This is a genomic window from Sphingopyxis sp., assembly GCF_050725655.1.
In the GTDB taxonomy this organism is placed as follows: Bacteria; Pseudomonadota; Alphaproteobacteria; order Sphingomonadales; family Sphingomonadaceae; genus Sphingopyxis.
Genome location: NZ_JBOHHT010000070.1, coordinates 1 through 57,671 on the forward strand (window position 1 = coordinate 1; position 57,671 = coordinate 57,671).

The 57,671-nt window shown below is 66.0% G+C and carries 46 protein-coding genes, 1 tRNA gene and 3 riboswitches (1 of these 50 running past the window's edge); of the genes, 19 read left to right on the plus strand and 28 right to left on the minus strand.

Annotated elements, in window-relative coordinates:
• Window positions 1-26: 26 nt before the first annotated feature.
• The 6 genes from ACREBX_RS09670 to ACREBX_RS09695 form a co-directional block, all read right to left on the minus strand.
• Window positions 27-3,200, minus strand: a complete 3,174-nt coding sequence (locus tag ACREBX_RS09670; RefSeq protein WP_431561532.1) for an efflux RND transporter permease subunit — start codon at window positions 3,198-3,200, stop codon at window positions 27-29.
• A 1-nt stretch (window position 3,201) separates the two neighbouring features.
• Window positions 3,202-4,326 (minus strand): efflux RND transporter periplasmic adaptor subunit, encoded by a 1,125-nt coding sequence (locus tag ACREBX_RS09675; protein ID WP_431561533.1) that lies wholly within the window; start codon window positions 4,324-4,326, stop codon window positions 3,202-3,204.
• Window positions 4,323-5,588 carry a TolC family protein gene (locus ACREBX_RS09680; protein ID WP_431561534.1) on the minus strand — a complete coding sequence of 422 codons (1,266 nt, stop codon included), beginning with the start codon at window positions 5,586-5,588 and terminating at the stop codon, window positions 4,323-4,325. The genes ACREBX_RS09675 and ACREBX_RS09680 overlap by 4 nt, the downstream gene beginning before the upstream one ends.
• Before the next feature lie 59 nt (window positions 5,589-5,647).
• Entirely contained in the window at window positions 5,648-5,977 is a 330-nt protein-coding gene (locus ACREBX_RS09685) for a hypothetical protein (RefSeq protein WP_431561535.1), read from the minus strand.
• Between the two features lie 31 nt (window positions 5,978-6,008).
• The gene (locus ACREBX_RS09690; RefSeq protein ID WP_431561536.1) at window positions 6,009-6,950 is read right to left on the minus strand and encodes a winged helix-turn-helix transcriptional regulator; all 942 of its coding nucleotides are present in this window, start codon (window positions 6,948-6,950) and stop codon (window positions 6,009-6,011) included.
• Between the two features lie 114 nt (window positions 6,951-7,064).
• Complete coding sequence (locus ACREBX_RS09695) at window positions 7,065-9,353, minus strand: TonB-dependent receptor (RefSeq protein WP_431561537.1); 2,289 nt, start codon at window positions 9,351-9,353, stop codon at window positions 7,065-7,067.
• Between the two features lie 120 nt (window positions 9,354-9,473).
• On the opposite strand from ACREBX_RS09695, the gene ACREBX_RS09700 reads away from it, so the two are divergent.
• The 10 genes from ACREBX_RS09700 (at window position 9,474) to ACREBX_RS09745 (ending at window position 20,382) form a co-directional block, all read left to right on the plus strand.
• Complete coding sequence (locus tag ACREBX_RS09700; protein ID WP_431561538.1) at window positions 9,474-10,442, plus strand: NAD(P)H-dependent flavin oxidoreductase; 969 nt, start codon at window positions 9,474-9,476, stop codon at window positions 10,440-10,442.
• Window positions 10,439-11,935 (plus strand): carotenoid oxygenase family protein, encoded by a 1,497-nt coding sequence (locus ACREBX_RS09705; protein WP_431561539.1) that lies wholly within the window; start codon window positions 10,439-10,441, stop codon window positions 11,933-11,935. Before ACREBX_RS09700 ends, ACREBX_RS09705 begins: the two co-directional genes overlap by 4 nt.
• Before the next feature lies 1 nt (window position 11,936).
• On the plus strand, window positions 11,937-13,628 hold the full coding sequence (locus ACREBX_RS09710) for a class I adenylate-forming enzyme family protein (protein ID WP_431561540.1): 1,692 nt from the start codon (window positions 11,937-11,939) through the stop codon (window positions 13,626-13,628).
• 1 nt (window position 13,629) lies between these two features.
• Window positions 13,630-14,859 carry an acetyl-CoA acetyltransferase gene (locus tag ACREBX_RS09715; RefSeq protein ID WP_431561541.1) on the plus strand — a complete coding sequence of 410 codons (1,230 nt, stop codon included), beginning with the start codon at window positions 13,630-13,632 and terminating at the stop codon, window positions 14,857-14,859.
• Window positions 14,860-14,863: 4 nt separating this feature from the next.
• Window positions 14,864-16,018, plus strand: a complete 1,155-nt coding sequence (locus tag ACREBX_RS09720) for an acetyl-CoA C-acyltransferase (protein ID WP_431561542.1) — start codon at window positions 14,864-14,866, stop codon at window positions 16,016-16,018.
• 50 nt (window positions 16,019-16,068) lie between these two features.
• Window positions 16,069-16,288: riboswitch (cobalamin riboswitch) on the plus strand.
• Between the two features lie 177 nt (window positions 16,289-16,465).
• Window positions 16,466-17,074: a cob(I)yrinic acid a,c-diamide adenosyltransferase gene (gene cobO, locus ACREBX_RS09725; protein WP_431561543.1), complete on the plus strand. Its 609-nt coding sequence runs from the start codon at window positions 16,466-16,468 to the stop codon at window positions 17,072-17,074.
• Entirely contained in the window at window positions 17,074-17,928 is an 855-nt protein-coding gene (locus ACREBX_RS09730; RefSeq protein ID WP_431561544.1) for an ABC transporter substrate-binding protein, read from the plus strand. Before cobO ends, ACREBX_RS09730 begins: the two co-directional genes overlap by 1 nt.
• Window positions 17,925-18,926 carry a FecCD family ABC transporter permease gene (locus ACREBX_RS09735; protein ID WP_431561545.1) on the plus strand — a complete coding sequence of 334 codons (1,002 nt, stop codon included), beginning with the start codon at window positions 17,925-17,927 and terminating at the stop codon, window positions 18,924-18,926. The genes ACREBX_RS09730 and ACREBX_RS09735 overlap by 4 nt, the downstream gene beginning before the upstream one ends.
• On the plus strand, window positions 18,920-19,693 hold the full coding sequence (locus ACREBX_RS09740) for an ABC transporter ATP-binding protein (RefSeq protein ID WP_431561546.1): 774 nt from the start codon (window positions 18,920-18,922) through the stop codon (window positions 19,691-19,693). The genes ACREBX_RS09735 and ACREBX_RS09740 overlap by 7 nt, the downstream gene beginning before the upstream one ends.
• Window positions 19,657-20,382, plus strand: coding sequence for a phytanoyl-CoA dioxygenase family protein (locus ACREBX_RS09745; protein WP_431561547.1), 726 nt, complete (start codon window positions 19,657-19,659; stop codon window positions 20,380-20,382). The genes ACREBX_RS09740 and ACREBX_RS09745 overlap by 37 nt, the downstream gene beginning before the upstream one ends.
• Here the strand turns inward: ACREBX_RS09745 and ACREBX_RS09750 are convergent.
• Both ACREBX_RS09750 and ACREBX_RS09755 read right to left on the minus strand, forming a co-directional pair.
• Window positions 20,379-21,389 (minus strand): cupin-like domain-containing protein, encoded by a 1,011-nt coding sequence (locus ACREBX_RS09750; RefSeq protein WP_431561548.1) that lies wholly within the window; start codon window positions 21,387-21,389, stop codon window positions 20,379-20,381. The two genes, ACREBX_RS09745 and ACREBX_RS09750, sit on opposite strands and share 4 nt — an antisense overlap.
• 16 nt (window positions 21,390-21,405) lie before the next feature.
• Window positions 21,406-23,928, minus strand: coding sequence for a family 20 glycosylhydrolase (locus ACREBX_RS09755; RefSeq protein ID WP_431561549.1), 2,523 nt, complete (start codon window positions 23,926-23,928; stop codon window positions 21,406-21,408).
• Window positions 23,929-24,130: 202 nt separating this feature from the next.
• Between ACREBX_RS09755 and ACREBX_RS09760 the strand changes: the two genes are divergently transcribed.
• Together ACREBX_RS09760 and ACREBX_RS09765 are read left to right on the plus strand one after the other, a co-directional pair.
• A complete protein-coding gene (locus tag ACREBX_RS09760) occupies window positions 24,131-25,105 on the plus strand; it encodes a glycosyl hydrolase family 18 protein (RefSeq protein ID WP_431561550.1) in 975 nt (324 codons plus the stop codon).
• 102 nt (window positions 25,106-25,207) lie between these two features.
• Window positions 25,208-25,945, plus strand: coding sequence for a GntR family transcriptional regulator (locus ACREBX_RS09765; protein WP_431561551.1), 738 nt, complete (start codon window positions 25,208-25,210; stop codon window positions 25,943-25,945).
• On the opposite strand, the gene ACREBX_RS09770 is transcribed toward ACREBX_RS09765, so the two are convergent.
• The 4 genes from ACREBX_RS09770 to ACREBX_RS09785 form a co-directional block, all read right to left on the minus strand.
• Complete coding sequence (locus ACREBX_RS09770; RefSeq protein WP_431561552.1) at window positions 25,934-27,424, minus strand: tryptophan halogenase family protein; 1,491 nt, start codon at window positions 27,422-27,424, stop codon at window positions 25,934-25,936. The two genes, ACREBX_RS09765 and ACREBX_RS09770, sit on opposite strands and share 12 nt — an antisense overlap.
• A complete protein-coding gene (locus tag ACREBX_RS09775) occupies window positions 27,421-28,887 on the minus strand; it encodes a tryptophan 7-halogenase (RefSeq protein ID WP_431561553.1) in 1,467 nt (488 codons plus the stop codon). The genes ACREBX_RS09770 and ACREBX_RS09775 overlap by 4 nt, the downstream gene beginning before the upstream one ends.
• Complete coding sequence (locus tag ACREBX_RS09780) at window positions 28,884-30,389, minus strand: tryptophan halogenase family protein (RefSeq protein ID WP_431561554.1); 1,506 nt, start codon at window positions 30,387-30,389, stop codon at window positions 28,884-28,886. The genes ACREBX_RS09775 and ACREBX_RS09780 overlap by 4 nt, the downstream gene beginning before the upstream one ends.
• Window positions 30,390-30,460: 71 nt before the next feature.
• Window positions 30,461-33,742 (minus strand): TonB-dependent receptor, encoded by a 3,282-nt coding sequence (locus ACREBX_RS09785; protein ID WP_431561555.1) that lies wholly within the window; start codon window positions 33,740-33,742, stop codon window positions 30,461-30,463.
• 174 nt (window positions 33,743-33,916) lie between these two features.
• Between ACREBX_RS09785 and ACREBX_RS09790 the strand changes: the two genes are divergently transcribed.
• From ACREBX_RS09790 to nagE, 5 genes are all read left to right on the plus strand, one after another.
• The gene (locus ACREBX_RS09790) at window positions 33,917-34,999 is read left to right on the plus strand and encodes an acyltransferase family protein (RefSeq protein ID WP_431561556.1); all 1,083 of its coding nucleotides are present in this window, start codon (window positions 33,917-33,919) and stop codon (window positions 34,997-34,999) included.
• A 93-nt stretch (window positions 35,000-35,092) separates the two neighbouring features.
• Window positions 35,093-36,130, plus strand: a complete 1,038-nt coding sequence (locus ACREBX_RS09795) for an SIS domain-containing protein (RefSeq protein ID WP_431561557.1) — start codon at window positions 35,093-35,095, stop codon at window positions 36,128-36,130.
• The gene (nagA, locus tag ACREBX_RS09800) at window positions 36,127-37,293 is read left to right on the plus strand and encodes an N-acetylglucosamine-6-phosphate deacetylase (RefSeq protein ID WP_431561558.1); all 1,167 of its coding nucleotides are present in this window, start codon (window positions 36,127-36,129) and stop codon (window positions 37,291-37,293) included. The genes ACREBX_RS09795 and nagA overlap by 4 nt, the downstream gene beginning before the upstream one ends.
• 49 nt (window positions 37,294-37,342) lie before the next feature.
• Window positions 37,343-39,838 (plus strand): phosphoenolpyruvate--protein phosphotransferase, encoded by a 2,496-nt coding sequence (ptsP, locus tag ACREBX_RS09805; RefSeq protein WP_431561559.1) that lies wholly within the window; start codon window positions 37,343-37,345, stop codon window positions 39,836-39,838.
• Entirely contained in the window at window positions 39,835-41,517 is a 1,683-nt protein-coding gene (gene nagE / locus ACREBX_RS09810) for an N-acetylglucosamine-specific PTS transporter subunit IIBC (protein ID WP_431561560.1), read from the plus strand. The genes ptsP and nagE overlap by 4 nt, the downstream gene beginning before the upstream one ends.
• A 91-nt stretch (window positions 41,518-41,608) precedes the next feature.
• Here the strand turns inward: nagE and ACREBX_RS09815 are convergent, their stop codons facing one another.
• Window positions 41,609-41,929: a DMT family transporter gene (locus tag ACREBX_RS09815; protein ID WP_431561561.1), complete on the minus strand. Its 321-nt coding sequence runs from the start codon at window positions 41,927-41,929 to the stop codon at window positions 41,609-41,611.
• Between the two features lie 89 nt (window positions 41,930-42,018).
• Window positions 42,019-42,094, minus strand: a tRNA-Trp gene (locus ACREBX_RS09820).
• Window positions 42,095-42,186: 92 nt separating this feature from the next.
• On the opposite strand from ACREBX_RS09820, the gene ACREBX_RS09825 reads away from it, so the two are divergent.
• The gene (locus ACREBX_RS09825; protein WP_431561562.1) at window positions 42,187-43,131 is read left to right on the plus strand and encodes a DMT family transporter; all 945 of its coding nucleotides are present in this window, start codon (window positions 42,187-42,189) and stop codon (window positions 43,129-43,131) included.
• Window positions 43,128-43,751 (plus strand): glutathione S-transferase family protein, encoded by a 624-nt coding sequence (locus tag ACREBX_RS09830; RefSeq protein WP_431561563.1) that lies wholly within the window; start codon window positions 43,128-43,130, stop codon window positions 43,749-43,751. Before ACREBX_RS09825 ends, ACREBX_RS09830 begins: the two co-directional genes overlap by 4 nt.
• A 218-nt stretch (window positions 43,752-43,969) precedes the next feature.
• Here ACREBX_RS09830 and ACREBX_RS09835 read toward each other — a convergent pair whose 3' ends face one another.
• The 14 genes from ACREBX_RS09835 to ftsZ all read right to left on the minus strand — a co-directional run.
• Complete coding sequence (locus ACREBX_RS09835) at window positions 43,970-44,287, minus strand: hypothetical protein (protein ID WP_431561564.1); 318 nt, start codon at window positions 44,285-44,287, stop codon at window positions 43,970-43,972.
• Between the two features lie 75 nt (window positions 44,288-44,362).
• Complete coding sequence (locus ACREBX_RS09840; RefSeq protein WP_431561565.1) at window positions 44,363-45,922, minus strand: fatty acid--CoA ligase; 1,560 nt, start codon at window positions 45,920-45,922, stop codon at window positions 44,363-44,365.
• A 101-nt stretch (window positions 45,923-46,023) separates the two neighbouring features.
• Window positions 46,024-46,641: a DUF938 domain-containing protein gene (locus ACREBX_RS09845; protein ID WP_431561642.1), complete on the minus strand. Its 618-nt coding sequence runs from the start codon at window positions 46,639-46,641 to the stop codon at window positions 46,024-46,026.
• A gap of 14 nt (window positions 46,642-46,655) precedes the next feature.
• Window positions 46,656-47,102 (minus strand): ABA4-like family protein, encoded by a 447-nt coding sequence (locus ACREBX_RS09850; protein ID WP_431561566.1) that lies wholly within the window; start codon window positions 47,100-47,102, stop codon window positions 46,656-46,658.
• A gap of 19 nt (window positions 47,103-47,121) precedes the next feature.
• Complete coding sequence (locus ACREBX_RS09855; protein WP_431561567.1) at window positions 47,122-47,472, minus strand: hypothetical protein; 351 nt, start codon at window positions 47,470-47,472, stop codon at window positions 47,122-47,124.
• Window positions 47,472-48,980 (minus strand): aminomethyl-transferring glycine dehydrogenase subunit GcvPB, encoded by a 1,509-nt coding sequence (gene gcvPB, locus ACREBX_RS09860; protein WP_431561643.1) that lies wholly within the window; start codon window positions 48,978-48,980, stop codon window positions 47,472-47,474. The genes ACREBX_RS09855 and gcvPB overlap by 1 nt, the downstream gene beginning before the upstream one ends.
• A gap of 32 nt (window positions 48,981-49,012) precedes the next feature.
• Window positions 49,013-50,371, minus strand: coding sequence for an aminomethyl-transferring glycine dehydrogenase subunit GcvPA (gene gcvPA / locus ACREBX_RS09865; RefSeq protein WP_431561568.1), 1,359 nt, complete (start codon window positions 50,369-50,371; stop codon window positions 49,013-49,015).
• A 3-nt stretch (window positions 50,372-50,374) separates the two neighbouring features.
• Window positions 50,375-51,196: a glycosyltransferase family 2 protein gene (locus ACREBX_RS09870; protein ID WP_431561569.1), complete on the minus strand. Its 822-nt coding sequence runs from the start codon at window positions 51,194-51,196 to the stop codon at window positions 50,375-50,377.
• Window positions 51,197-51,311: 115 nt separating this feature from the next.
• Window positions 51,312-51,683 carry a glycine cleavage system protein GcvH gene (gene gcvH / locus ACREBX_RS09875; protein ID WP_431561570.1) on the minus strand — a complete coding sequence of 124 codons (372 nt, stop codon included), beginning with the start codon at window positions 51,681-51,683 and terminating at the stop codon, window positions 51,312-51,314.
• Between the two features lie 3 nt (window positions 51,684-51,686).
• On the minus strand, window positions 51,687-52,823 hold the full coding sequence (gene gcvT / locus ACREBX_RS09880) for a glycine cleavage system aminomethyltransferase GcvT (protein WP_431561571.1): 1,137 nt from the start codon (window positions 52,821-52,823) through the stop codon (window positions 51,687-51,689).
• A 55-nt stretch (window positions 52,824-52,878) separates the two neighbouring features.
• Window positions 52,879-52,995, minus strand: a riboswitch (glycine riboswitch).
• Window positions 52,996-53,097: riboswitch (glycine riboswitch) on the minus strand. It lies immediately after the preceding riboswitch.
• Window positions 53,098-53,155: 58 nt separating this feature from the next.
• Complete coding sequence (locus ACREBX_RS09885; protein ID WP_431561572.1) at window positions 53,156-53,818, minus strand: NAD-dependent epimerase/dehydratase family protein; 663 nt, start codon at window positions 53,816-53,818, stop codon at window positions 53,156-53,158.
• On the minus strand, window positions 53,811-54,983 hold the full coding sequence (locus tag ACREBX_RS09890; protein ID WP_431561573.1) for a deoxyguanosinetriphosphate triphosphohydrolase: 1,173 nt from the start codon (window positions 54,981-54,983) through the stop codon (window positions 53,811-53,813). The genes ACREBX_RS09885 and ACREBX_RS09890 overlap by 8 nt, the downstream gene beginning before the upstream one ends.
• Window positions 54,980-56,869, minus strand: a complete 1,890-nt coding sequence (locus ACREBX_RS09895) for a tetratricopeptide repeat protein (RefSeq protein WP_431561574.1) — start codon at window positions 56,867-56,869, stop codon at window positions 54,980-54,982. The genes ACREBX_RS09890 and ACREBX_RS09895 overlap by 4 nt, the downstream gene beginning before the upstream one ends.
• 60 nt (window positions 56,870-56,929) lie before the next feature.
• Window positions 56,930-57,671 carry the 3' portion of a cell division protein FtsZ gene (gene ftsZ, locus ACREBX_RS09900; protein WP_431561575.1) on the minus strand. It continues 719 nt past the right edge of the window, so the window shows 742 of its 1,461 coding nt (coding positions 720-1,461); the start codon falls outside the window, past its right edge; it ends in the stop codon at window positions 56,930-56,932.

The window sequence follows — 57,671 nt, forward strand, 5'->3', positions numbered from 1 at the left end:
CGGCGCGACGAAGGCAGGTTGTTGCCCTAAAGCCGCGGACGCCCGTAGCGCGCGTAGAGCGTCGGCAGCACGAACAGGGTGAGCAGCGTCGCGGAGATGAGCCCGCCGATGACAACCGTAGCGAGCGGCTTTTGCACCTCGGCCCCCGCACCGGTTGCGAGCGCCATCGGCACGAAGCCAAGCGACGCGACGAGCGCGGTCATCACGACCGGCCGGAGCCTTGCCAGTGCCCCCGCCTTCGCCGCCTCGGTGCGCGCCATGCCCTCGGCGATCAACTGCTGGATCGATGTTACCATCACCAGTCCGTTAAGCACCGCGATGCCGGACAGCGCAATGAAGCCCACCGCCGCCGAGATCGAGAACGGCATGCCGCGCAGCGCCAGCGCGAGCGTCCCGCCGACGAGCGCCAGCGGCACGCCGGTAAAGACGATCGCGGCATCGCGCACGCTGCCCAGCGCGCCATAGAGGAGCAGCAGGATCAGCGCGAAGCAGGCCGGGACGACGAGCGCGAGCCGGTCACGCGCCGAGGCGAGATTTTCGAACTGCCCGCCCCATTCGACATATTGGCCCGCGGGCAGGCGCACCTGTTCACGGATTGCCGATTGTGCATCCTCGACGACGCTCGCGACGTCGCGGCCGCGGACATTCGCCTGGACGACAATCCGCCTTTTGCCATTCTCGCGGCTGATCTGGTTCGGGCCATCGACCACCGCAAGTTCGGCGACGCTTTCGAGCGGGACGAAGCTGCCCCCCGGCGTCGGCACCGGCACTTGCCCCAATGCCGCAAAGTCGTTGCGGGCGGCGTCGGACAGGCGGATGGTGACGGCAAAGCGCCGGTCGCCCTCGAAGATCACCCCGGCGTCGCGCCCGCCGACCGCCGCCGCCACCGTTTCCTGCAGTGCCGCGGCCGTGATGCCGAGCCCGGCCATCGCTTCGCGCTTCGGCCTTATGTCGAGCATCGGCAGGCCCTCGGTCTGCTCGACGCGAACATCGGTCGCCCCCTCGGTTTTGCGCAAGACGGCGGCGATGCGGTTCGCGGTTGCCGCCATTGCGTCGCTGTCGTCGCCGAAGACCTTGACCGCGACGTCGCCGCGCACCCCCGCGATCAGCTCGTTGAAGCGCATCTGGATCGGCTGGCTGATCTCGAAGGCATTCCCCGGCAGCCCGGCGAGCGCCTTTTCGACCTTCGCGGTCAGTTCCGCTTTCGTGAGCCGCGAGTCGGGCCAGTCCTTCCGCGCCTTCATGATGATGAAGGTATCGGAGATGTTCGGCGGCATCGGGTCCGACGCGAGTTCGGCGGTGCCCGTCTTCGAAAAGACGAACTTCACCTCCGGCAGCGCGGCCAGCGCGCGTTCGGCGCGAAGCTGCATCGCCTGGCTCTGGTCGACCGATGTTCCGGGAACGCGCAGCAATTGGGCGGTAAGATCGCCTTCGTCGAGTTGCGGCAGGAACTCCTGTCCCAACGTGACATAGGCGCCGGCGCCGAGCAGCAGCGCGGCCAGCGCCGCAAGCATCGTCCCCCGCGGCTGACCCATCGCCCGGTCGAGTCCGGGTTCGTAATGCGCACCGAGCCAGCGCATGATCCGCCCCTCCTTTTCCTCGACCGGCTTCGATAACCATATCGCGAGCATCGCGGGCACGAAGGTCAGCGACAGGACGAAAGCGGCGGCGAGCGCGACGATCACGGTCAGCGCCATCGGCGTGAAGGTCTTTCCTTCGACCCCGGTCAGCGTCAGCAGCGGGACATAGACGAGGATGATGATCGCCTGCCCATAGACCGACGGGCGGATCATTTCGCGCGCGGCCGCCGCGACGACGCCGAGGCGCTCGTCGCGGTCAAGCGTGCGTCCGAGCTGGTGCTGCCGCTCACCGATCCGCCGCAGCGCATTTTCGACGATGATGACGGCGCCATCGACGATCAGCCCGAAATCGAGCGCGCCGAGGCTCATCAGATTCGCCGATACGCCGCCTTTGAGCATCCCGAAGCTCGTCAGCAGCATCGTGACCGGGATGACGAGCGCCGCGATCAACGCCGCGCGGAAATTGCCAAGTAGCACGAAGAGGATGACGATGACGAGCAGCGCCCCCTCTGTCAGGTTCTTCGCCACCGTCTGGATCGTCGCGTTGACGAGGCCGGTGCGGTCGAGCACCGGCTGGATGACGATGTCGGTCGGCAGCGAGGCGTTGATCTCTTCGAGCCGCTCGGCAACCAACCCGGCGATATTGCGGCTGTTCTCGCCGATCCGCATGATCGCGGTGCCGACGACGACCTCGCGGCCATTTTCGGACGCCGAGCCCATGCGGATCGCTTGCCCTGTGCGCACAGCCGCGACTTGGTCGAGGCGTATCGGGACGCCGCCACGCGTCGCAATCACCGTCTGCGCCAGTTCGTCGGCGCTGCCGATGCGCGCGTCGGACCGCACCGCCAGACCTTCGCCGTTGCGGTCGACGACGCCCGCGCCGATCGCTTGATTGTTAGCTTCCAGAGCCTGCGCGAGATCGCTCAAGCTCAATTCGAGCGCCGCCAATCGCTGCATGTCGGGCACGACCTGATATTGCTTCACATAGCCGCCGATGGTGTCGACACCCGCAAGCCCGGGGATAGGCTTGAGCAGCGGGGTGACGATCCAGTCCTGCGCGGTCCGCAGATAGGTCGCCTTTTCGGCATCGGTGACCAGCCGGTCGCCCTCGGGGGTGATATAGGTGCCGTCGGGCTGCATTCCCGGCTCGCCGGGCTTATGCTTGTCGTCGCGGCGATGCTCCATATGGACCGTCCACATGAAGACTTCGCCGAGGCCCGTTGCGATCGGCCCCATCTCGGGGTCGACGCCTTCGGGCAGCGCGCGTTCGGCATCGCGCAGCCGTTCGGCAACTTGCGCGCGCGCGAAATAAATGTCGGTCGCATCGGCGAACACCGCCGTGACCTGCGCAAAGCCGTTGCGACTGAGCGAGCGCGTGCTTTCAAGCCCGGGAATGCCGGCAAGCGCGGTCTCGATCGGAAAGGCGACCTGGCGTTCGACCTGTTCGGGCGACAGCGCGGGCGCGCGAACGCTGATCTGCACCTGGTTGTTGGTGATGTCGGGGACGGCGTCAATCGGCAGGCGTGCCAAGGCCCAGGCGCCGATCAAGGTGGCGATGGCGGTGACGAGCAGGACGAACCAGCGCCGCGCAACCGCGAAATTGACGATGGAGGCGATCATGTCAGTGCCCCCCATGCTCGGCTTCGCCCTTGGCGAGCTCGGCTTTGAGGGTGAAGCTGCCTTCGCCCGCGAGCTCTTCGCCGCCCGACAGGCCGGTGACGGTCGCTATGCCGCCGACGCGCGACGTGACGGTCACCGGGACGGCGCGGAAGCCGTCTTTCGAGCGGATGAAGACGCTTGTCCGGCCTTCAACCGTCTGGATCGCGCTGTCGGGGATGCTCACCGCCTCGCCCGAACTACCGACCTGCAAGATCGCCGTGACGGGCTCTCCGGGGCGCCAGATGCCGCCACCGTTTTCGAGCAGGGCGACCGCCGGCACGAGCCGCGTCGCGGAATCGAGCACGGGCGACACGAACTGGACGCGTGCGGTGGTGCTGCGCGCTCCCGCGCGGACCTCGACCCGCGTCCCGACGCGGACGCGACCCGCGTCCGCCGGAGTCAGCGACAGATTGATCACCACGCGGCCGAGGTTGGCGACGCGGAACAGCTCGGCATCGGGCGCGACGGTCTGACCGAGCACGACGCTGCGCGCCGTCACTTGCCCGCCGATCGGCGCGACGACGCCGATGCGGTTGAGCGAGCCGCCGCCGACGCCGGCCGCGGACACCTGCTGCCCCGCAAGACGCAATGCGATGTTCGCTTCGGTCATCGCGGTCCGCGCGGCGATCAGGTCGCGTTCGGGCGAGACTTTGAGCGCAAACAGCCGCTCTTCGCGCCTCAGGTTCGATCGCGCGAGGTTCGCGCGCGCTTGCGCGGCTTCGACCTCGGCACGCAGACCCGCTGCATCACGGCTCTCGATGACCGCGACGACCTCGCCGCGGCGGACCGTCTCGCCGAGATTATTGTTGAGCGCGACGACACGCCCGCCGATCGCGGCCGAGACGACCTGCGTCGCCTGCGGGTCGCTTTCGATTGTTGCGGGCAAGCTGAGCGTGCCCACGCCCGCCGTCGGGCGGACAATCGTTATTCCCGTCGCTTCGATTTGCTGCGCGGTCAGATGGACTACGCCCTCGGCCTCTTTCGCCTCGGGCTTTTCGGCCGGTGCCGCCGCCTGCTGGCCGCAACCGGCCAGAACAAGCGTCAGCGCGAGCGGCAACGCCGCCCGATATTTGGTCTTGGTCGTCATTTGGTTTCTCCCTCGGCGGGCAGCCGGGCCGTCAGCCGTTCAAGGCGTGCGGCGGCATCGTGATAGGCGGCGCGCGCATCGATTCCGGCGCGGCGGGTGTCGAGCAAGGTCCGTTCGGCGTCGAGCAGGATCAGTTGGTCGAACTTGCCCTCGGCGTATCCGATACGCGCGATGCGGGCGGCCTCGGTCGCGGCAGTCAGTGCCGGTTCGGAGGCGCGCACGGCCGTGGCTGCGCGATCGCGGTCGGCTTCGGCCGCCGCAATCGCGCGTTCGGCTTCGAACAGCACGATACGCTGCTGCGCCTCGGCGCGGTCGCGCCCGCGCGCGGCCTGCGTCACCGCCGCCTTGCCGCCGTTGAACAGCGGCAACGGCACCGACACGCCGAACACCATCGCCTGATCATTGCTTGCCTCGAGCCGCCTTGTCCCGGCGGTCAGTGTCAGGTCGGGCGCGCGCTGGCTGCGCGCCAGCCGCAGGTCCGCCTCGGCCGACGCCGTGTCGGCGCCAGCCGCAGCCAAGGCCAGCGTGCCCCGCGCTTCAACAGGAACTGCCGGTCCCTGCCCCCGCGCGGCCGCACCGTCGAACCAGCCTTGATCGAGCATCGATCCGGCGCCGTCACCGACATAATGCGCCAGCGCGGCGCGCGTCGCCATTGCCGTACGCCGTGCGGTTTCGGCCTCGGTCGTCGCGCGAACCTGCTCCAGCACGGCGCGCTGCTCGTCGATCGGCGAGTTGGCACCGACCATCACACGGTCGCGCGCGATGCGCAGATTCTCGCTCGTAACCGCGACTTGCGCTTCGGCGATTTTGGCGCGACGTTCGGACGCGATCGCCGCGACATAAGCCTCGGTCACGGCGACCCGGCGATCGGCTTCTGCGACGGCGAGGTCGATCCACGCGCGCCGCACCTTCGCATCGGCGACCGCGACGCGCGCAGACCTTTTCCCGCCGAGTTCGACGGGCATTGCGAAGGCGATGGTCGTGTCGGATTCGTCAAATCCGCGGTACGGCCCGGTTCCGAGCGCGTTCTCGGTATCGACGCTGACCGACGGGTTGGGGCGCAGCCCGGCGACGGTACGCCCGGCCTGTGCGGCCCAGACGCCGGCCTCCGCCGCCTGTGTCAGCGGCGTGGCGACGCCGGCATTGGCCAGCGCTTCGTCAAGGGTGAGTATATCGCCGCCCGCGGACGGGGACGAGCTTTGCGCCTGCGCCGGCAAGGCACAGAGCGGCGCGGCCAGCATGGCCGCCAATAATGATTTCATCGTGGATTATCCTGAACAAGCCAAAGTCAGCCGCCGGATGACCGGCAGCGCGGGCTGGTTCAGGCGATCGGCGGCCGCAGGTTCGCGTCAGGGATCAGTTGCGGCACAAAATCGGTGCCGGCGGCGAAATTCAGGCCGTGGAGCGGCAGTTGCGTCGCCGGATCGTGCGCGCCGACGGCGCCAACCTGATGATGGCCATGGCAACCGCCGTGGCTGTGCAGCCCCATCTTGTCGGGATCACTGGCGGGTTGATCCTGCGTGTGCCCGCTGTCCTCGGCGCAGGATTCGATTGTGGTCCACTCGGGCGCCTCGGCGGCATGCGCGATGCTCCCGAATCCGATCGAGAACGATACCAGGAGGCCAATCAGGAGGCGCATCAGCGTCCGCATGCCGCGCCTATAGTCGCGGGCGGGCGCAATGTCACGCAGCGTCCCCCGCCGTCTCGATCGTAAAGCGGCTGTTCGACAGTTGCAGCTCGTCGCCGCAATGGCTGCACGCGGCGACCATGCTGAGGTCATGGCCGCACGGGCGATGGGTGAGCAGCAACGGCGGCCCCCGCTCGTCCGAAAACCATTTGTCGCCCCACTGCAGGAGCGCGAGGAGCACCGGATAGAGGTCGCGCCCCTTTGCGGTCAGGCGATATTCGACGCGGTCGGCGTGCGCCGAATAAGGCACGGTCTTCAAAATCCCTTGCCGCACCAGCCGCTCGAGTCGGCCGGTTAGAATGTTCGTCGCCATCAACGTATCGCGCTGGATGTCGTCGAAGCGGTTGATGTGCGTGAACATCGCGCGGACGACGAGCGTCGCCCAGCGGTCGCCGAACAGCTCGATCATCGTGTCAACGAGCGGGCGCCCGCCGGGCCGCCGCGCGCCGATTTCACCGTTAAAGCGGCGGCGTTCGTAGTGCGGGACGACCTGCGCGAGTCCGGGTCCCTCGCGCCAGTCGACGTCGCGCGGGTCGACCTCGGCACGGCAATGCGCGCACACCGGCATGGGTTCGGTCGCGTGGCCGCAGGTCGCATGGTGGAGCCGGACCTGGAAATCGCGGCTGTCGGCCTCCCACTTATGCTGCCAGCGGAGCATCATCAGGCCGTTGGGAAACTGGTCGCGGCCCTTTTGGGTCAGCACATAATGGTAACCGCGTCCGCCCTTCTTGGGCACTTTGACGAGGCAATCCTCCTCGACCAGCTTCTTGAGGCGGCCGTTGACAACCGAGCGCGCCAGCCCCGTGCGCGCGACGAATTCGTCGAAGCTGTGGGTGCCAAGGAAGGTCTGCTCCATGATCAGCAGCACCGGGACGTCGCCGACGACATCGAGCGCGCGCCAGATCGAACAGGCCCTGATCGTGCGGTCGTGTTTCAAATAAGCCGTCCTTACCTCTCCCCGCCCCTAGACCAAGGGGGATGCATCGACAAGGCTGGCACCCGCGACAAGAAGGGCGGCCTGGGCCGCCCTTCCCGCTGCATCAAAGCTGCATCAAAAGCGCCCGGTCAATTGCACCGCGATCGTGCGCGGGCGGTCGACGATGCCGTTATAGGCGTTGCCGGCGTTGCGCGTGATCGTCGTCGCGAGTGGCATCGAACTCGCCGTTTGCAGGATACGTTGGTTGGTCAGGTTGCGGCCGATCAATGCGACCTCCCAGCGATCGTCGACCTCAGCCAGCGCCAGCCGCGCGCCGAGCTTCATATAGCCGTCCTGATGCGTCCGCGGGTCGAGGTTCGCCGACGCGATATAGGAGGAAGAGAAGTCGGCGTTGACGTTGAAGGCGACCTTCATATTCGTCGTGATCGGCGTCGTGTAATCGAGGTTCAAATTGCCCGACCATTTGGGGCTGAGCGCGTTGCGCTTGCCCGAATAGTCGCAAAAGCCGTTCGCGCCCGGCACCTGCAGATAATAGCATTGGCCGTCGGTGAAATTGGTGAATTTGAAGTCGAGATAAGCGACCGCGCCGCTGACCGTCAGCCCGTCCACGAGTGCGGCGCGGAAGTCGGCCTCGACGCCCTGTGTGCGCGCTTCGGCGGCGTTGCGGACGTTGAAGTTCAGCGTGCCGTCGAAGATGTTGACCTGAAGGTCCTTATAATCGGTGCGATAGACCGAAAGGTTGAACGCGACATTGCGCCCCTTGTATTTCAGGCCCGCCTCCAAATTGTCGGCGCTTTCGTCCTCGAACTCGAACGCCCCGGGCTTTGCGACGGTGGTCGAGGTCGGCAGCGAGTTCGACCTTATGTCGAAACCGCCCGCCTTCGTACCCTTGGCATAGGACGCGTAGAGCATCAGATCGTCAGTCGCGTCGAACTGGACATTGACCATCGGGTTGAAGCTGTCCTCGCTGATCTTGCCCGAAATGCTGTGCGCTTCGATATTGAGCGCGCGGAACACCGCGGTGACGACCGGCAACGGCGCGGTGCTGAGCGGCCCCTTGACGACCGCGAGGGTGCGGCTCCCGGTCTTCTTCTCATGGTTGAAACGCGCGCCCGCAGTGATGCGAAGCTGGTCGGTCAGCGACAACTCGCCCTGCGCAAAGCCCGAGATCAGGTCCGATTTCTGCGCATAGTCGCGGTCGTTGCGCGTGTCGCCGAGCGCGTTGAACGGCGGACCGAGCGCGAGGAAGGTCGGGTTGAACAGGGTGAAATCCTGCACGTCGAGCTTCGCATGCTGGTAATAGACACCCGCGATATAGTTGAACGTCTCGCCGCCGGGCGAGGTCAGGCGGAGTTCCTGGCTGAACTGGCGATAATCTTCGCGCAGGTTCGTGCCATCGAGGAAGCTGATCCCCGAGAAATCGACGTCAACGATCTCGCGCGTCTTGTAGTCGAGCAGCGACGACACCGAGGTCACCGTATGCTCGCCCACTTCAAGGTCAGCGTTCAGTGTCGCGCCGAACACCTTGTTCTTGCTCTCATACCCATTGTCCTCGCGGACATAATCGGCGTCGGTGCTGACGAAGAACGGCCCCTGGAAGACGGTGTTGTAATTGCCCACCGCGCCGAACACGTCGCGCGGCTGCCCCTTCGTTTCGAAATCGGCATATTCGAGCTTCAATTCGGCGGCGAACGGTCCGCCGCGATCGAACTCCAGCTTGCCGCGGAAATATTTCTCGTCGACCTGCGGCTCGTTCCGGTCGAGTTTCTGGTTATAGAAATAGCCGTCCATCGTCCGGTAATAACCGACGACGCGCGCCTCGACGCCGTCGCTCAGCGGCCCCGAAAGGACGCCGGTGAGCTGGAATTCCTTGTGGTTGAATTCGTAAAGTCCGCTGACCGACCCTTCAAACTCGTCGGTCGGGCTGCGTGTCGTGATGTTGACCGCACCCGCGATGGCATTCTTGCCGAACAGCGTCGGCTGCGGCCCACGCAGCACCTCGACGCGCTCCATATCGACGAGCGGCAGGCGCGAGAGCTGGTCGCGGCCGTAATACACGCCGTCGACGAACATCGCGACCGACTGTTCGAACCCCTTGTTGTCGCCCGACGCGATGCCGCGGATCGCGATCCGGTTGGCGATCGCGGTCTGGGTGATTTTCAGGTTCGGGACCGACGACGAAATCTGTTCGAGGTTGGTCTGTCCGTAATTCTCGACCTGTTTGCCGCTGATCGCCGAGATCGAGATCGGCACGTCGGACAAGCCCTCGGCGCGCTTCTGCGCGGTCACGATGATTTCTTCGAGCCCGCCCTGCTCTTCAGCGGGTGCCGCGTCCTGCGCGAAAGCGATACCGGGGCTGGCGAGCGCCGATGCAGCGAGCAGCGCAACAAAATTTCTGTTCATAGGGTCCTCCCACGCATCATCGTCTTGGCGACCACCGCCCGCGATGTTTTTCTTGCCTTGCGACTCATAAGGGCTTTAAGTATCGTTATGCAAGTCAGATAATTTGAGAGAGGAAACACGTTGCCGCGACACGGCCTTCCCCCTGCGCTGACGCGTAATTTGCGCCTGCCCGCGATCGCCGCGCCGATGTTTCTGGTGTCGGGTCCCGAGATGGTGATCGCCGCCTCGCGCGCCGGGATGATCGGCAGTTTCCCCGCCCCGAACGCCCGCACGTCGGCCGATCTCGAGGATTGGGTGAACCGGATCGACGCCGCGCTGTCGAACGACCCCGAGACGGCCGCCTGGGCGGTGAACCTCGTCGTCCATCCGTCGAACAGCCGGCTTGCCGAAGATGTCGCGTGCGTTGTGCGCCACAGGGTGCCGCTCGTCATCACCGCGCTCGGCAGTCCCGCCCGGGTCGTCGAGGAAATCCATAGCTATGGCGGGCTGGTGTTTGCCGACGTCAATTCGGTCGGCTTCGCGCGCAAGGCCGCCGCAGCCGGGGTCGATGGGCTCGTCCTCGTCGCGGCAGGCGCGGGCGGGCATACCGGCGCGACCGCAGGGTTCGCCTTTGTCGAAGAGGTCCGGCAGTTCTGGGACGGGCCGCTCGTGCTCGGCGGCGCGATCTCGACCGGCCATGCCGTTCGCGCGGCGGAGATATTGGGCGCCGATCTCGCCTATCTCGGCACCTCGCTGATCGCCTGCGCCGAAAGCATGGCGGTGCCGGGGTACAAGGATATGGTTGTCGCGGCAGGCGCCGAGGATATCGTGCCTTCGAAAGGCATCACCGGTGTGACCGCCAACTGGCTGAAATCGAGCCTGATCGCCGCGGGATACGACCCCACGAACATGCCCGAGAACAAGCGCCCGAACTTCTCCGACGCGCAGGACGATGCCAAGGCGTGGAAGAATGTCTGGTCCGCCGGGCAAGGCGTCGGTGCGGTGCGCGGCGTCGAGCCCCTTGCGGCTATCGTCGACCGCCTCGTTTCAGAATATGATGCGGCCGCAACGCGCCCGCGCTTTGCCCCCGCCGAAGGAGTCATTGCATGACCGCCCAGCTTGTCGAGACGATCGAGACGACGATCCAGCCGAACGACCACCCCTATATGAAGGGCGCGTGGCGGCCGACGTTCAACGAATGGAACGCGATCTTCGTCAATGGCGATGCCGAAGTGATCGGGACAATCCCCGACGACATCGATGGCGTGTACGTCCGCACCGGCGAGAACCAGATCCACGAACCGATCGGTCGTTATCATCCCTTCGACGGCGACGGGTTCATCCACGCGATCAGCTTCAAGGACGGCCGCGCGAGCTATCGCAGCCGCTTCGTGCGGACTAAGGGGTTCGAGGCCGAGAAGGAAGCTGGGCGGTCGCTCTGGGCGGGGCTGATGGAGCCGCCGCACAAATCGACGCGCCACGGCTGGGGGGCGCAGGAATGGCTCAAGGATTCAAGCTCGACCGACGTCGCGATCCACGCCGGCAAGATCATCTCGACCTTCTATCAATGCGGTGAGGCGTACCGGCTCGACCCCTTCACGCTCGAACAGCATGGAACCGAAAGCTGGGTGCCGCTCGACGGCATATCGGCGCATTGCAAGGTCGACCTTGCGACGGGCGAGCTCATGTTCTTCAATTACTCGAAGCACGCGCCCTTCATGCATTACGGCGTCGTCGGGGCCGACAATAAGCTGAAGCACTATATCCCGGTTCCGCTCGCGGGGCCGCGCCTGCCGCACGATATGGCGTTCACGAAGAATTACACGATCCTCAACGACATGCCGCTCTATTGGAACGAGGAACTGCTCGAAAAGCGGCTGCACGTCGTGCAATTCCACCCCGACGAAAAGACGCGCTTCGCGATCATCCCGCGGCACGGCCAGCCCGAGGATATCCGTTGGTTCGAGGCCGAGCCGACCTACACTTTACACTGGCTCAACGCATGGGAGGAAGGCGACGAGATCATCCTCGACGGCTATTATCAGGAAGAGCCAATGCCCAAATCCTATCCCAATGCCCCGGAGGGCTTGGAGCGGATGATGGCCTATCTCGACCAGGGATTGCTCAAGCCGCGCCTCCACCGCTGGCGCTTCAATTTGAAGACCGGCGAGACGGTCGAAGAGCGGCTCGACGACCGCGACCTCGAATTCGGCATGTTCAACCACCGCTATGCCGGCAAGCCGTATCGCTACGCATACAGTGCGATCCCCGAGCCCGGCTGGTTCCTGTTCCGCGGGTTGGTGAAGCATGATCTTAATGCGCGGACGAGCGAATCCTATGAGTTCGGCCCCGGCCGTTTCGGCAGCGAGGCACCCTTTGCGCCGCGCATCAATGCGAAGGACGAAGACGACGGCTATCTCGTTTCCTTCATCGCCGACCTTGAAACCGACACGAGCGAATGCGTGCTGATCGACGCGAAGAATGTCGCGGCAGGGCCGGTGTGCCGGATCATTCTGCCCGAACGCATCTGCTCGGGAACCCACACCGTGTGGGCGAGCGGCGACGATATCGGCATGGGCGAAAACAGCGTGCTGGCCGCCTGAGATGATCGCCGCGGGAGAGGACAAAAGACGGCAGCATCGGGAAAGCGGCTGGTGGGGAGACAAGAGTTTCGCCGACCTGTTTTTCGCCAATGCGGTGGCGCATCCCGACCGGCTCGCGCTCGTCGATGCGCCGAACCGCGCCGATTTCGCTTTCGGCGCGCCGCAGCGGCTGACCTATGCCGAACTCAAAGCCGAGATCGACCGGATAGCGGGCGCGCTCGTTGTCGCAGGGATCGGCAAGGACGACGTGTTGCTCGTCCAGTTGCCCAACATCAGCGAATTCGTCGCGCTCTATTTCGCGGCCGCGCAGATCGGCGCGATCGTCAGTCCGGCGGCGGTGCAGTATCGCAGCCACGAGCTGAAGGGCATGATAGGCGTCGTAGAACCCAGGGCATTCATCTGCGCGACGCAGGTCAAGGGTTGCGATCATGTCGGGGTCGCCGCGCCGTTGCTGGGCGGCATCCAGTTGATGACCTTCGGCCCCGACGCGCCCGACGCGGCGCTCGATCTGTCGACCGCGAAGGACGACGAAAGAGCGCTTGCCGCGCATGTTGCCGCCAATCCGGTCGACGCCGACGACATCTTCACCATCTGTTGGACTTCGGGCACCACAGGCGTGCCCAAGGGCGTCCCGCGCAGCCACAATCACTGGATCGCGGTCGCGGGCGCGGGTTATGAGGCGATGAAGGTCGGGCCGGGCGATGTGTTGCTCAACCCCTTCCCGCTCATCAACATGGCGAGCATCGGCGGCATCACCATGTGCTGGCTCACCAGCGCAGGGACGATGGTGCTGCACCACCCCTTCGACCCCGCCATCTACCTCAAGCAGATCGCAACCGAACGGCCGAGCCTGACGATCGCGCCGCCCGCGGTGCTCAACATGCTGCTGCAGAATGAGGCGCTGCTCGCGTCGGTCGACCTTTCCAGCCTGCGCGTCATCGCGTCGGGCTCGGCGCCGCTCGCCCCCGCTATGGTGCGCGGCTTTCAGGAAAAGCTCGGCATCATCATCGTCAATGTCTTCGGGTCGAACGAGGGGATGAGCTTCATCACCGGCGAGGGCGACATGCCCGACCCCGACAAGCGCGCGAGCCTGTTCCCGCGGCGCGGCACCTATCGGCGTCCCTATGGCGAGGGCCGTGCGCCCAATATCGAAAGCCGACTCGTTCCGCCCGGCGGCGGCGATGCGATCGAGGCGGACGGCGTATCGGGCGAACTCCAGATCCGCGGGCCGACACTGTTCGAGGGCTATCACAACGCCCACGACCGCACCGCCGAAGCCTTCACCGACGACGGCTGGTTCCGTACCGGCGACCTGTTCGAGATCGCCGAGGGCGGCGACTTCTACCGCTTCGTCGGGCGCTGCAAGGACCTGATCATCCGCGGCGGGGTCAATATCTCGCCCGAGGAAATCGACCAGTTGCTTGGCGGGCATCCCCTGCTCGCGGAGGCGTGCGTTTTCTCGCTCCCCGACCCGGCTATGGGCGAACGCATCGGCCTTGCCTATGTGCCGCACGGGCCGGACGATGTCGGGATCGGCGAGGTCGCCGACTATCTCCGCGGGCACGATCTCGCGGTGTTCAAGCTGCCCGAGCGACTGTTCCGCTTCGACGCGCTGCCGCGCAACGTCACCAACAAGGTGATGCGCAGCGAAGTCCGCGAACGCGCGCTCGCCACTCTCGAAAAGGAAGCCTGACATGGCAAAGGACGTCTTCATCCTCGGCGGCGCACAGACCGACTTTGCGCGCAATCTCGAACGCGAAGGCGGCGGGCTGTTCGAACTGTTCCGCGATGTTGCCGAAGCGGCGTTCGTCGCGACGGGCATCGAGCCGAAGGAAGTCGAAACCGCGCATGTCGGCAATTTCGTCGGCGAACTCTTCGCGGGGCAAGGCCAGCTCGGCGGCTTCTTCGGCCATGTTCATCCCGACCTTGCGGGCATTCCGGCATCGCGCCACGAGGCCGCGTGCGCGTCGGGCAGCATCGCGATCCTCGCCGCTGCGGCCGAGATCGAGGCCGAGCGTTACGGCCTCGCGCTCGTCCTCGGCATCGAGCTGATGCGCAACGTCCCCGGCCAGCGTGCCGCCGAATATCTCGGCGCCGCGGCATGGGCGGGGCGCGAGGCGCAGGAAGCGCGCTACCTCTGGCCGTACATGTTCGCGCGCGTCGCCGAGGAATATGAGGAACGCTTCGGGCTCGACCGCGCACATCTGCGCAGCATTTCGGCGAACAACTTTGCCAATGCAAAGAAGAACCCCAACTCGCAGACGCGCGGCTGGGCAGTGACCGACGATCATCTTGGTGAGAATGACGAGGTCAATCCGCTGATCGAGGGCTCGCTGCGCAAGTCCGATTGCGGACAGGTTACCGACGGTGCCGCGGCGATCTTCCTCGCCTCGCGCGATGTCGCCGAAGCCTATGCCAAGCGGCGCGGCATTTCGATCGACAGCATTCCGCGGATCAAAGGCTGGGGCCATGCCACCGCCCCCCTGCTCTATTCGACGAAGGTCGAAGGCAGCCGCGGCGAGCCCTATGTTTTTCCGAGCGTGCGCAAGGCGATGATGGACGCGCTCCACCGCGCCAAAATGCCCAACGTCTATGCGTGCGACGGGGTCGAGGTGCATGACTGTTTCTCGATCACCGAATATATGGCGATCGACCATTTCGGCATCACGCCGCCCGGCGAAAGCTGGCGCGCGGTCGAGGATGGCACGATAGCATTGGGCGGCAGATTGCCGGTCAATCCGTCGGGCGGCCTCATCGGACTCGGCCATCCGGTCGGGGCGACGGGGGTGCGAATGCTGCTCGACAGCTGGCGGCAGGTCACCGGTAATGCCGGCGACTATCAGGTCGAAGGTGCGAAAAATTTCGCGACGTTCAACGTCGGGGGTAGCGCAACCACGGCGGTCAGCTTCGTCGTCGGCGCCTGACCCTTTGAACGTCTATCTCTATGACGCGGTACGAACACCGCGTGGCAAAGCGCGGCCCGACGGCGGACTCGCGGGGCTGAGTCCGCAGGAGCTGGTGCGTCAGCAGGCGGCGGCGTTGGCCGAACGCTGCGGCGATGTTGCACGCGCTCCCGATGCGCTGCTGCTCGGCTGCGTCACGCAGAGCGGCGCGCAGGGCGGACATATCGCGATGCTGGCTAAGCTTCATGCTGGCTTGCCCGACACGACGGCGGCGCACAGCATCAACAATTATTGCGCGTCGGGGCTGTCGGCGATCGGACAGGCGGTCGCGAAGGTTGCGAGCGGTGAAGCCACGCACATCCTAGCGGGCGGCGTCGAGTCGATGAGCGGCGCGCCCTTTCTTGGCGATCGCGCGGGCTTCTACACCAACGACGAACTGTCGCCGCGTGCGCGCTTCGTGCCACCCGTGCTAGCTGCCGATCGCCTTGCACATGCTGAGGGCATCAGCCGCACCGAGCTCGACGCCGTAGCGCTCGCTTCGCAGCAAAAGGCGGGCGCGGCAGAAAATGACGCCGCGCTCCAGAAGTCGCGGATCGCCACCGGGCCGCTGGCTGGCGAAGAATGTATTCGCCCGCAAACGACCGCGGAATCGCTCGCCGCCGCGCCGCCCGCCTTTGGCGAATTGCAGCAGCAATATGCCGGCGCGCTCGAAGGTGCGACGTTCGAGCCGCTCCACAGCATCGCGCATGCGCCGCCGATCTGCGACGGCGCGGCGCTTGCCCTCGTCGGCGCCGAAGGGCTCGGCATCGCGCCGCGCGCCCGCGTGCTCGCCTTTGCCGAAAGCGGCGGCGATCCGGCGGCGTCGCTCACCGCCGGCTTTGCCGCGATGGACAAGGTGCTGGCGCGCGCGGGGCTGGCGCTCGGCGACATGGACCGGATCGAGTTCATGGAGGCATTTGCGGTCACCATCGCCAAGTTCCACCGCGACCGCGACGCCGATCCGGCACGGGTCAATGTGAGCGGCGGCCATCTCGCTAAAGGCCATCCGATGGGCGCGAGCGGCGCGATCCTGACCTCGACTCTGCTCGACGCGCTCGACGCGTGCAGCGGCCGATACGGCCTCGTCGTGCTGACCGGCGCGATGGGGGTCGGCGCCGCGATGATCGTCGAGCGGCAATAGGCATTGCGAAAAAGCCCGGCTTCTTTATGGGCTGCGCATGCGGGGCTTGCTCCGCGCATGATCGCGCCGGTGCCCGAAAGGGCTTAAAATGGGAACGCGGTAACGGGGTTCGTCCTGAACCCCCGAAGCCGAGGCTGTCCCTGCAACTGTAAGCGGCGAGCGAGATGCACCGATCCGACTCTTTCGGATCAGCCACTGGGGTCACCTGGGAAGGCGTGCATCGAGCCCTGACCCGCGAGCCAGGAGACCTGCCGGCGTGGGTCGCTCAATGACCTGGCCCAGGGAAAGGCCGCGGCACGGAGACATCCGTCGAGCGACGACCAAGCGGCTGGAGCCGCTTCGGGGCCGGGGCCGCAGGCGTGACGCCACCCGCGGTTTCAGCACCGGTCGATCGCGCCCGCGCGTCGGCAGGCTCCGCCTTCGTTGCCGGCGTGCGGGGGTTTTCCCATGAAAACGCGTACCGACGCCGAGCACACGGCGAAAATGAAGAAGATCCAGGCCGCGCAGAACAAGAAGGTCGCGACAAAAACCGTCGAAAAGGGCCTGATCATCGTCCACACCGGCCCCGGCAAGGGCAAGACCTCGGCCGCGCTCGGCATGGCGGTCCGCGCGATCGGCCACGACATGAAGGTCGGCGTCGTGCAGTTCGTGAAGGGTGCGATGGCGACGGGCGAGAAAGCGGTGTTCGACCGCTTCCCCGACCTGATCGAATTCAAGCCGATGGGCGAAGGCTTCACCTGGGACACGCAGGATCGCACGCGCGACATCGCGGTGGCGCGCACGGCGTGGGACGAAGTGAAGCGGATGATCGCCGACCCAAGCTATGCGATGGTGATCGCCGATGAACTCAACATTGTGCTGCGCTATGATTATCTGCCGGTGGGTGAAGTGCTCGAGGCGATCGAGGGCAAACCGCATATGACGCATGTCATCATTACCGGGCGCAACGCGCCGCAGGACCTGATCGACGCGGCCGACCTCGTCACCGAAATGGCGCAGGTAAAGCATCCGTTCCGCGAGCAGAATGTAAAGGCACAGAAAGGGATCGAATTCTGATGCGCTGGCGCGCCCTTGCGGCGGCAGCTGCGCTTCTCGGCGGCGCGGGCCTGTTATGGGCTGCCTCCCCCACCCCGCCCGCGAAAGCGCCGGCCGTTCCGCAGCGCATCGTGTCGATCAACCTGTGCGCCGACCAGCTCGTGCTCGCGCTCGCCGACCGCAAACAGATTTACGGACTAACAAAAAATGCGACCGACCCCGAGATGTCAGGTGAGGCGGCGAAGGCGCGCGGGATACCGTTGCTCAGCAATTCGGCCGAGCAGATCCTTGCGATCGAACCCGACCTGATCATCGGCATGCCTGCAAGCCGCAGCGCGGCGCTGGCGGCGCTGCCGAAGCAGAACTACCCGCTGCTCGACCTCGCCACCGCGAGCACCCTCGACGAAATCTATACATCGATCCGCCAGACCGCCGTTGCTGTCGGCCACCCTGAACGCGGCACCACCCTGATCGCGCGGATGGAAGGCGAACTCGCGGGGCTACCCAGGCCGGGCAAGGGCCGGGTCGCGGCCTATTATCAGCGCCGCGGCTATATGACCGGCACCGGCACGCTGATCGACGAGCTGATGACGCGCGTTGGCCTCGTCAACCTCGCGAGCAAGCTCGGCAAGCCGCCGCTGTCACAGCTCAGCCTCGAGGAAATGGTCGCCGCCGAGCCCGACTTCCTGATCGTCGAGAGTGCGACCGACAAAGTGACCGACCAGGGGAGCGAGATGCTGCACCATCCAGCCTTGATGGACATTCCGCGCATCAGCGTTCCGCAGGCGTGGACGGTGTGCGGCAGCCCCGCCTACTCGCATGCGGCGCGCAGCATGGCAGCGCAAATCGCGAAGCTCGAAGGGAAAGGCGCATGAACCGCTTCGCCCTCCCCCGCTGGTCGCTGATCGCCGCTCTGGCGCTCCTCACGCTCGTGGCTGCGGTCGCGTCGCTGCTCTTCGGCGCGGTCGATCTGTCGGTCGCGCGATTGCTCGCCGCCGCGACGGGCGACGGCGACAAGGTCGCGTCGATCATCCTGTTCGACCTGCGCCTGCCGCGCACCATATTGGCGCTCGCAGTCGGCGCGATGCTGGGGCTCGCGGGGGCGGCATTGCAAGGCTATCTGCGCAACCCGCTCGCCGAACCCTCGGTGCTCGGCACGTCGAACGCCGCGGCGCTCGGCGGCGTGGCGGCGATCTATTTCGGGCTGGCCGACATCCACCCGATCGTGCTGCCGTTGCTCGCCACCGGCGGCGCGCTCCTCTCGCTCGCCTTGCTCTTCATCCTCTCGGGCAAGGCCGAAAGCCCGCTGACCTTGATCCTCGCGGGCATCGCCGTCGGGACGCTCGCGGTTGCGGGGACCAGCCTCGCGCTCAACCTGTCGCCCAATCCTTTTGCTGCGATGGAGATCATGACCTGGTTGCTCGGCAGCCTCGAGAACCGGTCGTTCGACCATGTGTGGATCGCGCTGCCGTGCATCGCGATCGGCACCGCGATGCTGCTGTGGAACGGGCGCGCGCTCGATGCGCTGACGCTTGGCGAGGATGCGGCGCAGGCATTGGGCACCGACCTTCGGAAAACGCGGTTGCGGCTGCTGATCGGCACCGCGATCGGGGTCGGCGGCGCGGTCGCGGTTTCGGGGGCGATCGGCTTTGTCGGGCTGATCGTGCCGCACCTGATCCGCCCGCTGACCGACCGCAGCCCGTCGGCGATCCTGCTGCCCTCGGCGATCGGCGGCGCGGCGCTGCTGACGCTCGCCGACCTGGGCGTGCGGATCATCCCGACGACGAACGAACTGAAGCTCGGCGTCGTTACTGCGTTTCTGGGAGTCCCCGTCTTCCTGATCCACCTGATGCGGGAGCGACGGCTATGGTGACCCTCTCCCTTGACCATGTCGGCGTGACGCTTGGCCGCCGAGCGGTGGTGCACGATGTCAGCGCCGAATTCGGCCCCGGCACGCTGACCGGCATCGTCGGGCCGAATGGCGCGGGCAAGTCGACGCTCGCCCGCGCGATTCTCGCGCTCGTCCCTGCCATCGGCCAGGTGCGCGTCGACGGCGTCGATGCAGCCGCGATGCCGCGCGCCGACCTCGCGCGGCGGATCGCCTATGTGCCGCAGGGGCAGACCTTGCACTGGCCGCTGACCGTCGAACGGCTCGTCGGGCTCGGCCGCCTCCCGCATCTCGCGCCGATGTCACGGATTTCGGACGCCGACACGGCCGCGATCGAGCGCGCGATGGAGCGTGCCGATGTGCTGGAATTGCGCGACCGGATCGCGACCGAATTGTCGGGCGGCGAACGGGCGCGCGTGCTGTTTGCGCGCGCGCTCGCCGTCGAGGCGCCGGCGCTGATCGCCGACGAACCGCTCGCGAGCCTCGACCCCGGGCACCAGATCGACGTGATGGACATGCTGCGCGCCGAGGCGGCGGGCGGCGCGCTGGTGATCGCGGTGCTCCACGATCTGACGCTCGCGGCGCGCTATTGCGATCGGCTGCTGCTGATCGATGGCGGGAGGATCATCGCCGACGGCACGCCCGCCGCGGTGCTGACCGCCACGCGCCTGCGTGCAGTGTATGGCATCGATGCGCGCGTCGAAACCGATGGCGAATGGCCGACGATCACATTGTTCGGGCGAGCGCGGTGACGGACGAGACGCTGTTCGCCGAGCAGGGTTATGCCGCCGTGCCGCTGTTGGAACCGGAGCTGGTCCGCGCGGCACAGGCCGACATTACCGAGCATATCGACCGCGTCTCTCGCGCGCTCTACCTGCCCTTCGAGCAAAGCTGCCCCGACGCGCCACCGAGCGAGCGGATCGACCGGGTCTATGCACACGAGCGCAGCGTCGCGAACTTGCTTCGCGTTGCGGTATGTACCGACGCACATCGCGGGCCAACGCTGCAGGCGCTGGCGAACGATCCAAGGTTGATCGAAACCGCCGAGCGGCTCGGTGGTCGCAAATTGTCGGACAAGATTGCGCGCGTCCGTGCCAGCATCGCCTGCTTTCCCGAGCATCGCCACGCCTGGCACAGCGACGTCGCGCGCGACGACGGCACCGGATGCGGCAAGGTCGTGGTGACGGCGTGGATCCCGCTGAGCGATGCCGGGCCGGAGTGCGGCGGGCTGGAGATTGCGGCGGGACGCCAGCCCGCACCGCTTGCGAGCGAGGGCGACGACGGGTTCGAAATCCCCGAATGGCGCCTTGCCGGTCTGCCGCGTGTTCAGCCTGAATGCCCGGCGGGGACGGCGCTGTTCCTCGATCGCTTTACGCCCCATAGGACCTTACCGGCGCGCGCGACGCGCTTCGCGCTCGTCGTATGGATGAAGGCGGGCTAGCCGCTGCCGCCGCTGCGGCAAAAGCCGACGACATAGTCGATGATCATCCGGTCGCGCTGCGCCGACGGCGGGCCGAGCACCCCCTGCGCGTGCGGCGGCAGATGGTCGACTGCGTGCACGGCGCCCTCGCCGAAAACATAATGGTCGAACCAGGTTCGCCACGCTTTGCGCTCGCTGTCGGGAAGCTCGCGGATCGAGTGCATAGCAAGCATCAGCGCCGCGAACGGAAAGCGGTCCTGCCGCTGGCCGAACCAGTAATTGACGAGCACATTGAGCGCGCCGTCGCTGCGCACATGGTGCCACCACATCGGCGGCATATAGATGGCATCGCCGGGTGCGAGGTCGGCGACCCGCTTGCGGCGCTCGGCCTCGCCATAAAGCGGGTAGCGCGCGTGGTCGGGATGGTCGGGGTCGACCATGCTCGTCGGCTGCCCCGCGATCGTGCGCTCGACCGGGCCGACATAGAGGTTCGCGATCTGATCGGGCGGGAACAGGGTGAAGCGCCGCCGCCCCGCAACGACGACCGCGATGTTTGCCGCCATGTCGTAATGCGGCGCGATGCGGCTGTTGTTGCCGACCCAGATGCGCGGGTCGACGCCGGTGTCGACCGGCAGCGGATTTTCACCGGCGAAGCTCGCGACGCTGTCGGGCGTCGGCGTCGATCCGGCGTAGAGGCTGGGCGCGTCGGCGGTATCGCGCAGCGCGATCAGCCGTTCGACGAGGGTCGCCATCGGCATTTTTTCGCTGCGGAAATTCACTCCGCGCATATCGTCGGAATAGAAATAACGTCCGCCAGTCTCGGGCGGCCCGACAAGGACGGTCAGCGGCTTGCCGTTGTCGCGCGCGGCGAGATAGGCGGCGATCGCCTCGTCGCCCTCACGCGCGGCGGCCACCGCGGGCCAGTCTGCCGCGATGCCGCGGATGATGACGGGGCGATCGGCCGCCTCGACCGCGCGTGCGATCGCGACGGCATCTTTGCCGGCGATTTCCTCCAATGCCCCGTTCACGCGACCTCCCTGCCCCTTACCGGGCAGGTTCGACCCGAACCGTCCGGCTGGCGCGCTTGCCATCGGCGGAACGGCTGCGCAGCTCTGCCGCGCCGCTGACCGCCACCGGCCCGGCATGGCGCGTCCACGCGCCGCCCTCGATACGATATTCGATCGCCGTGCCGGGGAACATGCTGTTCGCCTCGAGCTTGCCGTTCACGATCCGCGCACCCGGCGGCGCGACGCGATAGGCGACGCCGATCTTTTCGAGCATCGGGAACTGCGCCGCGACGCGCCCGGCGAAATCCTGCCATCCGGCCTCGAGCTTCACGGCGTCGACGCGCTTGTCGCCCCATTCATAGCTGACGCCCGCCTGATAGGCCGGGGTCCAGGGCGCGGGTGCCCACGCGCGCTCGGCGAGCGCGAGCAAGCGCGGGAAGAGCATATAATCGACCTGCGCATCGGTACGGATCGTCTCACTCCACAATTGCGCCTGCAGCCCTGCGACGCGGTGGCCCGGCGCAAGAACAGGCTTGTCCTCGATCGCCTTCCCCTCGGCACGGATGTTGCGGATCGTCGCGGCGTTGGCGGGCAAATTGTCGGGCATGAAGCCGAAGACCTGATACGGGTCGACCGCGCGCGACGCCCAGTCGTAACCGCCCTCGTCGGGATGCGGCGCATAGGGCATGTCGAAATAGCCAAGGTCGGGGATCGACAGCACCGCGTCCCAGCCGCGGTTCATCTGGTCGTGCGCTTCGCGGATCGCGCCGGTGTGGAGCACGCCCCAGATGTTCGTCTGAACCTTCTTGGGCATCGCGGCGGTTTCGGTATGCCCCATGCCGTCGCTCCACCCGCCGGCTTTCAGCCCCTTGGCGGCGAGGCTTTTGCTCACGCGTTCGATGAAGCGCGGGGTGAGCTTGCCCGCATCGCCGCCATTTTCGGCGATCATCGCCTTGCACGCGGGCGACTCGATCCATGCACCCGCGGTCTCGTCGGCGCCGAGGTGGAAGGTCCTGAGCGGCGCGCCCGCCTGTTTGTGCATGGCGGCGAGCGCATCGACCACCGTGTCGACGAAACGATAGGTCGCGGGTAGGCAAACGTTGAGCGTGTTGTCGCTGTAATTCTGGATGCTGCGATATTCGGTCGTGTCGGCGGGGTCGATCAGACGGTATGCCTCGGCCTCCGCCTTTTTGCCCGCGGCGGTCAGGCGGGCGTGGCGGACCTCCATCGCCTTGATCGCGGCGCGGCTGTGGCCGGGCATGTCGATCGACGGGATGACCTCGATCTGCCGCGCCGCCGCCGCCTGTACGATCGCGATATAATCGGCGGCGGTGAGGTAGCCGTTGACGCCGCTCGTTCCGTCTGGGCCGGCGCCGAGCTGCGGCAGAATGCACGTCTGCTCGGACGGGTCGTGGCAGCGTTTCGAGCCGATCTCGGCGAGCTCGGGCAGCGCCGGGATCTCGATGCGCCAGCCTTCGTCTTCGGCGAGGTGGAGGTGCAGCTTGTTCAGCTTGTACGTCGCCATCGCCTCGACGAGCTTCAATATCTCGTCGCGGCTGTGGAAGTTGCGGCCAAGGTCGATGTGCAGACCGCGGAAGCCATATTCGGGAGCGTCCTCGATGTGGAGCGGGGCGAGCTTGCCCTTCTCGAACACCGCCTGCTGAGCGAGCGAGCGCAGCGCGTGGCTTGCGCCCGCGGCGTCGTGCGCGGTGATCGCGATGCCCGACGTTTCGACGTCGAGGATGTAGGATTCCGGCTTGGCCATCGCGGCGGGATCGACGCGGATCGTCAGCGGCAACGCGCCGTTTTCGGCGACGCCCAACGCCGCAAGCGCCGGCGCGACGACACTGCGGTCAACCCCGTTCAGCGTCAGCGCAAAACCGCTGGCGAGGTCAACCGGCTGCCCCTTGCCCTGCACCGCCTTCGCCGGCTTCGGCAGGATCACGACGCCCTGCGCCTCGGCCGCCAGTCGCGCGGCCTGCACATCGAAGGCACGTTCGGCGGTCAGCCAGCGCGTCTTGTCGGCGTCGCTCTTCGTCGCGAGCCGCGCCTCATCGGTCATCGGCGCGACGAAAGGCAAAGTTTCGAGGCCCGTATCACGATCGACCACAGCGCGCGTTGCCGCGATCGTCCGCGGCTTCAGCCCATCGGCGACGAGATAGGCGTTGGGCATGCCGAACGCCTTCGAAAAGTTCGATCCGACGCCCCACAGCTTGATCTCATGGCTGGCACCGGAGCGCAGCGTGACTCCGGGCTTCAGCATCAGCTGCTGCACGTCGCCGTTGATCAGCCGGTGCGTGAAGATGTCGCTTTCGACGAGCGGCAACCGGTTGACGAAGCTGAAGTAGAGCGAAAGCCCCTTCGTCGGCACGTCGGCCGGTAGCGTCTCGGGCAGGGTCAGCGTGATTGTCGACAGGAAGCAGCCATCGATTCCGGCGGGGCAGGCCGGGCGGTTGTCGACCATCGTGAGCCGGTAACCCAGCGTGTCGGCAAAGCGGTCGAGCGCAGCCTGTGACGGTGCCTCCGCCGCCAGTGCCTGCGGTGCGGCCAAGGCCACCATTGCCATCGCCGTCCAACCCACAGCTCGCATCCATTTTCTCCCGCTCGACAATTTGTATCTAATTTGTCATGCAGTCGCGGGCGGGTCAACGCCTTTCGGATTCGACGGAATTGAAGGGATAAATGGCAAAATGATACATAGGCACTCTTTTCGCTGCATCGCATCGATCCTGATTGGTTTTACATTGATATTGTCGACGGCCGTGACAGCCGCAGAGCAGCGGCGCCCCGTTGTGGTCGGCTATCTCGCGGCGTTCAAGGGGCTCGACCTGTCGATCGCGCGCACCGACCTGTCGGCCTTTACCCACTTCAACCTCTCCTTTGCCAACCCCGATGCCGAGGGGAAGTTCGTCCGCGACGCGCGGATGACGTGCATGGGCGACGAGACGGGTGCGAACCTGTCGGTCGACGCGCTGCGCAAGGCCGTTGCCAAGTTGCAAACGGGCGGCGCCAAGGTGCTGATCTCGACCGCCGGCGGCGTCATTCCCGGCTGTTCGGGCGACTGGAAGGCACTGCTCGCGCCCGAACGCCGCGCGGCCACGGTCGCCGCGCTCGTCGACCTTGCCGACACGCTGAACCTCGACGGCGTCGATGTCGATATCGAGGGACAGTTGCTGACCGAAATCGATCGCGCGGGCGACTACACGCCTTTCATCGCAGCGCTGTCCAAGACGATGAAGGCGCGCGGCAAGCTGCTCACCTGTGCAACCGCCTCCTACGAGGGCGGGATGATCCCGGTGGACTCGATCCCGTTTTTCGACCTCGTCAATGTCATGTCCTACGACGCGATCGGGCCGAACTGGGGCCCGGCGGGCGCCGAACATAGCAGCTATGCGATGGCGGAACGCGATCTCGACCTGTGGCTCGCGCGCGGCGTTGCACCCGACCGGCTCGTGCTGGGCGTCCCGTTTTACGGCTATGGGTTCGGAGGCGAAAAAGCGAATTGGTCCTATCGCGACCTCGCGGCGACACATGGCAAAGATGCGACCAATGCCGACGTCATCGGCAACCTGTGCGTCGGGTGTCGCTATATCACGCACAACGGCCCGGCGACGATCGAGCAGAAGTCGCGCCTCGCTGCGGTAAAGGCAGGCGGCGTGATGGTGTGGGAATTGTCGCAGGACACTCCCGGCCATGCGCTGACGAAGGCGATCCAACGCGGCCTTTCGCGCGAATAGTTCGCAGGAAGGATTGACGCGACGATACCAATGCAACACATGGGGCCGTGGTACTGGTCTTATTGGCCGAAGCGCCCCTCGTAACCGGATGGAGCAACGTCCTTGTCACTGATCGAACGCGTCGGCCCGCTCCAGAAGGACGATCCGACCCCGCTGTACCTGCAGCTGCAGAAGATATTGCGCGACGCGATCGAGGGGCAGCTGGTGAAGGCTGAAGAGGCGATCCCCACTGAGCGCGACCTCGCCGAGGAATTCGACGTGTCGCGTATCACGGTGCGCAAGGCAATCGACGGGCTGGTCGCCGACGGCATTGTGACGCGGCGCCGCGGCGCGGGAACCTTTGTCACCCGGCCGCGCGTCGAGAAAAGCTTTTCCAAGCTCACTTCCTTTTCGGAGGACATGGTGTCGCGCGGGCGCAAGCCGCACAGCAAATGGGTGAGCAAGACCGCGGGCGCGGTGACGCCCGAGGAAGCGCTGTCGCTCGGCCTGTCGCCGGGCTCGCTCGTCTATCGCTTTCACCGCATCCGTTATGCCGACGACACGTCGATGGCGCTCGAATATGCGACGATCCCCGCTTACTGCCTGCCGTCGGTCGAGGCGGTCGGTGCGTCGCTGTATGAAGCGCTCGAGGCGGCTGGGCACCTCCCCGTCCGCGCGCTCCAGCGGCTACGCGCGGTCGCCTTTACCGCCGAGCAGGCCGAGGTTTTGGGAATCGAGACGGGCACGCCCGGCCTGTTTATCGAGCGGCGCGGCTTCCTGCCGGACGGGCGCACGGCCGAGTTCACGCAGAGCTATTATCGCGGCGACGCCTATGACGTCGTCGCCGAGCTAAACGGCTAGGCTCCGCAGGAATTCCACATGCGGTGGCAGCTCGGCAAGCTGCTCGGCAACCCTCCCGCGCAATGTAGCCAGACGCGAGGCCAATTCGTCGGTGGAAAGTCCATCCGCGATAGGATGCCAGCTTTGCGGCCGCACCCCCTGCCCCGTCAGCACGGCATGCCAGTTGGTCGGACCAAACAGGTCGCCGGGTTCGAACAATATATTGCCCGTGGCGCGGAAGGCTTCGATCCGCTCGGCCAAGCTATCGGGCATGCCCGCTGCGGCAACATCGCACCAGAATTGCGTGTCGTCACGCCCCGCCAGTGCATAATGCGCGATCACGAAATCGCGGATCACCTCATATTCGTGCAAAGCGTCGCGATTGAAACGCGCGACGACATTGGGATCGATCGCGTCGCGCGGCAGCAACGCAAGCAGGCGGATAATTGTCGTCTGGATGAGGTGGATCGAGGTGGATTCGAGTGGTTCGAGGAAACCGCCCGCGAGCCCGACCGCGACGCAGTTGCGGTTCCAGATCGCCTTGCGATGCCCCGCGGTGAAGCGCAGCCGGTTCGCGTCGGCGAGCGGCGCGCCGGGAAGCCGCGCGCGGAGCAGCGCCTCGGCCTCGTCATGGTCCAGATGCGCGCTCGAGTAGACATAGCCGTTGCCGTCGCGGTGCTGGAGCGGGATGCGCCATTGCCACCCCGCCTCACGCGCCGTCGAGCGCGTGAAGGGCGCAGGATCGCCGTCACCCTCGCAAGGCATCGCGACCGCGCTATCGCACGGCAGCCAGTGGCTCCATTCGGTGTAGCCGGTCTGGAGTGCGCCCTCGATCAGCAGGCCGCGAAAGCCCGAACAGTCGACGAACAAATCGCCCTCGATCGTGCGGCCGTCCCCCATCGCGAGGTCCGTGATGAACCCGTCTTCGGGGTCGAGCCGGACGTCGGCGACCTTGCCTTCGACCCGCACGACACCCTTGTCCTCGGCGTAGCCGCGCAGGAACCGCGCGTAGGCCGCGGCGTCGAAATGGACCGCGTGATGGACCGGGCCGTGGCGCGTCGCGGGCGCAAACCGGCCCGCGCGCGCGGCCATGGTTTCCAGATTATAGGGCGCCTGGTCGGAATCGCCGCCGGCCGCGATATGGCGCAGCCAATAATGGTGGAAATGGATGCCCGACATTTCGATACCGAAATAACCGAAGGGATGGAAATAGCGGTGCCCTTCGCCGCCCCAGCCCTCGAACTGGATGCCGAGCTTGATCGTGCCATGGGTCGCACGGAGGAATTCGGCCTGATCGATGCGCAGATAGCGATTGAATTCGTGGATCGGCGGCACCGTCGCTTCGCCGACACCGACGGTGCCGATCATTTCGGATTCGACGAGGGTGATCGTGTGCACCTGCGCCGACAACGCGCGGCCAAGCGCCGCCGCGGTCATCCAGCCCGCGCTGCCGCCGCCGACGATGACAATGCGCCGGACCGGACGCTGGCGCGCGCTCACCCGCGCATCCGCCGCAGCGCCTCGGCGTGGGTTTCCATTGCATGCACGTCGCTCGCGACGGCGCGGAGCTGGCACTGGAATTCAGTCATCAGCGCCTGATCTTCAACCAGCAGCGCCTGCGGGTCGAAGCTGCGCGGGACCACGCCGTGCCCCGCCATGACGAGCGCCCAGCTATCCTCGACATGCGCTTCGTGATTGAAGTGCGCGAACATGCCGCGCGCAGCGAACAGGTCGATCTTGGACGCGAGTTCGGCCGAGACCGGCGCGGCGCGCGCGGCGTCCCAGAAGGACTCGCCGGTCCGGGCGTTGAGACGGAAATGCTGCGCGGTAAAATCGGTGACGCCCGCCCGCGTGCCAGCGATTTCCTCATTATAGATGTCGGCCTCGGGCATCGCCGCACGGTCGATCGGCCAGAGCAGCACGAGCTGCGCGATGGCGAGCTGGAGCAGCAGCAGTTCGCCGCCATCGAGCGGCGGCGCGTCGCCCGCCGCGGGTCCGACCGCAATGACATTTCCGATCCACGGGCGCGGCCGGGCGGCGGCTTCTTGCGGTACGGGCGCGGTGGCTTCGATCGGGCGCCCGATGGCCGCCGCGAGCGCGGCAGGTGCATCGGCGTCGGACAGCAGCCGGCCGTCATAGGCAAACTCGACGGCCGTCCGGTCCGCCAGCGGGACCATCGCCAGCCATCCGGCGGAATGCGCGGCGACGCGGCCATAGAGCGGCAATGGATCGAAGGCAGGCGCCGAACCGCGGATGATGCGGTCGCAAAAGCCGGGGCCCGCCACAGCGCCATCGGGATCGAGTGCGGCGATCAGCGCACCCTCCGCGTCGATGAACAGGTCGGCGTCCAGTCGCTCGCCGCCGGCGAGGTCAATCCGTTCGAGGCGGCCGCCGTTCGTATGCACGGCGGCCGCAGCACCCGAAACGATGCAGATGTCGCCGCGCTCGCACGCCGCGCGGAGCAGCCGGGCATAGCCCGCGGCATCGAGGTGCCAGCCCTGCTTGACCGTCTGCCGTGTCGCGCCCTCGCGCTGCGAGCCCGTCCGCCCATGTTTGGCGGCGGCGGCGGCGAGGCAGAAATCCTCCAGCGCGACGCCGAGGCCCGCCTGCCGTGCGCGCGTCCAGTGCTGAACGAAGGGCAGCGACGCGAAGGCGCTGCCGGCGTCGCCATAGGCATGGAGGAAAGCGCCGTCGCCGCCCGACCAGCCGGCAAATTGCTGGCCCATATTGATCGTCGCAGCAGCACCGGCGACCAGCGTAGCGTCATCGATACCGAGCAGGCGATGGAAAGTCGCGAGGTCGGGCGGCGCGATCAGCGCGGCGTGGGGCGCCGGCGCCTCGCCGGTATCGACCCAGATGACGTCGGTTCCGAGGCGGGCAAAGGCGCGGCTGACGGCGAGCGCCGCCATCGCGGCCGCTATGCCGCCGCCATGGACGACGACCCGCTGCGCCGCGTTCGTCATGGCGCGGGCGCCGGGCAATAGCGGGCGATGAAATCGGCGTGCGACGGTACGGTCGCCGCGGCGTCGGCGATCGTTGCGGCGAGGTTCGACAGCCGTTCGTTCACCGTCGCCGCGGGCAGCGTATCGGCCAAGCGGTCGGCGGCGAGCGGCTCGATCCCCTGCCCCACGAACACCGCCTGCCAGCTTGGCGGGCCGAACAGCCCGTCGCGATAAGCCTGGATATAGCCGCGGTGGCGGAAACGCTCGATCTTGCCCGCGAGCGTGTCGGGGAGGTCGATCGTCGTCACACGCTCCCAGAGCGGCGCATCGGCTTCGTTTGCGATGTAGTGGAGGATCAGGAAATCGCGGATGCGATCATATTCGACGTCCATCACCCGATTGAGCTCGGCCGGCAGCGCGGGATCGATCGCGGGTTCGGACGGCATCAACGCCAGCATGTGCATGATCGCCATCTGGACGAGGTAGATGCTGGTGGACTCGAGTGGTTCGAGGAAACCGCCCGCGAGCCCCATTCCGATGCAGTTGGAGGCCCACGCCTTTTTGCGCTTGCCGGCCTTGAAGCGCAGCACGCGCGGATCGGCCAGCGCCTTTCCATCCAAGTTGGCGAGCAACGTTGCGGCGGCCTCGTCGTCCGAGATGTCGGCGCTCGAATAGACATAGCCGTTGCCGGTGCGGTGCTGGAGCGGGATGCGCCATTGCCAGCCCGCCTTGCGGCGCGTCGAGCGTGTGTAGGGGGTGAAGTCTTCCGAACGCACCGAAGGCACGGCCTGCGCGCTGTCGCACGGCAGCCAGTGCGACCAGTCCTCGAGATCAACCCCGAGGGTTTGCCCGAGCAGCAGCGAACGGAAACCCGAGCAATCGACGAAAAGATCGCCCGCGACACGCGCGCCCGAGGCAAGTTTCACCGCGGCGATGTCACCGCGTTCGCCATCCTGCTCGACCCCGACGATACGCCCCTCGACGCGCTCGATCCCGCGCGCTTCGGCGTAGCGCCGCAGGTAGCGGGCGTAGAGGAAGGCATCGAGGTGATAGGCGTAGGAAAAGGCATTGCGCACGTCGTTCGTATTGCCGCTGGGCAACATGAAGCGGTTCTGCAGCGCGGTGACGATCGGGAAGCAGTAATCGAACAGCGGCGCCGCGGTTCCGGCGCGCTGCGCGCGGATCCAGTAGCTGAAGAAATCGGCCTCGCCGATCGGGCGGCCAAAGGTGCCGAAGGGGTGGATATAGCGGTCGCCTTCGCGCCCCCAGTTGACGAACTCGATGCCGAGCTTGAAGCTCGCCTGCGTCGCTTGCATGAACTCGATCTCGTCGAGCCCGAGGAAATCGTTGAAATCCTTCATCTGCGGCAGCGTCGCTTCGCCGACGCCGACGGTTCCGATCTCTTCGGATTCGACGAGCCGGACGCGGAAGCGCCTGGGGTCGAGCTTCGCGGCGCACGCCGCGGCGCACATCCAGCCGGCGGTCCCGCCGCCGACGATCACCAGTTCGAATTTATCCCCCATATCGGGCCCAGCTTAGCGCGGGAGAAAGCAGGCGCCAGCCCCAAGTAGGAGCTGGCGCCGCTCCCCCTTATTCAGAAATTCAGGCGAACACCGAGCTGGTAGCGCCGGTCGTTCTTGAACCAGGCATTCGGCTTGAGCAGCCCGTCCGAGTCCACTTGCTGCATCAGGACCGTATCGGTGCCGAGCAGGTTTGTACCCTCCAGAACAAACTCGATATTCGCCGTCGCGCGCAAGCGGAGCGAGGCGTCGAGATAGCCCGTACTCTTCTGCCAGATCGGGAAGCCGACACAGCAGTCGATCGCGGTCACCAGATATTTGGAGCGCCAGTTATAGGCGACGCGCGCCGACACCGGCCCCTTTTCATACATGCCGACAAGATTGTAGCTATGCTCGGAGATCCCCTCCAGCGCGCCCGGCTTTACCGTCGAGCTTTCATAACTGATACCACCGCCCGCGGTGCCGCCCGCGGTTTCGTTGGTCAGGTTGACCGTATCGATCCCGTCGTTCTTCACATAGGTGTAGTTCGCCTGGACCCCGAAGCCGTCGAACGGCGCGGGCAGGAAATCGAAGAAGGTCTGGAACGCCGCCTCGAATCCATAGATGTTCGCGCCGTCGCCATTGACCGGACGGTTCAGGCGAACATCCTCCGTCACGCCATTGTTCGTGATCGACAGGTTGAACTGGCCCGCTTGGATATAGTCGTAGAATTTCTTGTAGAAGCCGGTGACCGTGACCGATGCAGCCGGCGCGATATAATATTCCAGGGTCAGGTCGAACTGGTCGGCGGTCATCGGCTTGAGGCCGGGATTGCCGGACGTGCCGGTATACTGCCAGTCATAGGCGATCGCCCGACCCTGCGCATCGCGCGTGACATTGGTGTCGGACGGGTCGTTGAGGTTGGGTGACAGCCGATTGATCGTCAGATAATTACGCAGCAGCCCGAAATCGGGGCGCGACATCGCCCGCGAATAGGCGAAGCGCGACACCAGCTTGTCGGTGAGGTCGAACTTGATGTTGAAGCTGGGCAGCGCATGGAAATGCTTGTTGTTGGACGTGCCTGCGACGATCCCGCCGTCGTTGAACGCGATCTCCGCTGCCGTCACGACGCAACCGGCGGTCGCAGTGGGGGGAGCGGGAGGCTCCGAGCGTGTACAGGTCAACTGATCGGCGGTGAACGGGTTCGCAAAGGTCGTTGCCCCCTGCGTCTTGTCCTGCGTCCATATCAGCCGGACGCCGACATTGCCCGAAATGCCGATGCCACCGATCGCCAGATTATCGCCGCCGAACTTCGCCATCACATAAGTCGCGAGCGTACGTTCGCTAACCTTGTGGATCTCGCTCGGCAGATAACAGCCGTAGTCGCCCTCGACCGTCTCTCCGGCACGATATCCCGCACCCGAACAGACCGGATAATAGTCGCCTACACCGATCGACGGCCGGCCCAGCGTGCTGGCAAGGTCGCCGCTGTTCACCAGCTTGTCCATGTTGAAAAACACGAACGAGTTCTGATTGGTCTGGCTACCGGCGAAGAAATTGCGGTCGAACGTATGGGTCTGGTAGCTGTTCGCGCCGTAGATCGGCTTGTCGACGTTGAAATAGGACGCCTGGGTGTTCGTCCAGTTGTTCGAGATGTTCGCCCAGTTATAGGCGCCCCAGCGCACCGTCTGGTCGCGGTCGGCATAGCGTGCGCCGACCTTGATCGCATCCAGCCAGCCCGAGTCCACGTCATATTCGACATCGGCGCGGAGCGCGACTTCCTTGCCGTCGCTGTCCTCGGTGTGATCGGTGACCGCGTAATAATGATAGTTGTTCGCGTTGACGAGACCGCCCGACGACAGGTTGATGTTGTTCGCGACCGTCGGCATGAATTCCAGCCGCGGATATTTTCCCGTCAGGTCGACGAAGGTGTTGGCATAGCTGCGCGCGGTCACCGACGCGTTATAGTTGCTGACGCTGGCATCGACATATTGCCCGTCGAGCGTCACGCGCAGCCGGTCGTTCACATCCCAGCGGAAATTAAGGCCAAAATCCTGCGTGATCTGCTTGTTGCGCAGCGCGTTGGCCTGCGTATCGACGTGCGGCGCCTTGCGCGCGCTGGGGCAGATATCGGTTTCCCAGGCATAGCATTTGTCAAAGAACGCCTCGCCATTCTCGTTGAGGCCGTAGCCGTCGTTGGAGCCCGGCGTTTCACCATGATAGCCGGTGGGCTGCGTCCACCAGCCGGACAGGAAATTGCCGTCATCGTCGAAGGTGAACCGATCCCTGACCGCCCCGGTCGCATAGCGATTGGCAGCCCCCGCCAGCGGGCTTACCTGCAACGCATCGCCATAGACGAAATCGCTCGGTTTGCCGTAGAGGTCGGGGATAAGCGCGGCGGACAGCACCGAATATTCGCGCCAGCTGTTGGTATATTGCGACCGGTTATACTGGCCGGTGAGCAGCATCGTGTCGTCGTTCGACCGCCACTGGAACGCCGCAGCCACGCCATAGCGTTTCCGGTCATATTCATTCTCGCGCAGGTAAATGCCGCCGGGGACATAGGTTTTGCCGGCATTGAGCGCCCCGTCGCCATCGGTGTCGAACGCCCCGTCGAAGATGCCCATGCGGTCGAACTGGACGCCCTGGCTCGCCGTGATGGCATGCGAATAGGCGCCGTTGAGCATCAGGCCGATCTCGCCGATTCCCGTCTGCCAGCGGTTGGAGATGATCCCCGAAATCTCGGGCGTCGATTTCTTCGCAATGTCACCATAGGTGTTCTTGATCGAGATCGAGATCAGCCGGCCGTCCTGGTCGAAGGGCACGCGCGTGCGCAGGTTGACCGTGCCGGCGATGCCGCCCTCGATCAGGTCGGCGGTCTGGTTCTTGTAGGTGTCGATGCCGCCGAGCAGTTCGGGCGAGATGTCCTGCCAGCTGAGTCCGCGCGAGCTGTTCGCGCTGAATGTGTCGCGACCGTTGAACTCCGAACGCACCTGATTGAGGCCGCGGACGATGACGCCCGACGGCTCGGCCGAAAAGTGCGAGGTATCGTCGGTGCCCGCGAAGCGGATCACCGTAATGCCGGGCACGCGCTGCAATGCCTCGGCGACCGACTTGTCGGGGAAGGAGCCGATATCCTCTGCGGTGATCGAATCGACCACCGTGCCGGCCGAGCGCTTACGGTTCTGCGCGGATTCCAGATTGGCACGGATACCGGTGACGACGATGTCTTCGGGATTGGCATCGTCGGCCGATACCGGCGTGGTGCTATCCTGCGCCGCGGCAGGCAGGGTGATCGCGCTCGCCAGTGCGGCGACGCAGATGCCCTGAAGCAGACCGTGGCGAATCCGATTTTTGGTGGCAGGCCCCTGAACCATTTTTATTTTCCCCCATCCCGACCGGTCCGATTGCCTTCCCACAATCTATATAAGACCAATTGCATCCTTGGACTATTACCAATAGACTACAAATCCAGCAGGCTGTCCATTGCAAATTTATGGCAGTGCAAAGATGTTGCCTGAGGGGGCGACGGCGACCGGGAGGCAAAAGCCATGCGATTGATTTCACTCGATGTGTTGCGCGGACTGACAGTCGCAGGGATGATATTGGTGAACTCTGCGGCGGCGATGAAATATGGCGCGGAGGCCGACGTCGCGCCGTTCCTCCTGCACGTCAGCTGGGATGGCCTCACGCTAGCGGACCTCGTTTTTCCGGGGTTTTTGACGATGGTCGGGATCGCCATCCCCTTTTCGATGCGCGATGCCAAACTCGATTCGGCGCAGCGCGCTCATATTTTCGGCCGCACCGGCCGCCTGCTCCTTCTCGGCTTCATTCTCAGCAATCTCTATTGGTTCACCATCTTCGCCTCGGGCGACTGGCGCCTGTTCGGGGTGCTGCAGCGAATCGGGCTGGTCTATTGCGCCTGTGCGCTGCTTTTCCTGCTCGCCGGGTCGCGAGCACGGATGATTATCGCCGCGGCGATTCTTGCACTTTACTGGCCGCTTGCGCTGCTTCCCCCACTCGATGGCGTTGCGACCGACATATGGGTGCGCGGGCATAATTTCATCGCGTCGGTTGACCGCCTTTTCCTCGGCAATCACCTCTATGTGAAGGGCCCAGAGGGCTATGATCCCGAGGGAATCCTCGGCACGCTGCCCGCGATCGCCCAGGGGTTGATCGGCGTCGCGATCGGCGAAATGCTGATTCGCTGCAAAGGTCCGGCAGGGCGGCAGCTCGCGATGATCGGCGCCGCGATGCTCGTTGCCGGCGGCGCGTGGAGCTTCGTCTTCCCGATCGTCAAGGACATCTGGTCGAGCAGCTTCGTCCTCGTCACCAGCGGGATTGCGATCCTCGCGCTCGCACTGCTGCATCATATTCTCGACCACGAAGAGCGGGCGCCGGGGATCGCTGCGACCGCGATGCTGGCATTCGGGGCCAACGCCATCGCCGCCTATACTTTGCACCAGGTCACAGCGGGCGCGGTGACGTGGGATCTGCTGTTGCTGCCGTTCCGCGCCTTGCGCGAGACGCTGGGTGATCCGGTCGCCTCTTTGCTGCCCATCCTTATCTATATGCTGCTGATTTGGGGCGCGATGGAATGGCTGCGCCGCAAGGGATGGATCATCAAAATCTGATCGCCGCAAACATACATCTTGATGAGACCTATATAACCTATATAGTACCAATGTATCGTGTGGCCATACGCCGCCGATCCGGAGACAAGACATATGACGCCGAACGCCGCAATCGACGGACGACATACGCTGATGGAGCAGGAGGCCGGAGAGGCTGCGGCCACAGTCGCAAGGATGCTCGCCGCGAATCGCGACCCGTTCGCCGAAATCGCCCGGCGCCTGCGTGCCTCGCCCCCCGCGGCGGTCGTCACCTGCGCGCGCGGATCGTCGGATCATGCCGCGACCTATGCCAAATATCTGATCGAGACGATGACGGGGACGCCGACCGCGTCGGCGGCCTTGTCGATCGCATCGCTCTATGACGCCCCTGCGGTCACGGGAAACCGGCTGTGCCTTGCCATTTCGCAGTCAGGAAAAAGCCCCGACCTGCTCGCCGCGGTCGAACAGCAGCGCGATGCCGGGGCCCTCGTCGTCGCGCTGGTCAACGCCCAAGGCTCGCCGCTCGCGGCCCTCGCCGACGTCGTGATCCCGCTGTCCGCCGGGGTCGAACGGTCGGTGGCAGCGACCAAATCCTATATCGCCTCGCTCGCCGCGATCGCCGCACTCGTCGCAGCCTGGTCCAAGGACGCGCCGCTCGAAAACGCGCTGACCGCCCTGCCTGACCAGCTTGCGGAGGCGTTCGCGCTCGACTGGTCGCCCGCGGTCGGCGCCTTTCAGGGCGCCACGAACCTGTTCGTTCTTGGCCGTGGCTATGGCCTTGGCGTGGCGCAGGAGGCAGCGCTTAAATTCAAGGAAACCTCGGGGCTCCACGCCGAAAGTTTCAGCGCCGCCGAGGTACGCCACGGCCCAATGGCGATCGTCGGCGATGCCTTTCACGTCCTCGCGTTCGGCGGCACCGACCGCGCCGCTGCCGGTGTTCGCGACGTCGCCGACGAGTTCCGCGGGCGCGGCGCAACCGTATTGCTCGCCGATCCCGCGGGCGGCGACCTGCCCGCCATCGCGGCGCATCCTGCGATCGAGCCGATCCTGTTGATCCAGAGCTTTTACCGCATGGCGAGCGCGCTGGCGCTGGCGCGGGGACACAACCCCGACTCGCCTCCGCATCTCAACAAGGTTACCGAGACTTTATGATCTTTCGTTTCCATGGCGGCCGGGTCGCACTGCCGGCCGGTGTCGTCGGCGCGGTGGACATCGCCGTCGCCGGCGGCACCGTCACCGCCGTCTCGCCCGCGGCCGACACGCCCGCGGACCGGGAGATCGATCTGGACGGCGGCTGGCTCCTCCCCGGCTTCGTCGACACGCAGGTCAATGGCGGCGGCGGGGTGCTGTTCAACGATCAGGTCGATGTCGAAGCGATCGCGGCGATCGGCGCCGCGCACGCACGTTATGGCACCACCGCCTTCCTTCCGACGCTGATCAGCGACACGCCGGCCCAGATAGCCGCCGCGCTCTCCGCGGTCGATGCCGCGATCGAGCAAGGGGTGCCGGGCGTCGTCGGCATCCATATCGAAGGCCCGTTCATCAACGAGGTGAAGCGCGGCATCCACGAGGCGCATCGTATCCGCCGCCTCGACGACGCCATCCTTACGACGCTTACGGCGCCGCATCGCGGGCGCGTGATGCTGACGCTAGCGCCCGAATTGTGCGACGAAGACGACATCCGCACCCTCGTCCGCCACGGGGTGATCGTCAGCGCGGGGCACAGCGATGCTACCTATGACGAAGCGCAGCGCGCGATCGGCGCGGGGCTCTCCGGCTTTACCCATTTGTTCAACGCGATGTCGCCGCTGCACCATCGCAAACCCGGCGCGGTTGGCGCGGCGTTCGATTCGGATACATGGTGCGGGCTGATCGTCGACGACGTCCATCTGCACCCCGCCGTCGTGCGGCTGGCGGTCCATGCGAAGGGCAAGGACCGCATCATGCTCGTCACCGATGCGATGCCGAGCGTCGGCACCGACGTCAGCGAATTCACGCTGCAGGGCAAGCGTATCGCGGTGAAGGACGGCGTCTGCATCTTCGAGGACGGCACGCTCGCGGGCACGCATCTCGACATGGCGTCGGCGCTGCGCAAGACGGTAGAGGTGACGGGCCTTTCCATTCCCGATGTGTCGGCCATGGCAAGCGCGACGCCTGCCGCTTTCCTGTCGTTGCAGGACAGCATCGGCGCGATCGCAGCCGGGCAGCGCGCCGACTGGGCGTGGCTGAGTGCCGAACTCGCGCCGCGCGCAACATGGATCGGCGGGCGGATTGTTCCGGAAACCGCATCGGACTTTGTCCAAGCCGCACAATGATAAACAAGCCGCGGAACAAAAAGCGGCGGAAGTTTTGGGGATTAAATCGATGAGCTTGATCATCACCTCTCCGCTCAGAGGATGGGCAACGACGCTGGACAGCGTTCCCGACCCCGTCTTTGCCCAACGGATGATGGGCGACGGCGTTGCGATCCAGCCGCTGAGCGATACGGTGGTCGCGCCGTTCGACGGCGAGGTGGTGACGCTCCACGATGCCGGCCACGCGATTTCGCTGCGCAGCGCCGAGGGCGCCGAAGTGTTGATCCACATCGGGCTCGACACCGTGATGCTGAAGGGTGAAGGTTTCACGCCGCTGGTCGCGATTGGTGACAAGGTATCGCGCGGCGACCCGTTGATCCGCTTCGACATCGATGCCGTCGCGCTCGCGGCGACGAGCCTGATCACGCCGGTAATCGTCACCAATGCCGAAGCCTTTTCGATCAGCCGCCGCACGGTCGATTGTGCGATCGGCGCGTGCGAAGCGCTGATGACATTGGTGCCGGTACAGGCCGAGGCGCGCCGCCGGTCGGATGACGGCACGGTGGTCGAGCAGGCGGTTACGCTGTCGCTGCCGCACGGCATCCACGCCCGTCCCGCCGCGCGGATCGGTGAGACGGCACGAAGGTTCGAGGCCGACGTGCATCTGCTGAACGGCGACAAGCGCGGCGATGCGCGCAGCACCGTGGCGCTGCTGGCGCTCGGCACAGGCTTTGGCGATGACGTCGTCGTACAAGCGCGCGGGGAAGATGCCGAGGCGGCGCTTGCGGCGATCGTCGCCTTGCTGGCGACCGACATGGGCGAAGGCACAGCGACACCGATCGCGGCGCCCGTTGCGGCAAGCGTGGCACAAGCACTGCGCGCCGGACAGATCGGGGGCGTCATTGCCTCGCCCGGGCTCGCGATGGGTCCGGCGGCGCGGTTGCGGCAGGCCGAGATTGCCGTCGCGCGCGAGGGCACCGGTGCGGTCCAGGAGCGCGCCGCGCTGCTCGCCGCACGAGATGACGTTCGCGACCGGATCGCGGCGCGCGCCGACAGCGCGGACGGCAGCGTCGCGGCGGTCATGCATGCGCATCTGGCGCTGATCGACGATCCCGAACTGCTTGCCGGCGCGGAAAAGCGCATCGCCGAGGGACGCAGCGCGGGCTTCGCGTGGCGCGGCGCGATCCACGACCAAGTCGATGCGATCCGCGCGACGGGCAATGCGCATCTGATCGAACGCATCGACGACCTGATCGATATCGAGCGCCAATTGCTGTCGACGCTGACGGGCACCCCGACCGATGCCGAAGCCGTTCCCGCGGGCGCGATTGTCGTCGCCGACGACCTGTTGCCATCGCAGCTCGTCGCGCTCGCCGCCGCGAGACCTTCCGGCATCTGCCTCGCGCGCGGCGGCCCGACCTCGCACGTCGCCATCCTCTGCGCGGGCATGGGCTTGCCCGCGCTCGTCGCGATGGGCGATGCGCTGGATGCGGTTGCGGACGGTACGCCGCTGTTGCTCGACGCCGAGCTCGGGCATGTCACAGCTAACCCTTCGGCGGCCGACGCCGACGCGTTTACGGCCCGCCTCGCGAAGCGCGAGACGCGGCGCGAAGCAGCGCAATCGGCGGCAAAGGACGCCTGCCAGACCAGCGACGGCACGCGCATCGAAATCTTCGCCAATATCGGCACGGTCGAAGACGCCGTGCTCGCCGCCGCGCAGGGCGCCGAGGGATCGGGGCTCGTCCGCAGCGAGTTTCTGTTCCTCGATCGCGATACGGCGCCGTCGGAGGATGAGCAGTACGCCGCCTATCAGGGGATCGCCGACGCTTTGGCGGGCAAGCCCGTTATCATCCGCCTGCTCGACATCGGCGGCGACAAGCCCGCCGCGTACATCCCGATCGCCCACGAGGAAAATCCGGCGCTCGGGCAGCGCGGCATCCGTGTTGCGCTTGCCCGGCCCGACCTGCTCCAAACCCAGCTCCGCGCGATCCTGCGCACCCGCCCCGTCGGCCAGTGCAAAATCATGATTCCGATGGTCGCTGGCATCGACGAACTGCGCCACGTCCGCGCGCTCGTCGAACGGCTGCGCGGCGAGATGGGGATCGCGACGCCGGTCGAAGTCGGGGTGATGGTCGAGACGCCCGCCGCGGCGATGACCGCCGACCTGCTCGCCGCCGAGGCCGATTTCCTGTCGATCGGGACCAACGACCTGACCCAATATGTGCTGGCGATGGACCGCGGCAATCCGGTGGTCGCCGCCGGGGTCGACGCGATGCACCCCGCGGTGCTGCGCATGATTGGCGAAGCCTGCCGCCTTGCGACCGCGCGCGGTCGCTGGGTCGGCGTGTGCGGCGGGCTTGCCTCCGATCCTGCCGCGCTGCCGATCCTGGTCGGGCTCGGCGCCACCGAACTCTCGGCAGTCCCCGGCTTCGTCGCCGAGGCGAAGCAGATCGTCCGCGGGCTGACCCTGATCGAAGCGCGCGCGCATGCCGAACTCGCGCTGCAATGCAAGTCGGCAGCCGAGGTTCGCGCGCTCGCTCGCGCATTCGAGGAGACACGGCGATGAGAAAGATGCTCGAAACGCTCCAGCCGCTCGGCCGCGCGCTGATGCTGCCGATCGCGGTGCTGCCGATCGCGGGCCTGCTGCTGCGTATCGGCCAGCCCGACCTGCTCGACATTGCCTTCATCTCCGCCGCGGGCGCCGCGATCTTCGAAAATCTGGGCATCCTCTTCGCCATCGGCGTCGCGGTCGGCTTTGCGCGCGACGGCAATGGCGCCGCGGCGCTCGCGGGCGTGGTCTGTTACCTCGTCACCACGACCGGTGCGCAGACCTTTCTCACCGCGCCGCCCGATATTGGCGCGGGTTTGCCCGAGGCGGCTGCGGCGCTCGCCGCAAAGAATTGGGCGCTCACGCAGATCGACAAGCTCGAGGTGCCGATAGGCATATTGTCCGGCCTCATCGGCGGCAATTTCTACAACCGTTTTGCCACCATCGCGCTCCCCGAATATCTCGCTTTCTTCGGCGGCCGGCGTTTCGTCCCCATTGCCAGCGGCGTTGCCGGGCTGCTGCTCGCGGCCGTGCTCGGCTATGGCTATGCACATATCAGCGGCGCGATCGACACCGCGAGCCGTACGGTGGTCGAGAGCGGCGGCGGCGGCCTCTTCGTCTATGGCGTACTCAACCGGCTGCTGATCGTCACCGGGCTGCACCACATCATCAACAACGCCGCGTGGTTCGTCGTCGGCGATTTCGGCGGCGCGACCGGCGACCTTCGGCGCTTCTTCGCGGGCGATCCCAATGCGGGCGCGTTCATGTCGGGCTTTTTCCCGGTGATGATGTTCGGCCTGCCCGCCGCGTGCCTCGCCATGTATCACGAGGCGCGGCCCGAACGGCGCAAGGCGGTCGGCGGGATGCTTTTCAGTCTCGCCTTCACCAGCTTTCTGACCGGCGTCACCGAACCGATCGAGTTCACTTTCATGTTCGTCGCGCCGTTGCTCTACGCGATCCACGCGCTGCTGACCGGCCTCTCGATGGCGCTGATGAATGCGCTCGACGTCAAGCTCGGCTTCGGCTTTTCGGCCGGGCTGTTCGACTATGTGCTGAACTTCAGCCTCGCGACGCGGCCGTGGATGCTGTTGCCGGTGGGCGCTGCCTATGCCGCGCTCTATTACGGCCTGTTCCGCTTCTTCATCCGCCGTTTCGACCTTGCGACGCCGGGACGCGAAAAGGGCGTCGTCGCCGAAACCGCCACCGCATCGGCGGGTGGCGCACGAGGGGGAGCTTTTGTCGCGGCGCTCGGCGGCGCGGCCAATCTGGTCAGCGTCGATGCCTGCACCACGCGCCTGCGCCTGATCGTCGCCGACAGCCAAGCCATCGACGACGACGCGCTAACCGCGCTCGGCGCGCGCGGCATCATCCGCCCCTCCGAAAAGGCCGCACAAGTCGTGCTCGGGCCGATCGCCGATCTGGTCGCCGAGGAAATCCGCGGCGCCCTGGCGTGGAGCGGCGCTGCTGCGGCGGCGACGCTCACACCCGTGGTGGCGGGCGGCACCGACGCCTCGGGGATCCCAGCAGAAGTTGTCGGCGCGCTCGGCGGCGACGCCAATGTCCGCACCGTCCACGCGCTTCATGGCCGCTTCCGGGTCGAACTCGCCGATGCGGGACGCGTCGACGAGGGCGCACTCGCCCGGATGACGCGCGGCATCGTCCGGCCGCAGCCCGACATCTGCCATATCCTGTTATGACATAGGGCGGCGGCCTTCCCGCCGCTCGCCCTAGGCGCTCGCCCGGCCGCTCCTCCGGAGCTTTCGGGCGGGCGCCACTTCCCAACTCGGCTCAGGCGGGCGAGGACAGCTTCATCATCACCAGTCCGCTGACGATCAGCAGCGCGGCGGTAATCCGCATCGCGTTCGCCTGTTCACCGAGGATGAAGATACCGACCAGAAAGGCACCGACCGCGCCGATCCCGGTCCAGATCGTATAGGCGGTGCCGAGCGGCAGCGATTTCATCGACAGCGACAGCAGGGCGAAGCTCACGATCATTGCGACGAGCGTGATGGCCGTCGGTGCAGGCCGCGTGAAGCCATCCGATTGCTTCATCGCAAACGCCCATATGATCTCGAAAATTCCGGCAATCGTCAAATATATCCAGGCCATGACAGCCCTCCTTCAAAGGCTGCCGGGCCGTCCCGGACTTGCAAGCCCGCGCGCGGCGCAGGCGAGGACGTGGCCTCTTTATGGCGGCCTGGCAGGGGCAGTAGGACTCGAACCTACGACCCTCGGTTTTGGAGACCGATGCTCTACCAACTGAGCTATACCCCTAGGCCGGAGTGCGCCACTAGCCGGATTGCGAAGGCGGGGCAAGAGGGATCACGGGTTGCGCGGGCGGGCCGGGCTGATATGCGCAATTTCGCATGAGCACCGCCGCTTCCTCCGCCCCCTCTTCGGCTGCACCGCAAAATTACCTTGGCGGAATAGCGCTGCGGCTGCTGGCGATGGCCAGCCTTTCGCTGATGTTCGTGCTGGTCAAGCTGATCGCGGAATCGGGCGTCCATATCCTCGAAAGCCTGTTCTGGCGGCAAGCGGTGGTGATCCCCCTCGTCTTTGCCTGGGCGCTGTCGCATGGCGGCATCGCGTCGCTCAAGACTCGGCGGATCGGCGCCCACGCCCGCCGCGCGACGATGGGCCTCATCGGCATGGCGTGCAATTTCGGCGGCATGATCTTCCTGCCGATGGCCGAAGCGACGACGATCAACCTGTCGGTGCCGATCTTCGCGGTGATCTTTGCCGCGCTGCTGCTCGGCGAGCCGACGGGGTGGCAGCGGTGGAGCGCCGTGATCATCGGCTTTGTGGGGGTGCTCGTCGTCCTGAACCCCGCAGCCAATTTCACCGGCGGGTTCAGCGGCGAGCATGGTATCGGAACGTTGATCGCATTGGGCGGTGCCCTCATGACGGCGCTTATCACTATCGCCATCCGCGACCTCGGCCGCACCGAAAATGCGACGACGATCGTCTTCTGGTTCAGCCTGCTGTCGATGCTCCCGCTGGGGATCGCCCTGCCCTTCGTCATCACGCCGCACGATCCTTATCAATGGCTGCTGCTGCTCGGGCTCGGCCTTTCGGGCGCGGTCGTGCAGATGTCGCTGACCGGCGCGCTGCGCCTCGCCCCGGTGGCGGTCGTCATTCCGATGGACTATTCGTCGCTGCTCTGGTCGATCGCCTGCGGCTGGTGGTTCTTTGGCACCCTGCCCGCCGACACGACGTGGATCGGTGCCCCGCTGATCATCGCGAGCGGGCTGTTCATCGCGTGGCGCGAGCACCGCCTGCACATCGAGCGCACAAAGGACATCGCGGCATGATTCTCCCCATTCTCTATCACTGCCCCGACGCCCGCTCACTGCGCTGCCTGTGGGCCGTCGAGGAAGCCGGGATCGACGTCGACCTGCGCCTCCTCAAATTCCCCCCGCGCGCATTCGAACCCGATTATCGCGCGGTGAACCCGCTGATGACGATTCCCGGCTGGATCGAAGACGGGCAGTTGATGACCGAATCGGCGGCGATCTGCGAGCGGATCGCCGAGGGAACGCCGCTCGAGGTGCGCCGCGACGAGGCGGATTATTGGGCGTGGCGCAACTGGCTGCACCGCAGCGACGCCACGCTGACCTTCCCGCTCGCGATCATGATCCGCTATACGCGCGTCGAGCCCGAGGAACGACGGCTGGCGCAGGCGGTCGCGGATTACAAAGCCTTCTTCGGCGGCCGCGCTAAGAGCATCGAGGCGGCGCTGGCCGACGGGCGCGAGTGGCTCGTCGCGGGACGCTTCACCATCGCCGACATCGCGATCGGCTATGCCGCCTTCCTCGCGACGACATTGGGCGCCGACGATGTGCTGGGTGATGCGACGAAGGCGTGGTTGGGCCGCTGCACGGCGCGCGAAGGGTTTCGGCGCGCCCGCGCGCGGCAGAAAGCCGCCGCCTGACGGAAAAGGGCTCCACCATAAGATGGAGCCCTCCGTGCCCCCGTGTATGGCAAACGCCAACGGAGAAAACGCATCGGCCTTTCGGGGTGTAGGTCGCGTGAAAGGCCGGATGTGGGGTGAATTTATGCCGCCGCGGGGACGTTGGCTTTCATATTCTCCCGGCGCTTAAAGCCACAAGGGCGCCGCATGCGCGCATCGAAACTGTGTCCTTTGTGGCTTTAAGCGTCGGGATGCGCGCGGCGCCACCGAAGCCCGACCATCAGGACGAATGGCCAGAATATCGTATTGAGGACGTCGAACGCGCTGTCCGGCATCCGCCAGGTGCCATGCGCGATGCGGTCGGCAACCTCCTTTGCGATGGCCGCAGCCAGGACGAACAGAAACGGAGTCCATGTCGCAAGCGAACGCCGGGTCACAATCCGGGCAAGAAACAGAACGACCATGCCGCCATGCACATGCAGCAGGCTGTCCGACGCACCTGTGCTCATGCCGAGCGCAGAGCTCAGCGGACGGTAGAAGTCGACGAGGTTTTCCATCAGGACGCGCTAGAGCACCCGATAAATGAACCTGCCGTTACCGGCAGCAGGTGATCCAAAGATAAGGTCAGCCGTTCAATTCACCATCCGCTCATAACCCTGCCAATAGGGCGCGCGCAGGTCCTTGCGCAAAATCTTGCCGCTCGCATTCCTCGGCAGCGCGTCGATCACGTCGATGCTGCGCGGGCATTTGAACGGCGCGATGCGCTCGCGCGCCCATGCGATAATGTCGGCTTCGTCGGCCGTCGTTCCGGGCTTGGCGACGACGACCGCTTTCACCGTCTCGCCCCATTTCTCGTCGGGAATGCCGATCACCGCGACCTCCTGCACTGCGGGATGACCGAAGATCGCGCTTTCGACCTCGGCCGGATAGACATTCTCGCCGCCGGTGATGATCATGTCCTTCATCCGGTCGTGGATAAAAAGATAGCCGTCCTCGTCCAGATAGCCGGCGTCGCCGGTGCGGATCCAGCCATCGTCGGTCATCGTCTTCGCGGTTGCGTCCGGCAGGTTCCAGTACCCCAGCATATTGTTCGACGAGCGCGTCACGACCTCCCCCACTTCGCCGGTCGGGACCGATTGGCCGTCGGGTCCGAGGATGACGATTTCGACTCCCGGGAGCGCCTTGCCCGCCGAACGCATGCGCGCATTGCCCGCCGGGTCATGGTCCTCGGGCGGCAGCATCGAGATCGTACCCGTCGTCTCGGTCATGCCATATGCCTGGATGAACTGCGCGCCGAAGACCTTGATGCACTGGCGCAGCAGTTCGAGCGGGATCGGCGCGGCGCCATAGAGGATATATTTGAGGCGGCTGTAATCAACGCTGGCGCAGCGCGCGTGCATCAGCAGCATCTGGAGCGCGGCGGGCACCATGAAGAAGCGCGTGACGCCATGCTGCTCGACCGCATCGAACACCCCGTCGGGATTGAATTCGGCCAGCACGACACCCGGCAGCCCCGCCGCGAGCGCCATGATGCCGAGCCCGGTGCCCCCGATATGCGCGCACGGCATCGCGACCAGCACCGCCTCGTCATCCTCCCATTTGGTGTAGGGCAGGTCGAGGGTGTTCGAATGTTTGCGGAGCGCGAAGAGGTTGTGGTTCGACAGCACCGCACCCTTGGGATTGCCGGTGGTGCCCGAAGTATAAAGCTGGAGCACCGCGTCGTTGGCGGCCGAGGGTTCGAAGGGCACGCGCGTCACGCCGTCGATCATCGCCCAGGCATCGGCGGCGCCGACGATCGCGGGGTCGTTCTGCAACTTTCCCGCGAGTTGTTCGGCGAGCGTATCGAACCCCGGCCCCGCGAACACCATCTTTGCTTGCGTGTCGTTGACAATGAACGCCCATTCGGTCGGCGACAGCCGCCAGCCGATCGGCGCCATCACGATGCCCGCGCGCGCCGCACCGTAAAAGAGGGCAAAATAAAGGTCGCTGTTCTTGCCGATCCACGCGATGCGGTCACCCTTCTGGAGCCCCGCCGCGAGCAGCGCCGACGCGGCGCGCGCGGTGCGATCGTCGAGTTCGGTATAGGTATAGACGCGGTCTTCCTCGCGCAGCGCCACCCGGTCGGGACGCTCATTGGCCCAATGGGTCAGGAATTCGTCAAATGTGAAAAGGTCCGAAACGTCGCGGCCCATCGCCTCTCTCTCCTCGAATCGCATCTGTTTCGTGCAATTGGCGCGAGGCTAGCGGTTGTGGACGCGGCGTAAAGCGCCGATCGCCTATCCTGTCAGGTCCGTCAGGTGCGGCGGAAGAGCAGCATCAGATTGTTCGCCGGCATCGCGCGGCGTTCGGCGAAGACGAAGTCGGCATCGGCGGCGACAACTTTCACAGCGTCGGTATCGCGAAGCCCCCATGCCGGGTTGCGGCTGCGCAGGCTGGTGTCGAAGGCAAGATTGCTCTCGGCAGTCGGCACATCGGGTTCGATATAGGGACCGTAGAGGATCAGCGGCGTGCCGGGCGCGAGCAGCCGCGCAGCGCCGGCGAACAAGCCCAGCGTGGCGTCCCATGGGCTGATATGGACCATGTTGATGCAGAGAATGGCATCTGCATGGTCGACGGGCCATTTGGCGCCCGCCGCATCGAGCGCGACCGGCTGCGCGATGTTCGCGAGACCGGCCTCGGCGCGGTACGCCGCGATGGAGCCCAGCCCCGCGGGATCGGGGTCGCTCGGCTGCCAGTCGAGCCCAGGAAAGGCGGCGGCGAAATGGATGGCGTGTTCGCCCGACCCGCTCGCGACCTCGAGCACCGTACCGGCTTCGGGCAGCCAATCGGCGAGCACCGCGACGATAGCGTCACGATTGCGTAGCGTTGCGGGGGCGTGGCGCTTGTCGGCTGGCGCGCCATCCCCCGGCATCCAGGGCTGCGACGTCACTTTTTAGCCTGCGCCCGCGCGCGCCGTTCGCGCATGATCAGCCAGCCGAACAAGCCGACCGGGCCCGCCATCAGCGTCAGGAACAGGAAGGGGAATTGGACGATCCGGCTGAACCCCTTCTGGTCGGCATCGCGCGCGATCCACATGCCGGTGAACAGGTCGAACGCCAGATAATGGATCCACCCCATCGTCGCCCCGCCGGGGCTGTCGAACAGCTTCATCACGCCCTTCAGCGTCGTAAAGTCCGCGCTGCTCGCCCCGCCCGGGTCGATGCCGCCGGTCAGGAAACCGACGATCAGAACCGTGTAGGCGAAGCATAGGAGGAAAACGCCGGCGTAGAGGATCGCCGCGAGGATTTTCGGGCTGCGCGGCAGGAAAGCGAGCGCGATCCAGCCCGCGAAGGCCCAGTAATTGGCCAACAAAAAGATATTGTCCCAGCTCATCGCGCGCTCCCCCGCCCTGTCAAATCAGTCCGCCGAGCCCGAAAAGCACGACGCCGGCGAGCAAGGCAATGGCGCCGGTGACGGTGATCAGCAAGGTCATTCGCGCCGCCGATGCACGCCGCGACGCAAGCAAGGCGAGTGTGAGGCCGAGACCGATCGCAAACAGCGGAGCATAGAGGAAGGCCCAGTCGTAACTGAATTCGCGGCGGACCTCGATCATCTCCCATTGCTCGACGACGAGGCCGTAGGCGGTGATCGCGATGAGCCAGCCGAGGATTGCAACGATCGCGAACAGCGCGCCGGCCGCGACGCAGCCCGGGCCGCGCGGACGCGGCGCGGCTGGGTCAGGACCGGGCGCCGCTTCGGCCATCAGCCCTCCCAGGCCAACACGGGCTTCCGCGCCGCCAGCGTCTCGTCGAGCCGCGCGCGGGGAGCGAAATGCGGCGCCGTCTTCAGCGCCGGGTCGCCGTTTTTCGCGCGCAGCGCGATGCTGCGCAGCGCGCCGATGAACTGGTCGAGCGCCGCCTTGCTTTCGGTCTCGGTCGGCTCGACGAGCATGGCGCCGTGGACGACGAGCGGGAAATAAACCGTCATCGGGTGATAGCCCTCGTCGATCAGCCCCTTCGCGATGTCGAGCGTCGAGAAGCCTTCGGCGAGCCCCTTGTCGCTGAACAGTGCCTCGTGCATGCACGGCCCCGACGCCGCGAACGGTGCGTCGAGCACGCCCTCGAGGCTGCGCAGTACATAATTCGCGTTGAGCACGGCATCCTCGGCGACCTGCTTGAGCCCGTCCGCACCATGGCTCAGGATATAGGTCAGCGCGCGGGTGAACATGCCCATCTGGCCGTGGAAGGCTGTCATGCGGCCGAAGGTCTGCGGATGATCCTCGCCCGCGCTTTCCTCTTCGATCAGGCGGAACGCATCGCCCTGCTTGGTGACGAAAGGCAACGGCGCAAAAGGAGCCAAAGCCTCGGACAGCACGACCGGACCCGAGCCTGGGCCGCCGCCGCCGTGCGGGGTCGAGAAGGTCTTGTGGAGGTTGATATGCATCGCATCGACACCAAGGTCGCCGGGGCGCACACGGCCGACGATGGCGTTGAAGTTCGCGCCGTCGCAATAGACATAACCGCCCGCGGCGTGGACCGCGTCGGAGATCGCCTTCATGTCGCGTTCGAACAGGCCGCAGGTGTTGGGGTTGGTGATCATCACCCCCGCAACGTCGGGGCCGAGGCGCGCCTTCAGGGCTTCGAGGTTCACGCGGCCCGCTTCGGTTGCGGGAATATCCTCGACGGTGAAGCCCGCAAAGGCGGCGGTGGCGGGGTTGGTGCCGTGCGCGCTTTCGGGGACGAGGATCACGCGGCGGTCCTCGCCGCGCGCTTCGAGCGCCGCCTTGATGCAGAGGATGCCGCAGAGCTCGCCATGCGCGCCCGCCTTGGGCGACATCGCGACGCTGTGCATGCCGGTGAGCGTGATCAGCCATTCGGCGAGATCGTGGATCACCGCATAGGCGCCCTGTACCGTTTCCTGCGGCTGCAGCGGGTGGACGTCGGCGAAGCCCGGCATCCGCGCGACCTTTTCGTTGAGGCGCGGATTGTGCTTCATCGTGCAGCTGCCGAGCGGGAAGAGGCCGAGGTCGATCGCATAATTCTGCCGCGACAGGCGCGTGTAATGGCGCACCGTTTCCGATTCGCTGAGCCCCGGCAGGCCGATCGGCGCGGTGCGCGCGAGCGCGCCGAGGTCGGCGGCGGGTGCGGCTTCGTCGAAATCAACCCCGGTCGTCTCGCTGCCGCCGATCTCGAAGATCAGCGCTTCCTCGAGCATCAGCGCGCGGTTTCCGGTGAAGGTCGTGCTATCGTCGGCGCCGCCGGCGACGTTCATTTCGGGGCGCCAGCCGGCGCGGTTGAGCGCGGTCATGCCAGCACCTCCTTCAGGGCAACGGCGAAGGCGGAAATATCCGCCTCGGTCACGGTTTCGGTCACGGCGACGACGAGGCCATTTTCTAGCCCAGCATTGTCGGGATAAAGGCGGCCGAGCGAGACGCCGCCCAATATGTCCTGCTCGGCGAGCTTGTGGATCACCGGACGGGCTTCGGTCGGAAGCAGCAGCGTGAATTCGTTGAAATAGCTGTTGTTGAGCACCGATACGCCGGGGATTTTTGCGAGTTCGACCGCAGCAGCCTTGGCGCGGCCATGGTTGATCGCGGCGAGCTGGCGAAGCCCCGCTTCCCCGAGCAAGGTCATGTGAATGCTGAAGGCCAGTGCACAAAGGCCGGAATTTGTGCAGATATTACTCGTCGCCTTTTCGCGGCGGATATGCTGCTCGCGCGTCGACAGCGTCAGCACGAAGCCGCGCTTGCCGTTGGCATCGACGGTTTCGCCGCAGAGGCGACCCGGCATCTGGCGGACATATTTGGTCTTGCACGCGAAGAGACCCACATACGGGCCGCCAAACTGGAGGCCGACGCCAAGCGACTGTCCTTCGCCCACGACGATGTCGGCACCCATTTCGCCGGGCGACTTGATCAGGCCGAGCGCGACGGGTTCGGTCACCACCGCGATCAGCAACGCGCCCGCGGCCTGGCATGCTTCGGCGAGCGTCGTCATGTCGTCGATGCGGCCCAGAATGTCGGGATATTGGACGACGACGCAGCTCGTTTCCTTGTCGATGCTGTCTGCCAGCGCCGCCCAGTCGGTTCCGGCTTCGAGGCTCGGATCGCCGTCGACGAGGACATCGCCGGTATATTTCGCCATCGTGCGCGCGACGCTGCGGTAGTGCGGGTGGAGGCCGGTCGAGAGCAGCGCCTTGGCGCGCTTGGTGATGCGCCGCGCCATGACGATCGCTTCCCAGCAGGCGGTCGAGCCATCATACATCGACGCATTGGCGACGTCGGTGCCAAGCAGCCGTGCGACCTGGCTCTGGAATTCGAACAGCATCTGCAGCGTGCCCTGCGCGATTTCGGGCTGGTACGGGGTGTAGGCGGTCAGGAACTCGCCGCGCTGGATCAGATGATCGACACTCGCGGGCACATGGTGGCGATAGGCACCCGCGCCGAGGAAGAAGGGGCCCTCGCCCGCAGCGCGGCTGCGGCGTGCGAGCGCGCCCATATGGCGCTCGACCGCGAGCTCGCTCGCATGGCTCGGCAGGCCGGCGATCGGGCCATCGAGCCGGGCTTCGGCGGGGACATCGACAAACAGATCGTCGATCGTTGCGGCGCCGATCGTCGCGAGCATCGCCGCGCGGTCGTCATTGGTCAAAGGCAGATAACGCATGAACTACTCCGGGGAAGAGACTGAATTGGTGGAAAGAAGCTGCGCAACGTCGGTCAGAGAGCCGCGGAAGATCGTGGGACCGCTGTGCGTCGTGCTGACCCACGGCGCGAGCCAGATGCGGAAACCCGCATCGCGAACGCGCCGGCAAAAGGCATAATCGTCGGACAAAAGCGCCTGCGTCCCGGCCTCGATCATCGACGAGAAGGAGGCGGCTTCATATTCGCCGACGCCATGTGCGGCGCGCTCGGCGGGATCGGGCCGGAATGCGATGTCGGGCAATGTGTCGCGCAACGTTTCCAGCACGTCGCGACGAATGAGCATCATCGCCGTGCCGAGGCGCGACAATTCGACGAGATCGGTCAGCGCGAAATTCTGATCGGGGTGCAGGAAGTGCAGCGCGAAATCGCCCGCGAAGCGCGCGAGATCGGCCGGATCCTCCTTGCCGAAGCCCCGCTCGACCGCGGCTGCAACATTGCGCCAATTGACCATGCGCCGGGGGTAGGCGGCGCCGAGCACCGCGCACTCGGGCCGCCCCGCCATCGCCTGCACCATCGAAAAGACGTCGTCCGACGTGAAATCGATATCGGCATCGACGAACAGCATATGGGTGCAATCGCTCGCGAGGAACATCGCCGCCAATATGTTGCGCGCCCGCGTGATCGACGGCTGATAGAGGATGAATTCGAACCGGACCGAAATGCCCCGTGCCTGCGCCTTCAGCGCCAGATCGAGCGCCGAGCGCACATAAGTGCCCTGCGCCCCGTCATAGATGGGCGTCGCCACCATCAGGCGGCAATTGGCGAGGGCTGGATCGGTTGCGATCACATTATCTCCCCCCTCCCGCTTGCGGGAGGGGTCGGGGGAGGGTCTGTTTCGGTAGGGCCGACCCGTCCCCCGACAGGCCCTCCCCTAGCCCCTCCCGCAAGCGGGAGGGGGATGATTAAAGCGCGTCGCAGAAGGCTTTGTATGCCTTTGCGTCCATCAGGCCGTCGAGCTGGCTCTTGTCGCCGAGCGTCATGCGGAAGAACCAGCCTTCGCCTTCGGGATCCGAATTGACGAGCGCGGGATCTTCCTCGAGTTGGCCATTTCCTTCGGTCACGGTGCCATCGACGGGCGCGTAGACGTCGCTGGCGGCCTTCACAGATTCGACCACGGCCGCGTCGCCACCCTTGCTAAGTTCGGCACCGGTGTCGGGAACTTCGACGAACACGATGTCGCCGAGCTGGCCCTGCGCGAAGTCGGTGATGCCGACCGTCGCGACATCGCCGTCGACGTCAATCCACTCATGCTCTTCGGTAAAATAACGCGGCATCACTCAACCTCCTGTTTTACGAACATAATTATGCGGAACGAAGGGCATCGCGGTTACCGTGCAATGCACCAGCTTGCCGCGCACTTCGGCGGCGACCGCGGTGCCGGGCACCGCATGGTCGCGCGGAACATAGCCCATCGCGATCGGCGCGCCGACGCTGGGGGCAAAGCCGCCCGAGGTCACGACACCGATCTCGTCCTCGCCGTCGAACAGCTTGGCGCCCTCGCGCACCGGCAGCTTGCCGTCGACGAGCAAGCCGACGCGTTTGCGCGGCGGACCCTCTTCGAGATGGCCAAGGATGCGTGCAGCACCGGGGAAATTCTCTTCTTCGCGGCGGCGCTTGCTCACGGCGAAGCCAAGGTCGGCTTCGGCAGGGTCGATCGCGGGGGTCAGGTCGTGGCCGTAGAGCGGCAGGCCAGCTTCGAGCCGCAACGAATCGCGCGCGCCAAGGCCGATCGGTTTGACCTCTTCCATCGCGCAAAGCGCATCGGCAAAGGCGGTCAGTGCATCATTGGGCAACGAGATTTCGAAGCCGTCCTCGCCGGTGTAGCCCGAGCGGCTGAGCGCAATTGCATGGCCAGCCCAGGTCGCGCGGGTCGCCTGCATGAAGACAAGCCCCGCGGCCTCCGGCACCAGCCGCGCCAGCGCGTCGACCGCTTTCGGCCCCTGCAGCGCGAGCAGGCCATAATCTTCATTGTGGTTGAGCGTGATGTCGTCGGGAAGGTTTTCGCGCAGATGGCCGATATCTTCCCACTTGACCGCGCCGTTGACGACGATGCCGAACTGGTCGCCTTCGTTGGTGATCATCAGATCGTCGAGAATGCCCCCATCTTCGTCGAGCAGCAGCGAATAGCGCATCCGGCCGGGCTTCAGCGCCGAGATGTCGCCGGGAACGAGCGTTTCGAGCGCCTCGGCGACATTGTCGCCCGACAGCGCCAGCTGTCCCATGTGGCTGACATCGAACAGGCCGGCGTTTTCGCGGACCCAAAGATGTTCGGCCATGATGCCTTCATACTGGATCGGCATCCAGTAGCCGGCGAATTCGACCATCCGGCCGCCCTTCACGCGGTGCCAGGCGTCGAGCGGCAGCGTCGCGGTCTCGATCTCCGCTTCGTCGCCTGTGAATTCGGTGTCGGTCATGCCAGTCTCCCGCGGTTGCATAGCGTATGCGCGGCCCATCGCCGCGCCTTGTCGCCATGCCCCCTCTGTCACGGGAACCTGAGAGTTTTCCCCCATATCATGGGGTTACCCCTTCGGTGGTTCCGGCCCAATCCTTATTCAGGCGGCCGGAACGCTTTCCAGAGTGTCCGTTCCAGCCTGCGCGGTCCTGCTGACCTGAGAGTTTCCGGGGCGGTTGCTCCTTCGGTGGTGAGGCGCCGGTTGCCCTGCCCTCACGCTCTCCCGCGCGGCCGGTCGAATCTCTTGCGAGGCCCGACAGACGCTGCGAGCCTTGGCGCTGCCAATTTACGGAGTCAATCGGCGAGCGCGCGGATGGCGTCGTTTTCGTGGATATGCACGCCCGAACCGCCCCGCCCCGCCGCCGCCCGTTCTGCCAGCGCGACGATCGCCGCGGCGACGCTGTCGCCCGAAATCGAGCGATAGCGGCGGAAGGAGCCGTGAAGCAATGCGTCGGTCAACGGCGCCGCGATGGTTGCGATCCCTTCGCCCAGCCGCTGCGGGCCGGGCCGGTCGCCGCGCAGCAGGCCGGGGCGGATCAGGTCGAGCCGGTCGAAACCGAGCGCCCGCAGATCATCCTCGGTCTCGCCCTTCGTCCGCAGATAGAAATTGCCGCTCTTTGCCGCGGCGCCGACCGAACTCACCAAAATCATATGCGGGGTGCCGCCCGCCTTCGCCCCGCGCGCGGCGGCAAGCACTAGGTCGTGGTCGACTGCGCGAAAGGCGGCTTGCGACCCCGCTTGCCGGATCGTCGTACCGAGGCAGGAGATGAGGACGGCGGGCTTTTCAGCGGCGATAATGTCGGTCCAGCGTTCGGACGGTGCGATCAGTTGCTGGTGCTGCGCCGCCAGCCCTTCGACTTCGCGGCGCGCAAGGACGGTGACGGGATTGGAACCGAAACGTTCGACCACCGCGCTCCCGATCAGCCCCGTCGCGCCGATGATCAGCGCGTCAGGCATGCGCCAGCGCCTGTGGCACGGCATCGCGGCCGAAGATTTCAGCGTAGCGGTCGATGGCGAAACGGTCGGTCATGCCCGCGATATAATCACCGATATGCCGGTTTGTCGCGCATTCTTCGCCGGGCAGGCGCCCCGACCAGTCCTCGCCCATCAGGCGCGGGTCGGCGGCATAGGCGGCGAAGAGATCACCGACGACCTTGTTTGCCGCCTCGGCGGCGGCGACCTGTTCGGGGTGATGATAGAGGTTCGCGTACATGAAGCGCTTGAGGTCGCGCTCCTGCGCAGCAAGTTCGGACGAAAAGCCGCCGAGCGCGCGGCCCGCGGCGCGAACTTCTTCGACGCTTCCCACTCCAGCGTCGGCTACATTGGCCTCGGTCGCCGCGATCACGTCGTTGACCATCACGCCGATCTGGTCACGGACGAGTTCGCGAAGCAGCCGATCGCGCGGGGCGCCGGGGAAGCGGCCTTCGACGGCGCGGAAATTGGCGGCGACGAAGGACTGTTCCATCAACTGGTCGAGGTCGAGCAGCCCCGCGCGAAGGCCATCGTCGATGTCGTGATTGTCATAGGCGATATCGTCGGCGACCGCCGCGATCTGCGCCTCGAGGCTGGCATGGCTGCCGAGGTCGAGCCCGAAATCACCGTCGAATTCGGCGAGCGCCCAGCCGGGCGCCGCCACCGGCCCATTATGCTTGGCGAGCCCTTCGAGTGTTTCCCATGTCAGGTTGAGGCCGTCGAAAAGCGGATAGGGACATTCGAGACGCGCGAGCGTGCGCAATGTGTGGCCGTTGTGATCGAAGCCGCCATGCGTCGCCATCGCGGCCTTCAGCGCGTCCTCGCCCGCATGGCCGAAGGGCGGATGCCCGATGTCGTGCGCAAGGCACAGCGCCTCGGTCAGATCCTCGTTGAGCCCTAGCGCGCGCGCGATGCCACGGCCGATCTGCGCGACCTCGATGCTGTGGGTCAGGCGGACGCGATAATGGTCGCCGTCGGGGGCGACGAACACCTGCGTCTTGTGGCGCAGGCGGCGAAAGGCGATCGAGTGGATGATGCGGTCGCGGTCGCGCTGAAAATCGTCGCGCGGCCCGCGTACGACGCGGCCAAGCTCGGCATGACGGCGCCCGCGGCTATGAGCGGGATCGCTGGCGCAGTCGGCAACGCTCACTTGACCGGATCGACGGACTGGCCCGCCTCGCTGTTGAAAAGGAAGCCGTCGCCGCCCGCCTTCTTATAGTCGGCGAGCCAATCCTGTGCCGTCTTGCGGTCCTTGAACGGGCCGACGAGCAAACGGCGGGTCTTGCCCCATTCGGTTGTTGCGCCCGACTTGCCCTTGAACACGGCAGGGCTCTTCTTGGCGAATTTGCCGAAGTCGGTCGCGAGCGCCTTGGCATTCGCGCCGGTCGCGACCTGCACCCAGATACGCGCGGGATTGGCCTTTTTCTCGGCCGCCTCTTCCTTCGCTTTGGCGTCGGCTTCGGCCTTTGCCTTGGCCGCCACGACGTCCTTTTCGCGCTTTGCCGCATCGGCAGCTTCGGCCTTGCGCTTGTCTTGCATCAGCTTGGCGAGCGTGTCGGCACCGATCGCGTTGTCGGACTGGGCCAGTTCTTCGGCCGGGATCTCGATCGACCCGACGATGTCGGCGAGCGACGCGAGCGGCGCCGCCGAAACGGATGCTGGCGTAGCCGCCGCCACGCTCACCGCCGATGATGAGGGCGCAGCGGACTCGGCCGCGCGCGGCGGTGAAGGAGTCGATACGGCGCCCGTCGAACGCCCCATATCGGCGATCGAGAAGCCCGGTCCGGCCGGACCCTTCCCGGCATCGACGGCCACGCCGATCGGCTCGGACACCGTGGCCGCGGGGATCGAGGCGGGCGGCGGAACAGGACCGACCGCCTGCGTCGGGGCGGGGTTTTGGGTCGGGGTCGGGGTCGGGGCGGGGGTCGGGGTTGGCGTGGGCGTTTCGAATGGCCTACGAATGGTCTGCTGAAACGGCGAACGCAGCACTGGGGCGGACACTCCGGGCGGTGTCGACGTAACAGGCGCGGATACAGCCGTGGCGGGAGTTGTCGTGGACGGCCGGGTGGCCGGTTCCGAAACGGGTTTACGGCCCACCGGCGCGGGGGTCGCCGACATGATGGGTCGCCGATGGTCGCCCGTTGCCGGACGCTTGCCCGTCGCCGTAACCGGCGGGGCGGCGGGCGGCGGCGTGGCGGCGGCAACCTGCACCGGCTTGCGCTTCGGTCCCAATTGCCCGTTCGGGAAGCGCCCGAAATGGGCGGCGGCCGCCTGTTGCGCCGGATTGAGCCGATCCATCTGGGTCAGATAGGGCATGATGTTCTGCGCCATCGCAGGCGGCATCGTCGCGTTGACGATCTCGGTCGCCTCCTTGTCGCGGCCGTTCATCGCGAGGATCATTGCGCGCAGGCGCCATGCGCCGCGATCCTGCGCGCGCAATTGCGGCGTCAGCATCTGGATCGCACGATCGGCATCGCCGCTGATGCCAAGCGACAACGCATAGCGCCGCGTCAGTTCGTCGTTCGGGGTGATCGACAGCGCGAGTTGATAATCGCGCTGCGCCGCGTCCTGCTGCCCAAGCAGGTCGCGCGCGAGACCGCGGTCGGCGAGGAACAGCCGTTCAGGCGCGCCCATCAACTGCGCTTCGCCGAAATAATCGAGCGCGCGCGTCGGGTTTTCCATGTGGACCATCGCCGAACCGAGCGCGGCCTTGACCGAGCCGTCGCGCGGGTTCGCCTGTTCGGCGCGGACGAGGAAGCCGAGCGCGGCGCGATAATCCTCGAGTTCGATCGATGCTCGGCCGGCATTGAGCAGCGCCGATGTGTCGCTGTTGTTCGAGGCGATGCGCGCGAGTGAGGAAGACAGGAGCACGCGTGCCGCGGTCCGCTTTTCCATCGCCGCCTTTGTCGCGGCATCGGGCGGCGTCACTTGCGCGTGAACGGACGGCAGCGCGGCCGTCCAAAGCAACAGCGCGCCGAGCGCGCGAACATAATAGCGCGCGCGCGCCGGCCTCGCCGTCAGTTTCACTTGCCGCATGGGCGCATCATCCCGATTTCCGGCCTGCCGTGCCCGGCGGGCGGCCGCTCGATAGCCCCGTTACTGGTTGTTCTGTCGGCCGAGGAAACGCGGAATATCGACCCCGTCCTCCTTGCCGCCTTCATCGCTATCGGGTGCCGAAGCCCCGCGCGACAAGCGCGACATGCGCTCGAACAAGGTTCCGCCCCCGACCGACCGTGCAGGCGATTCGTCCGCCGGCGTCGGATCTGCGGCAGGCGCCGAGCGATATTCGGCCGGCGCTTCGGGCGCGTCGAGCACGAGCTCGTCGGCGGTATCGTCATAGGTCGCGGCGACCTGTGACAATTCCATCGGCTCCTCTTCGGCCGCGGCCGCCGGAGCATCGCGCTCGGCGGCGTCGCCCAGCGAGAAGCCGGGGGCCGGATCCTTGTCTTCCACCGATACGGTTTCGGCGAGGGCTTCTTCCTGAACCGCCGGTTCGACAGTCTCTTCTGCCGCCGGAGCGGGGGCGGCCGCACGCGCGGGAGCGAAGGAGAAGCTGCGCGTCGCGGGAGATGCCTGCGCCGCCCCTTCGCCGTTACTGTCGATTCCGGTGGCGACCACCGACACGCGGATCTTGCCATCGAGGCTGTCGTTGAACGCACTGCCCCAGATGATGTTGGCGTCGGGGTCGACCAGCTCGCGGATGTGGTTCGCGGCCTCGTCGACTTCCATCAGGCGCATGTCTTCGCCGCCGGTGATCGAGATGATGACACCCTTCGCGCCCGCCATCGACACGCCGTCGAGCAGCGGGTTGGCAATAGCCTTTTGCGCGGCTTCGAGC

What these genes read in the sequence shown, in the direction of transcription:
- ACREBX_RS09670 (WP_431561532.1), bottom strand. Translation starts at nt 3,200, where the DNA reads ATGATCGCCTCCATCGTCAATTTCGCGGTTGCGCGGCGCTGGTTCGTC.
- ACREBX_RS09675 (WP_431561533.1), bottom strand. Translation starts at nt 4,326, where the DNA reads ATGACGACCAAGACCAAATATCGGGCGGCGTTGCCGCTCGCGCTGACG.
- ACREBX_RS09680 (WP_431561534.1), bottom strand. Translation starts at nt 5,588, where the DNA reads ATGAAATCATTATTGGCGGCCATGCTGGCCGCGCCGCTCTGTGCCTTG.
- ACREBX_RS09685 (WP_431561535.1), bottom strand. Translation starts at nt 5,977, where the DNA reads ATGCGGACGCTGATGCGCCTCCTGATTGGCCTCCTGGTATCGTTCTCG.
- ACREBX_RS09695 (WP_431561537.1), bottom strand. Translation starts at nt 9,353, where the DNA reads ATGAACAGAAATTTTGTTGCGCTGCTCGCTGCATCGGCGCTCGCCAGC.
- ACREBX_RS09705 (WP_431561539.1), top strand. Translation starts at nt 10,439, where the DNA reads ATGACCGCCCAGCTTGTCGAGACGATCGAGACGACGATCCAGCCGAAC.
- ACREBX_RS09710 (WP_431561540.1), top strand. Translation starts at nt 11,937, where the DNA reads ATGATCGCCGCGGGAGAGGACAAAAGACGGCAGCATCGGGAAAGCGGC.
- ACREBX_RS09715 (WP_431561541.1), top strand. Translation starts at nt 13,630, where the DNA reads ATGGCAAAGGACGTCTTCATCCTCGGCGGCGCACAGACCGACTTTGCG.
- cobO (WP_431561543.1), top strand. Translation starts at nt 16,466, where the DNA reads ATGAAAACGCGTACCGACGCCGAGCACACGGCGAAAATGAAGAAGATC.
- ACREBX_RS09730 (WP_431561544.1), top strand. Translation starts at nt 17,074, where the DNA reads ATGCGCTGGCGCGCCCTTGCGGCGGCAGCTGCGCTTCTCGGCGGCGCG.
- ACREBX_RS09735 (WP_431561545.1), top strand. Translation starts at nt 17,925, where the DNA reads ATGAACCGCTTCGCCCTCCCCCGCTGGTCGCTGATCGCCGCTCTGGCG.
- ACREBX_RS09740 (WP_431561546.1), top strand. Translation starts at nt 18,920, where the DNA reads ATGGTGACCCTCTCCCTTGACCATGTCGGCGTGACGCTTGGCCGCCGA.
- ACREBX_RS09745 (WP_431561547.1), top strand. Translation starts at nt 19,657, where the DNA reads ATGGCCGACGATCACATTGTTCGGGCGAGCGCGGTGACGGACGAGACG.
- ACREBX_RS09755 (WP_431561549.1), bottom strand. Translation starts at nt 23,928, where the DNA reads ATGGTGGCCTTGGCCGCACCGCAGGCACTGGCGGCGGAGGCACCGTCA.
- ACREBX_RS09775 (WP_431561553.1), bottom strand. Translation starts at nt 28,887, where the DNA reads ATGACGAACGCGGCGCAGCGGGTCGTCGTCCATGGCGGCGGCATAGCG.
- ACREBX_RS09780 (WP_431561554.1), bottom strand. Translation starts at nt 30,389, where the DNA reads ATGGGGGATAAATTCGAACTGGTGATCGTCGGCGGCGGGACCGCCGGC.
- ACREBX_RS09785 (WP_431561555.1), bottom strand. Translation starts at nt 33,742, where the DNA reads ATGGTTCAGGGGCCTGCCACCAAAAATCGGATTCGCCACGGTCTGCTT.
- ACREBX_RS09790 (WP_431561556.1), top strand. Translation starts at nt 33,917, where the DNA reads ATGCGATTGATTTCACTCGATGTGTTGCGCGGACTGACAGTCGCAGGG.
- ACREBX_RS09795 (WP_431561557.1), top strand. Translation starts at nt 35,093, where the DNA reads ATGACGCCGAACGCCGCAATCGACGGACGACATACGCTGATGGAGCAG.
- nagA (WP_431561558.1), top strand. Translation starts at nt 36,127, where the DNA reads ATGATCTTTCGTTTCCATGGCGGCCGGGTCGCACTGCCGGCCGGTGTC.
- ptsP (WP_431561559.1), top strand. Translation starts at nt 37,343, where the DNA reads ATGAGCTTGATCATCACCTCTCCGCTCAGAGGATGGGCAACGACGCTG.
- nagE (WP_431561560.1), top strand. Translation starts at nt 39,835, where the DNA reads ATGAGAAAGATGCTCGAAACGCTCCAGCCGCTCGGCCGCGCGCTGATG.
- ACREBX_RS09815 (WP_431561561.1), bottom strand. Translation starts at nt 41,929, where the DNA reads ATGGCCTGGATATATTTGACGATTGCCGGAATTTTCGAGATCATATGG.
- ACREBX_RS09825 (WP_431561562.1), top strand. Translation starts at nt 42,187, where the DNA reads ATGAGCACCGCCGCTTCCTCCGCCCCCTCTTCGGCTGCACCGCAAAAT.
- ACREBX_RS09830 (WP_431561563.1), top strand. Translation starts at nt 43,128, where the DNA reads ATGATTCTCCCCATTCTCTATCACTGCCCCGACGCCCGCTCACTGCGC.
- ACREBX_RS09835 (WP_431561564.1), bottom strand. Translation starts at nt 44,287, where the DNA reads ATGGAAAACCTCGTCGACTTCTACCGTCCGCTGAGCTCTGCGCTCGGC.
- ACREBX_RS09840 (WP_431561565.1), bottom strand. Translation starts at nt 45,922, where the DNA reads ATGGGCCGCGACGTTTCGGACCTTTTCACATTTGACGAATTCCTGACC.
- ACREBX_RS09845 (WP_431561642.1), bottom strand. Translation starts at nt 46,641, where the DNA reads ATGCCGGGGGATGGCGCGCCAGCCGACAAGCGCCACGCCCCCGCAACG.
- ACREBX_RS09850 (WP_431561566.1), bottom strand. Translation starts at nt 47,102, where the DNA reads ATGAGCTGGGACAATATCTTTTTGTTGGCCAATTACTGGGCCTTCGCG.
- ACREBX_RS09855 (WP_431561567.1), bottom strand. Translation starts at nt 47,472, where the DNA reads ATGGCCGAAGCGGCGCCCGGTCCTGACCCAGCCGCGCCGCGTCCGCGC.
- gcvPB (WP_431561643.1), bottom strand. Translation starts at nt 48,980, where the DNA reads ATGAACGTCGCCGGCGGCGCCGACGATAGCACGACCTTCACCGGAAAC.
- gcvPA (WP_431561568.1), bottom strand. Translation starts at nt 50,371, where the DNA reads ATGCGTTATCTGCCTTTGACCAATGACGACCGCGCGGCGATGCTCGCG.
- gcvH (WP_431561570.1), bottom strand. Translation starts at nt 51,683, where the DNA reads ATGCCGCGTTATTTTACCGAAGAGCATGAGTGGATTGACGTCGACGGC.
- gcvT (WP_431561571.1), bottom strand. Translation starts at nt 52,823, where the DNA reads ATGACCGACACCGAATTCACAGGCGACGAAGCGGAGATCGAGACCGCG.
- ACREBX_RS09885 (WP_431561572.1), bottom strand. Translation starts at nt 53,818, where the DNA reads ATGCCTGACGCGCTGATCATCGGCGCGACGGGGCTGATCGGGAGCGCG.
- ACREBX_RS09895 (WP_431561574.1), bottom strand. Translation starts at nt 56,869, where the DNA reads ATGCGGCAAGTGAAACTGACGGCGAGGCCGGCGCGCGCGCGCTATTAT.